The 57,671-nt window shown below is 56.4% G+C and carries 46 protein-coding genes and 10 pseudogenes (2 of these 56 only partly in view); 29 read left to right on the top strand and 27 right to left on the bottom strand.

Going from position 1 to position 57,671, the window contains the following annotated elements:
* From DWB23_RS15055 to DWB23_RS15025, 7 genes and pseudogenes are all read right to left on the bottom strand, one after another.
* Positions 1-2,043: pseudogene (locus DWB23_RS15055) on the bottom strand (VirB4 family type IV secretion system protein) (its annotated part extends 30 nt beyond the left edge of the window); the annotation flags it as partial.
* A gap of 5 nt (positions 2,044-2,048) precedes the next feature.
* Positions 2,049-3,257 (bottom strand): hypothetical protein, encoded by a 1,209-nt coding sequence (locus DWB23_RS15050; protein ID WP_121743600.1) that lies wholly within the window; start codon positions 3,255-3,257, stop codon positions 2,049-2,051.
* Positions 3,258-3,659, bottom strand: a complete 402-nt coding sequence (locus DWB23_RS23530) for a hypothetical protein (protein WP_238717464.1) — start codon at positions 3,657-3,659, stop codon at positions 3,258-3,260. It lies immediately after the preceding gene.
* Positions 3,660-4,118: 459 nt separating this feature from the next.
* Positions 4,119-5,882, bottom strand: coding sequence for a hypothetical protein (locus tag DWB23_RS15040; protein ID WP_121743599.1), 1,764 nt, complete (start codon positions 5,880-5,882; stop codon positions 4,119-4,121).
* Between the two features lie 42 nt (positions 5,883-5,924).
* Positions 5,925-6,314 (bottom strand): pilin, encoded by a 390-nt coding sequence (locus DWB23_RS15035; RefSeq protein ID WP_275086314.1) that lies wholly within the window; start codon positions 6,312-6,314, stop codon positions 5,925-5,927.
* An 88-nt stretch (positions 6,315-6,402) separates the two neighbouring features.
* Positions 6,403-6,648, bottom strand: a complete 246-nt coding sequence (locus tag DWB23_RS15030) for a hypothetical protein (RefSeq protein WP_238717463.1) — start codon at positions 6,646-6,648, stop codon at positions 6,403-6,405.
* Positions 6,649-7,014: 366 nt separating this feature from the next.
* Positions 7,015-7,842 (bottom strand): hypothetical protein, encoded by an 828-nt coding sequence (locus DWB23_RS15025; RefSeq protein WP_121743597.1) that lies wholly within the window; start codon positions 7,840-7,842, stop codon positions 7,015-7,017.
* A gap of 103 nt (positions 7,843-7,945) precedes the next feature.
* Here DWB23_RS15025 and DWB23_RS15020 point away from each other — a divergent pair, with 103 nt between their 5' ends.
* On the top strand, positions 7,946-8,341 hold the full coding sequence (locus DWB23_RS15020; RefSeq protein ID WP_121743596.1) for a CopG family ribbon-helix-helix protein: 396 nt from the start codon (positions 7,946-7,948) through the stop codon (positions 8,339-8,341).
* A gap of 180 nt (positions 8,342-8,521) precedes the next feature.
* Here the strand turns inward: DWB23_RS15020 and DWB23_RS24045 are convergent.
* Positions 8,522-9,009: pseudogene (locus DWB23_RS24045) on the bottom strand (DUF7529 family protein).
* Between the two features lie 294 nt (positions 9,010-9,303).
* Here DWB23_RS24045 and DWB23_RS15010 point away from each other — a divergent pair.
* Together DWB23_RS15010 and DWB23_RS15005 are read left to right on the top strand one after the other, a co-directional pair.
* On the top strand, positions 9,304-9,774 hold the full coding sequence (locus DWB23_RS15010) for an Lrp/AsnC family transcriptional regulator (protein WP_121743595.1): 471 nt from the start codon (positions 9,304-9,306) through the stop codon (positions 9,772-9,774).
* A 296-nt stretch (positions 9,775-10,070) separates the two neighbouring features.
* On the top strand, positions 10,071-12,278 hold the full coding sequence (locus DWB23_RS15005) for an amino acid permease (protein ID WP_121743594.1): 2,208 nt from the start codon (positions 10,071-10,073) through the stop codon (positions 12,276-12,278).
* A 163-nt stretch (positions 12,279-12,441) separates the two neighbouring features.
* Here DWB23_RS15005 and DWB23_RS15000 read toward each other — a convergent pair.
* Both DWB23_RS15000 and DWB23_RS14995 read right to left on the bottom strand, forming a co-directional pair.
* Positions 12,442-12,962 (bottom strand): annotated as a pseudogene (locus tag DWB23_RS15000) (IS6 family transposase); the annotation flags it as partial.
* An 89-nt stretch (positions 12,963-13,051) separates the two neighbouring features.
* Complete coding sequence (locus tag DWB23_RS14995) at positions 13,052-13,792, bottom strand: Lrp/AsnC family transcriptional regulator (protein ID WP_121743593.1); 741 nt, start codon at positions 13,790-13,792, stop codon at positions 13,052-13,054.
* Positions 13,793-14,023: 231 nt separating this feature from the next.
* On the opposite strand from DWB23_RS14995, the gene DWB23_RS14990 reads away from it, so the two are divergent.
* From DWB23_RS14990 to DWB23_RS14975, 4 genes and pseudogenes are all read left to right on the top strand, one after another.
* A complete protein-coding gene (locus tag DWB23_RS14990) occupies positions 14,024-14,383 on the top strand; it encodes a hypothetical protein (RefSeq protein WP_121743696.1) in 360 nt (119 codons plus the stop codon).
* Positions 14,384-14,476: 93 nt separating this feature from the next.
* Positions 14,477-14,791: pseudogene (locus tag DWB23_RS14985) on the top strand (TrkA C-terminal domain-containing protein); the annotation flags it as partial.
* 124 nt (positions 14,792-14,915) lie between these two features.
* Positions 14,916-16,466, top strand: a complete 1,551-nt coding sequence (locus tag DWB23_RS14980) for a TrkH family potassium uptake protein (protein WP_121743592.1) — start codon at positions 14,916-14,918, stop codon at positions 16,464-16,466.
* Positions 16,463-16,666 (top strand): hypothetical protein, encoded by a 204-nt coding sequence (locus DWB23_RS14975; protein WP_121743591.1) that lies wholly within the window; start codon positions 16,463-16,465, stop codon positions 16,664-16,666. The genes DWB23_RS14980 and DWB23_RS14975 overlap by 4 nt, the downstream gene beginning before the upstream one ends.
* A 156-nt stretch (positions 16,667-16,822) precedes the next feature.
* Here the strand turns inward: DWB23_RS14975 and DWB23_RS14970 are convergent, their stop codons facing one another.
* Entirely contained in the window at positions 16,823-18,361 is a 1,539-nt protein-coding gene (locus DWB23_RS14970) for a TrkH family potassium uptake protein (RefSeq protein ID WP_121743590.1), read from the bottom strand.
* 588 nt (positions 18,362-18,949) lie between these two features.
* On the opposite strand from DWB23_RS14970, the gene DWB23_RS14960 reads away from it, so the two are divergent.
* Entirely contained in the window at positions 18,950-19,633 is a 684-nt protein-coding gene (locus tag DWB23_RS14960; RefSeq protein ID WP_121743588.1) for a potassium channel family protein, read from the top strand.
* 620 nt (positions 19,634-20,253) lie between these two features.
* On the opposite strand, the pseudogene DWB23_RS14955 reads toward DWB23_RS14960, so the two are convergent.
* Together DWB23_RS14955 and DWB23_RS24125 are read right to left on the bottom strand one after the other, a co-directional pair.
* A pseudogene (locus tag DWB23_RS14955) lies at positions 20,254-21,074 on the bottom strand (IS5 family transposase).
* Between the two features lie 134 nt (positions 21,075-21,208).
* Positions 21,209-21,436: pseudogene (locus tag DWB23_RS24125) on the bottom strand (DUF7344 domain-containing protein); the annotation flags it as partial.
* A gap of 193 nt (positions 21,437-21,629) precedes the next feature.
* On the opposite strand from DWB23_RS24125, the gene DWB23_RS14945 reads away from it, so the two are divergent.
* From DWB23_RS14945 to DWB23_RS14915, 7 genes and pseudogenes are all read left to right on the top strand, one after another.
* Entirely contained in the window at positions 21,630-24,161 is a 2,532-nt protein-coding gene (locus tag DWB23_RS14945; RefSeq protein ID WP_121743586.1) for a PAS domain-containing protein, read from the top strand.
* Positions 24,162-24,229: 68 nt separating this feature from the next.
* A complete protein-coding gene (locus DWB23_RS14940) occupies positions 24,230-24,949 on the top strand; it encodes a DUF7344 domain-containing protein (protein WP_162989838.1) in 720 nt (239 codons plus the stop codon).
* Positions 24,930-25,172, top strand: a pseudogene (locus DWB23_RS24040) (TrmB family transcriptional regulator); the annotation flags it as partial. The gene DWB23_RS14940 and the pseudogene DWB23_RS24040, both read left to right, overlap by 20 nt.
* A 13-nt stretch (positions 25,173-25,185) precedes the next feature.
* Positions 25,186-25,581: a Cdc6/Cdc18 family protein gene (locus DWB23_RS23525; RefSeq protein WP_238717462.1), complete on the top strand. Its 396-nt coding sequence runs from the start codon at positions 25,186-25,188 to the stop codon at positions 25,579-25,581.
* A gap of 283 nt (positions 25,582-25,864) precedes the next feature.
* Positions 25,865-26,221 carry a hypothetical protein gene (locus DWB23_RS14925; RefSeq protein ID WP_121743584.1) on the top strand — a complete coding sequence of 119 codons (357 nt, stop codon included), beginning with the start codon at positions 25,865-25,867 and terminating at the stop codon, positions 26,219-26,221.
* Between the two features lie 74 nt (positions 26,222-26,295).
* Positions 26,296-26,736 carry a universal stress protein gene (locus DWB23_RS14920; protein ID WP_121743583.1) on the top strand — a complete coding sequence of 147 codons (441 nt, stop codon included), beginning with the start codon at positions 26,296-26,298 and terminating at the stop codon, positions 26,734-26,736.
* Between the two features lie 343 nt (positions 26,737-27,079).
* Complete coding sequence (locus DWB23_RS14915; RefSeq protein WP_121743695.1) at positions 27,080-27,931, top strand: IS5 family transposase; 852 nt, start codon at positions 27,080-27,082, stop codon at positions 27,929-27,931.
* 317 nt (positions 27,932-28,248) lie between these two features.
* Here DWB23_RS14915 and DWB23_RS14910 read toward each other — a convergent pair whose 3' ends face one another.
* Entirely contained in the window at positions 28,249-28,845 is a 597-nt protein-coding gene (locus DWB23_RS14910) for a hypothetical protein (RefSeq protein WP_121743582.1), read from the bottom strand.
* 512 nt (positions 28,846-29,357) lie between these two features.
* Here DWB23_RS14910 and DWB23_RS14905 point away from each other — a divergent pair.
* On the top strand, positions 29,358-30,404 hold the full coding sequence (locus DWB23_RS14905) for a PAS domain-containing sensor histidine kinase (protein ID WP_121743581.1): 1,047 nt from the start codon (positions 29,358-29,360) through the stop codon (positions 30,402-30,404).
* Between the two features lie 600 nt (positions 30,405-31,004).
* Here DWB23_RS14905 and DWB23_RS14900 read toward each other — a convergent pair.
* From DWB23_RS14900 to aglM (DWB23_RS14885), 4 genes are all read right to left on the bottom strand, one after another.
* Complete coding sequence (locus DWB23_RS14900) at positions 31,005-31,682, bottom strand: IS6 family transposase (protein ID WP_121743580.1); 678 nt, start codon at positions 31,680-31,682, stop codon at positions 31,005-31,007.
* Positions 31,683-31,847: 165 nt separating this feature from the next.
* Positions 31,848-32,876: a 2-hydroxyacid dehydrogenase gene (locus DWB23_RS14895; RefSeq protein WP_121743579.1), complete on the bottom strand. Its 1,029-nt coding sequence runs from the start codon at positions 32,874-32,876 to the stop codon at positions 31,848-31,850.
* Positions 32,877-32,883: 7 nt separating this feature from the next.
* A complete protein-coding gene (locus DWB23_RS14890; protein ID WP_238717460.1) occupies positions 32,884-33,933 on the bottom strand; it encodes an FGGY-family carbohydrate kinase in 1,050 nt (349 codons plus the stop codon).
* Positions 33,902-35,188: a UDP-glucose 6-dehydrogenase AglM gene (gene aglM / locus DWB23_RS14885; RefSeq protein ID WP_121743578.1), complete on the bottom strand. Its 1,287-nt coding sequence runs from the start codon at positions 35,186-35,188 to the stop codon at positions 33,902-33,904. The genes DWB23_RS14890 and aglM (DWB23_RS14885) overlap by 32 nt, the downstream gene beginning before the upstream one ends.
* 104 nt (positions 35,189-35,292) lie before the next feature.
* Here aglM (DWB23_RS14885) and aglF point away from each other — a divergent pair, with 104 nt between their 5' ends.
* The 3 genes and pseudogenes from aglF to DWB23_RS14870 all read left to right on the top strand — a co-directional run bounded on the left by aglF (position 35,293) and on the right by DWB23_RS14870 (position 37,739).
* Positions 35,293-36,036, top strand: a complete 744-nt coding sequence (gene aglF / locus DWB23_RS14880) for a UTP--glucose-1-phosphate uridylyltransferase AglF (protein WP_121743577.1) — start codon at positions 35,293-35,295, stop codon at positions 36,034-36,036.
* Between the two features lie 182 nt (positions 36,037-36,218).
* Positions 36,219-36,818, top strand: a pseudogene (locus DWB23_RS14875) (NAD-dependent epimerase/dehydratase family protein); the annotation flags it as partial.
* 84 nt (positions 36,819-36,902) lie between these two features.
* Entirely contained in the window at positions 36,903-37,739 is an 837-nt protein-coding gene (locus tag DWB23_RS14870) for an undecaprenyl-diphosphate phosphatase (protein ID WP_121743576.1), read from the top strand.
* Positions 37,740-37,751: 12 nt separating this feature from the next.
* On the opposite strand, the gene DWB23_RS14865 is transcribed toward DWB23_RS14870, so the two are convergent.
* The gene (locus DWB23_RS14865) at positions 37,752-38,261 is read right to left on the bottom strand and encodes a GIY-YIG nuclease family protein (protein WP_238717459.1); all 510 of its coding nucleotides are present in this window, start codon (positions 38,259-38,261) and stop codon (positions 37,752-37,754) included.
* A 413-nt stretch (positions 38,262-38,674) separates the two neighbouring features.
* Between DWB23_RS14865 and DWB23_RS14860 the strand changes: the two genes are divergently transcribed.
* Both DWB23_RS14860 and aglM (DWB23_RS14855) read left to right on the top strand, forming a co-directional pair.
* Entirely contained in the window at positions 38,675-39,652 is a 978-nt protein-coding gene (locus DWB23_RS14860; protein ID WP_121743575.1) for an IS1595 family transposase, read from the top strand.
* Positions 39,653-39,657: 5 nt separating this feature from the next.
* A pseudogene (aglM, locus tag DWB23_RS14855) lies at positions 39,658-40,851 on the top strand (UDP-glucose 6-dehydrogenase AglM); the annotation flags it as partial.
* A gap of 517 nt (positions 40,852-41,368) precedes the next feature.
* On the opposite strand, the gene DWB23_RS14850 reads toward aglM (DWB23_RS14855), so the two are convergent.
* Both DWB23_RS14850 and DWB23_RS14845 read right to left on the bottom strand, forming a co-directional pair.
* Positions 41,369-42,877, bottom strand: coding sequence for a class I adenylate-forming enzyme family protein (locus DWB23_RS14850; RefSeq protein ID WP_121743694.1), 1,509 nt, complete (start codon positions 42,875-42,877; stop codon positions 41,369-41,371).
* 221 nt (positions 42,878-43,098) lie between these two features.
* A complete protein-coding gene (locus DWB23_RS14845) occupies positions 43,099-43,842 on the bottom strand; it encodes an IclR family transcriptional regulator (RefSeq protein ID WP_162989837.1) in 744 nt (247 codons plus the stop codon).
* A gap of 444 nt (positions 43,843-44,286) precedes the next feature.
* Here DWB23_RS14845 and DWB23_RS14840 point away from each other — a divergent pair, with 444 nt between their 5' ends.
* From DWB23_RS14840 to DWB23_RS24035, 5 genes are all read left to right on the top strand, one after another.
* A complete protein-coding gene (locus DWB23_RS14840; protein WP_238717458.1) occupies positions 44,287-45,345 on the top strand; it encodes a hypothetical protein in 1,059 nt (352 codons plus the stop codon).
* Positions 45,345-47,099, top strand: coding sequence for a GMC oxidoreductase (locus DWB23_RS14835; protein ID WP_121743571.1), 1,755 nt, complete (start codon positions 45,345-45,347; stop codon positions 47,097-47,099). Before DWB23_RS14840 ends, DWB23_RS14835 begins: the two co-directional genes overlap by 1 nt.
* 329 nt (positions 47,100-47,428) lie before the next feature.
* Complete coding sequence (locus DWB23_RS14830; RefSeq protein WP_121743570.1) at positions 47,429-47,902, top strand: ArsR family transcriptional regulator; 474 nt, start codon at positions 47,429-47,431, stop codon at positions 47,900-47,902.
* A 147-nt stretch (positions 47,903-48,049) separates the two neighbouring features.
* Positions 48,050-48,451: a PPOX class F420-dependent oxidoreductase gene (locus DWB23_RS14825; RefSeq protein WP_121743569.1), complete on the top strand. Its 402-nt coding sequence runs from the start codon at positions 48,050-48,052 to the stop codon at positions 48,449-48,451.
* A 99-nt stretch (positions 48,452-48,550) separates the two neighbouring features.
* Positions 48,551-48,937, top strand: a complete 387-nt coding sequence (locus tag DWB23_RS24035; protein WP_121743568.1) for a DUF4260 domain-containing protein — start codon at positions 48,551-48,553, stop codon at positions 48,935-48,937.
* Between the two features lie 303 nt (positions 48,938-49,240).
* Here DWB23_RS24035 and DWB23_RS14815 read toward each other — a convergent pair whose 3' ends face one another.
* Positions 49,241-50,146: a helix-turn-helix transcriptional regulator gene (locus DWB23_RS14815; protein WP_121743567.1), complete on the bottom strand. Its 906-nt coding sequence runs from the start codon at positions 50,144-50,146 to the stop codon at positions 49,241-49,243.
* 168 nt (positions 50,147-50,314) lie between these two features.
* Between DWB23_RS14815 and DWB23_RS14810 the strand changes: the two genes are divergently transcribed.
* Entirely contained in the window at positions 50,315-51,397 is a 1,083-nt protein-coding gene (locus DWB23_RS14810) for a methyltransferase domain-containing protein (protein ID WP_121743693.1), read from the top strand.
* A gap of 10 nt (positions 51,398-51,407) precedes the next feature.
* Positions 51,408-51,616: pseudogene (locus DWB23_RS14805) on the top strand (hypothetical protein); the annotation flags it as partial.
* 112 nt (positions 51,617-51,728) lie between these two features.
* Here the strand turns inward: DWB23_RS14805 and DWB23_RS14800 are convergent.
* The 5 genes from DWB23_RS14800 to DWB23_RS14780 form a co-directional block, all read right to left on the bottom strand.
* Positions 51,729-52,958, bottom strand: a complete 1,230-nt coding sequence (locus DWB23_RS14800; protein ID WP_121743566.1) for a cytochrome P450 — start codon at positions 52,956-52,958, stop codon at positions 51,729-51,731.
* A 141-nt stretch (positions 52,959-53,099) separates the two neighbouring features.
* Complete coding sequence (locus DWB23_RS14795) at positions 53,100-53,720, bottom strand: TetR/AcrR family transcriptional regulator (RefSeq protein ID WP_121743565.1); 621 nt, start codon at positions 53,718-53,720, stop codon at positions 53,100-53,102.
* A 104-nt stretch (positions 53,721-53,824) separates the two neighbouring features.
* Positions 53,825-54,265 carry a universal stress protein gene (locus tag DWB23_RS14790; protein WP_121743692.1) on the bottom strand — a complete coding sequence of 147 codons (441 nt, stop codon included), beginning with the start codon at positions 54,263-54,265 and terminating at the stop codon, positions 53,825-53,827.
* 123 nt (positions 54,266-54,388) lie between these two features.
* Complete coding sequence (locus DWB23_RS14785; RefSeq protein WP_121743564.1) at positions 54,389-55,360, bottom strand: transcription initiation factor IIB; 972 nt, start codon at positions 55,358-55,360, stop codon at positions 54,389-54,391.
* A gap of 897 nt (positions 55,361-56,257) precedes the next feature.
* A complete protein-coding gene (locus tag DWB23_RS14780) occupies positions 56,258-57,022 on the bottom strand; it encodes an IclR family transcriptional regulator (protein WP_121743563.1) in 765 nt (254 codons plus the stop codon).
* Between the two features lie 414 nt (positions 57,023-57,436).
* On the opposite strand from DWB23_RS14780, the gene dgoD reads away from it, so the two are divergent.
* Positions 57,437-57,671, top strand: the 5' portion of a protein-coding gene (gene dgoD, locus DWB23_RS14775; RefSeq protein ID WP_121743562.1) for a galactonate dehydratase. The gene runs 920 nt beyond the window's last position; the window shows 235 of its 1,155 coding nt (coding positions 1-235); the start codon lies at positions 57,437-57,439; the stop codon falls past the right edge of the window.

Below are 57,671 nucleotides of genomic sequence, written 5' to 3'. Positions count from 1 at the left end.
GACAGTGATCGTTTTGGCGTTCAGTGCGTCGGCAATCCCTCGAAAGCCACCAACGGGATCGATAAGAACGAGCATCGTGTCGTTCCGACGCTTCATCATCCGCAGGTGGCGCATGATCCCACCGAACGTCTTTCCAGCGCCAGGCATCCCGACAACGAGTTCGCTATGCCCGGTCTCGAGGTCCCACGGGTTGATTCGGATTGGAGAGCCGTTGTGTCCGTGATAGCCGTACTCGATACCGTCGTCCATCATCTGGTAGTTCGATGAGAACGGAAACATCGCGCCAATGGCCTGATTGGTCAGCGTCGGCATGCGATCGCGACCGAGTTCGTTCCTCCCTAGGGGCGAGACGGTCGCAAGCCCGCGTTCCTGCCATCGACTGGCGACTTTGAGCGTACAGTTAGCTGGTGCGTCCTTGATAATCGACCGTAACCGGGTCGTCTGATTCTCGAGTTCCTGCTGGCTCTCGGCTGCGAGTCGAATGAACACACCACCTCGGTAGAACGAGGCTTTATTCGCTCGAACGAGCGAGCGCATGTACTTCGCCTGGTCGATATCTTCCTGCAGATCTTCTGCTTTGAGACTGTTCGAATCGTGCTGGTTGATCTTCAAGTCCGAAATCCAATCTGCCATCATATCCTGAGCCGATTGGCTATCGAATGGGTCGAGGTGGATACTGAGATCCGTCTGTAGATCGGTCTCGAGTAAGAGCCTCTCGAGGAGTCCATCCGACGGTTCTTCGGGGAACTGCTCGATCCAAAACGTGCGAACGAACGTCTCGTCGTTGATCACGGCGTAGGTTGTTTCCCAATCGATCGTCGACGGCGCGATAACTGACTGGTGCATCGTCGACGCGTCTGGAAGACGATTCTCCGAAGAGACTGATGAGGCGTCGTCTTCTTCATCGAGATCCTCGAGGGAGTACTCCCAGTCCTCAGATTCGTCACTGCTGTTGTCCATCGAACCAATGACATCCTCTGGATCTGGCGTTGCTGGCACACCATCGCTGATGCCGTGAGAGATGACTGGGAACGTCCCAATCGCATTCGTCATATCAGCGTAATCTTGCGACTGGCACGTCCAGTACTCCTTCGTGACTCGAGCGAGGTCATACGCGTCGACGGGGCTGATCGAACACCGATAGAGCGACGACCCACCACGTCGGAGTTGCGCGAGTCGCGATTCTAGCTTCTCTTCTTTGAGCTGGTCTCGTCTGGACTCACTCAACCCCTCAGATTGAAAGCGACCGAAGAGTCGTCCAAGAGCTGGTACATCTGCAAGGTAAGCTAGAACGCTGTCACCGGTTTCGTCGACCTGCTCGATGTCGCTGTCGGTCACCGCGGTGATGAGATAGTACTCGCGGATCGTGGTCGTCTCAGAGTCCAAATCTCCGTTTTCGTTAGTATTAGCTGCGACGTACTCTTCGAGAAGGCGTTTCAGAACTGGCCGTGAGCGAACGTCAGCATCGCCAAGCCGATTTTGATGTTCGCGAACGACGTCGTCTTGATCAACCTCGCGGCTAGTGATGTAGATCTTCACGGAGAAGTCGACAGTCGAATTCACGAACTCCGAGAGTGACTTGACGGCCTTCGCCCAGGCGTCATCATCCTCGAGGGCCATATTCGCCGGCTCGACTTTCATGGCTCCGACAAGTGCACCGTCAGTTCGTTCGATGGCGTGTGGGTACACTCGATTGAGACGGGTCAAATAGCGGACTTCGCTGTTGTCCTCCCCGCCATGCGTGTACTCCTTGTTTTTGATCGCCCACCCGAATCGAGCGACGAGCCACTCGGTGAGCCAGAGGTAATCAGGCTTGACCTTGTGAAGCAAGAAGAGGAGAATCGTGCACATACATCCGAATCCGAGGATCGGGATCGTGAGCGCGGATGGAACGAACGTCGCTACGATGACGGTGACGAACGCGACTGTGAGAAACAGCATGAGTTCGCCAATCGTGTAGCCCTGGAAGAACGCTGTCGTGCCGCCTAGCGATTGGTGAATCTTTCGTGCATTGTACTCGCTATCTGCTGTATTCGAACTCATAACGATTACCACCTCGAGACCTTTTCTTTCGTGTTTCGGAGCCCTTGCTTGGCTTTGGCCGATGTTTTCCGTGTGGCGCGTTTGGCGTCATCTTTGGCTTTGTCGCGTATTCGGCCTGAATCCGATTTCCGCAGTGTATTGTACTGACTGGCGTGCGCCCTCGTCGAGTTCGCTGATTTGCCGAGTTTGTATGCTTTCGAGCTACTGCCCCCGAGTTTCGTCTGACCGCTTTTCGTTACTGGGCCGAATTTCCCGTTGGCATAGCCACGATGAACGTTTCGAGCGCCGCGTACGGCACTCCCAGAGGCAGCTTTTGCTTTACTAGCACCAGCAGCAGCCGATGCTGGGTTCGTTGCAGTAACGCTCTTCTGAGCGATCGTTCGAACGGCGGGGCTACTCCAGTAGACGGTCATGATCATCGCGAGGATTGCCGCGGGAATCAACATCAAGCCGATGAAGAGCGAAAACAGCCCCTTCACAGAGGACTCGAGACCGCCAACTTCCCATCCAAACCGGAACAGGATCGCCGGTGGGATTCCTGCAAGTACTAACCCAGGGTAAATCCCGGCAGCTTGACGTGCCATATTCGCAGCTGGACTAAACGGCCAGACATCGAGCGCCCAGAGGACACCCAAGAGTGGCATCAAGGGGGTCAGTATGCAGACTGCAATCCAGCGAAGAGCAACGACGAATCCTGCAACTACTAAGAAAAAATTTGAGATCACGACCATCGCCAAAATTGTAAACATACCTCCAAGAGAGGACTGAATGAGGCCATCGAGCCCTGCAGACATATCCTCTACTGGGGCGATCGTCATCCCGATTGCATCGATGAACTGCAGCGGGATCGAGACTAACGGGAACCAGACGAACGTTCCCATGAACACGATCCCTAACCGTCTCATGAGGCGCTTTCGACGATACGCACTCATCGACCCTGCACGAAGTCCAATGAACGCGAACGCGATCACAATCAGCATGATCGCTAACGGCATAATATACGCCAGATAGACATCCTGGTACAGACTATCCCATGGTGCATTATCCGGCGTACTGACGACCATATACCCAGAGTCTGATTCCGGGGTTGGAACACCGACAATTGGGCTTAAGAGCGCCTCATAGATGTCATTTGCAAGACCAAGAAGCGCATCAGTCAAGTCTTGGAGAACGTTCTTAATCCCATCTTCGACCTGGTCCTGCAGCCATGGCATTCAGTTTTCACCCCCACCAGAAATCGATTCACCGGGGCTCCCCTCAGCAATAGATAGCTCACACGACTGTCCATCACCATATTTGATTTCCTGAGTATACGATGGGTCAGGCCCAACCTGAGTGATCGCTGTCACAGTCATTGGTTCTATCTCGAGTTCTCCACAGTCGAGTGAATGCACGGCTCCCTCGGTACCGTATACCGAATCCGCAGAGTAGACAGTTGTCTCTCCAGGTGGCAAACGTACTTCGTGATAGTATGATTGGGCGTCCTTCGATTGAAGGTGAGCAACTGGAGCTCCTGCCCACTCGAGTTCACTGAGTAAGGACGGAATCGTTCCCTTGTTTTCGATGACGACAGCAGCATATTCATTCCAGATGGTGGACTCCTTCTCCCAGTCCATCTCGGGATTCTCTGCCGCCCAGAGCACGTCGGTGATTGTGCACTTTGCATCGAGCGTGATCGTCGTCGAGTCAATCGCTTCATCGGCTTCAAGACTCTCGAGGGCGACGAGTTCATACTCACCAGTGGCGATATCGTCTTCGAACCTGCCGAGGATCTCGAACGAGACTTCGGTGCCGTTATCCTCGAGACGAGCCTGATCGAATAACTCGCCATCTGGGTCGACGAGGTTGATGAATTCGGTCGAACTCTCCCCAGTCCGACCTCAAGACTCTCGTCGTTCATCTCGACGTTCGTGAAGACATCGCTGTCTTCGGTGTTGAGTCCAGAGCCGTCCTCCGTACTGTTGTTCGCAGGCTCTGAATCTGAGTCCGACGTACAGCCTGCGAGACCGGCGGTACTGAGTCCGATGGTGGCAAGGACTGATCGGCGAGCGATACGACTCTCGTGAGTTGGATTGTTATCTGTCATCGGTATCTGTAAGTCCAAGGAACGTGCCGTCAGTCAGGTAGTCAAACCCGTAGACGGCCAGAATAACTGGTAGGAACCAGAGCAGCGTCACGAGCGCTAACTCGACGAGTTGAGCAAAATTCGGATATTTCGGTGGGATCTTTGCCCGATTCTCTGCGCTAGCGTACATCGTCTCCGCACGCCACCAATCCTCAGCAACGTACGTTCCATCGACCAGGAGCGATGGTCGCTCCTCGAGTTGGAGGCGGGCCATTCCACTGGCGTTGACGGGAGCTGATTGGTTGCCGACTTCCACGCGTCCGGTCGTCACCGGTTCTCCAGTCGCGTTTTCCGTAACTACTGCTTCGACGACCGCTCCCGAGGAATTGGCCTCGAGAACGGTCAGTTTGAGATTCGTTTCGCGAACAGTCCCTTCGTTCTCGAGCGAGACTGATTGTGACTGGCCGCGAACGATTCCGTGAACGGTCACCGTGTCGAACGAATCTGCTGCGAGGGATTCCGACTGCAGTGCAACGGACGACGTATTCACGTACTGATTGACAGGCGTAACGTCGATGTCGTCACCGAGAGACGGACCCTGATGTTCACTCCCCCAAGCGTCTTCGATCTCGAGTGGTGGTTCGACAGTATCGGCCGCGCTACCCGCCACGTCTGGTTCCGCCTGCATTGGTACCGCGTAGAGTTGCGCCGGACGAACGGTAGAATTCGTTCGAGTCGCGCCTGATTCGGTGCGTGAGACCATCGTGTGCCATCCGTCTGTACCTGAGGAATAGAAGCGCCAATTCCCGCGAACCTGTGTGTTGTCGTCGATATCGATCCCTGACCAGACAGTGCCTGGGTGAACGACAGCGCCAGTCTGCTCGTCATCGGCTTCGAATGCCGTCTGGTTTCCATCGGCGGTGTCGACTCGATTGACAGTGATGTTGACCGAGTCAGTTACTGTGAACTGTTCGGAGGGGTGGTTGATTTCTGTCTCCCACGAACCCTCACAGGAGTCCGTGCTCTGATTATACTCGTCACACGTCCGCTCCTGCTGACGAAGTTGAGCGGAGATCTCTGCTTCAACTGCTAGCGTTGGGTCGCCTGACAGGCTGCTGTACTCGAGGAGCGACCGATGGCTTGCGTTGGAATCGAGTTGCTGGCCATCAGCCTCGAGGCTGATACTCTCGAGATCGGTCTCCTCGAGCGACCATTCGTCCCGTACTGGTCTGCTCTCACTGTCGTCTGGCACTGCGACTCGGTAATCGGATACCGCGAGAACCTCACCCTCCGGCGCGATATACGTCGTCGACTCGTTCCCTGACTGGAGAACCGTCGGCGGGTTGACTGCGAAAATGCTGCTGTGTGCATCTTTGATGAAGCGTCCATTCTCAAGGGCTGCTGCCTCGGGGTGGATCGATGTCTCTTCATCACCAGCGGCGTAGTCGTCGAAGTCACCGCTATTCCAACGTTCGACATCCTCGATCGGGTCGTCGAACAGGTAGTCCGTCGATCGCGAGAGGTCCTGTGAGAACTCCGCAGGCGAGGACGCGTTCTCTGTTAGATCGTCACTCGAGAGGTTCGCCTGATCTGTATCTTCCGACCACAACAGCTGAAACCGAGACTCGTTGATACCATAATCAGGACCGTCCATGGGGAGCGCTGTACTCGAGTTCGCATCTGGTGAGGCGGATGCTGTGGTGTCCATCAGCCCAATGATGAGACTACTCGTAACGAGGAGGACGACAACGATCACCGGGCGGAGTATGGTCATCGACAATGTGGTGTGAGAGGTTGTGTTCGAATATGGCAGAATTCAGAATGGTTTGACACAACTGGAAAAGTCGAATCCCATCTGGCTTCCGACGTTGTCGATGAGTTCGGGCGAGATGAGGGCGAGAACGATGATGCCGAACCCAATACCAGACATAACTAGCCGCTCTTTGGCGTTGTTCTTTTTCTCAGGGTTCCCACCCGCACGCATGTACGAGAGGCCTGCTCGACAAACGTAGAAGCCCGTTGCAGGGAGCCCGAGTCCAGCAATCGCACCGAAAACAATCCCGATACCAGTCTCAACGCCGGTGCCGCAGTAAACGTCTCCGACATCGCTTTGAGCCGTAGCTGGACCTACTGCAACAATTAACAAGAGGAGTCCAGTCGCGAGTGAGACAAGCTGTGGTGGAATAGAGGTGGAAAGCAACTGCACTCGCAGTCTCGCTTTACGAGACGTAGGGGACTTCTCGTTGGTAGCGGGGTGTTCACTGGACGATTCAGTCGCCGTGGGGGATGAACGATTACTCATGGGAAACTGAGTTGACGTTTGGTGTGTTGAGGATGTTTTCGAGGTCCTCGAGGCACGAGGTCTGGTCGATCAGGTCGTCGAGATCACGATCTTCATCGCGGAGTGCTTCTTCGATGAGTGCGACGAGCCTGTCTCGCTCGATGTTACGGTACGTCATCTGCTCGGCGAGTGCCTCGCGGAATAGCCCCGATGCGTTAATACCGGTCGCCCAACTGAGAAACAGGGCGTCGGCGGGCATAACCGAAATAGTCGTAGTGGTAGTTCGCTTCACCATTTTCTTACTCACAGATCATTCGCTGACTGCAGAAACTCGAGAGAAGATACTTCTCGAGCGAGTCGGTCCTGAATTGAGTCCATTGATGTTTTACCACTGGTTCTCACCAGGCGGAAGCTCGCAGAGAACAATTATACTTTCACTGGCGTTTACACCGTCAATATGTATGTAAAACGTACTGCTATTTAATTCTCAGATGACTCTCTTTGTGACCGAGGGATAATCGATAGACGGACGTTTACTGAATTCTGGCTGTGTTGAAATCCTATTATTCAGATGTATTTTAGCGTGAAACACACGAACACTACACGTGCGAACTGAACAGGCAAGTCAGAATACCCCAATGATGAAAGCAAATCCCATGATGATGAGGACAGCTGCGGAAAATGCTGGGAGGTACGGCGTGTACTGCTCGACTTTCTCCTCGGAGTGCTGGTAGCCTGCAATCAACAGCATCGTCAATCCGACGATACCCACGATGACGGTGAGGGCATACGCACTCATCAGTTCGAGGCAGTGGTTTGACCCGGCACACAGCGCAATAATCTCGAACTCCTCTTCGTGGGCGAACCCGAGAACGAATGCGAACCACGCGATCCCGAGGAGGCCACGGTCAGCGGTCTCTTCCGGGTCATCGTGTGAGTGGGAGTGCCCACCGACGAAGGGAACGAAGCCTTTCAAACGGGTGATTAGTCCATCGTTGTGGTCGTGCGAATGGCCCTGCTCGTGAGAATGGGTGGAATGCTCGTTCAGATCGTGTTGGTGGTCGTGGCTGTGATGGTCGGAGTGGCCATCATCGTGACTGCCATGAGAATGCCCGTGGGAGTATTCACGAATCCCAAGCATGATGAGTAGGACACCGGCAACAAGACTGACTGGCCCGCCGATTTGGATACCACCGAGTATCGTCATCGGTTCGTTGACCTGCGTGAGGTTGAAGTAGTCCTTCGCGTAGAAGAACACACCCACCATCGCGATACTGCTGATAAGGTGGCCGACGCCGATGATGAGACTCGCCGCGAACCCGTACACCCACTTGTTCGTCTGGTCGAGAGCGTACGAAGCGGCAACGGGCCATCCGTGACCTGGTTCGATGCCATGAACGGCACCGAGAGCGACCGCTCCAAGCAAGAGACCGAGTGCTTCGCCGTGTAACATCCTGGTTGAGAATCTGCTACCGACGTGAATAACGGTTGTTAATACCGAAATGGGTGAATCGTCATACGAGAACTTCTTGTAGAATCCCGACGAGCCAGTAACTATGCGAACGAGTTTCAATATTCCAGACGAAGTAGTCGAAGAGTTCGACCGAGTCTGGCAAGAACAGGACCTCGAAAACAGGTCGCGAGCGGTCCGAGAAGCGATGCTGGAATACATCGAGTCTCACTCCCGCCTTGAAGAGACAAGCGGGGAGATCGTCGCGCTCGTCGCGTTCGATTATCGCCACCACGAGGTGATACAGGAACTCCACGCAGTCCAACACGGGTACCAAGACGTTATTCTCAATACGAGTCATACGCACCAAGGGGAGTGGTGCCTCGAATCACTGTTTTGTCGGGGACCAGTCGAGCAGGTACGTAACCTCACCTACCGACTCCGCGACTTTGACGGCGTAAATCGGGTCAAGGTGATGGTCATCCGGGACGACGAGCAATGACGATCTGCCAGAAACCTCCGAGATGGACACTCGCTATGTTCTTCACCTGTACTTGCCGCGAGTTTCACGTCCAACTCTTGGTAAAGAAACCGTGATATCAACTACTGATACTGATCGCACAGCAATCGTGCGGTCGGGTGTGCAGTGACTTTCAATGGCTACTATAGCTCCGACCACCGATCACTTCGCGCTCCACTGACGAGCGTCCGTTTCCTCGAGGAACAGGGACGGGGCGTCGTGGGAGAAAATGATCCATCCGTCGTCGGGTCAGCCGTCACGTGAACCAGCAGTTGCTCCTCAACGAGCGGCGTCTCGAAGACCGATCGGCAGTCTTCAATGTCGTAGGAGAGCGGGACGAAGACAGCTGTCTCACTCACCTCATCGCGTTCGGCCGTGAAGGCGACTCGCCGGTCACTATCCTCCTCGGCGAGCGGTCGATAGTAGACGTCGGCCCCGGAAATCATGACGTCCCCGTCATCGATGAGTTCGGCGACAAGTTCGTACTCCTCGACGGTAACGTCGACGTCGAGTCCGGTTCGCTCGGCCTCCTCGACCGGCTCGAGGACGACAGCGTCCCAGCCGTCCTCGGCGATGGCTCGCGCGTCCTTGAGCAGGTTGTCCCACAGGGAATCTTCCGGATTCGACCGGTCAGTGGTCGCCGATCGGATCGGCGACTCCGGACCGTCCGCCGTCCTCCGTTCGCGTTCGTCTCGTCATACTCGAGTTCGACGACCTCGAGAGGAAAAGCGTTACCTCACTCGATGGGACCCTGCGCCGGGCCGGGATCGCCTCTCTTCTCCCGGCGATACGAAGCCGATCGGCGGCGGACTCGAGCGAGGCCGGTTCGAGCCGTCGGAATCAGTTTTCGATTCGCCTCCGCCCAACGACACTGCTCATATCGGCGCGGTATTGCGCCGAATTCACAGGAAAAATTACTTTTGATCGGCCGATTACTCGGGGGTATGAGCGAGGAGCCACTCGACGATCTCGACAGAACGATCATCTACTGTCTGCAGGAGGACGCGCGCAAGACGTCGGCGAGCGGGATTGCGGAAAAAGCGGGGGTCTCGGCCAGCACGGTCCGCAACCGAATCCGGAATCTGGAGGAGGGTGGCATCCTCACCGGCTACCGGCCGGAAGTGAACTACGAGGCCGCCAGCTATCAGTTGCAGACGCTCATCGTCTGCACCGCGCCGATCCCCGATCGAGAGGCGCTCGCGCAGGAGGCCCTGGAAGTGCCCGGCGTCGTCGCCGTCAGAGAGGTCATGACCGGCACCGAGAACGTCCACGTCGAAGCGATCGGAGCGGACAGCGATGACCTCAGTCGGATCGGCCGAGACCTTGACGAGCTTGGCCTCGAAGTCGTCGACGAGGACCTCATACGAAACGAGTACGAGCGCGCCTTCCACGGGTTCGACGTAGATGAGCTATAGTATCGGTCGCTGTTGCTGGTCGTCATTTGAGCGGGTCCGTCCGGTCGATGAGTAACGGATTCGCGTCGTCCTGCTCTCTCACGTCCCCTGGACGGGTCCGCAACACAACGTGGTACTGATTGTTGGATCCCGAATTTATCGGCGGTTTTATGCGGATCCGGAGGTCACCCATCCATACAGAACCACTTATGTGCCAGAGACAATCTCCATCTTCCCATCTCCTGCTGGTTGGCAGCACACGGGCCTCGAGTCCCGTACCGACGCGGTCGCCGAACGACTGACGAACTCACTACCCAATGCCAAAAGAACTCGAACGAGACCTCGGCTTATTTGCGGTCATCGCGATCAGTATCGGCGCGATGATCGGCAGTGGAATCTTCATTCTCCCCGGCCTCGCCCTGAAGACGGCGGGCCCAGCAGTCATTCTGGCCTACTTACTCGCCGGCGTACTCGTCTTACCGGCCGCTCTGAGCAAGGCCGAAATGGCGACGGCGATGCCGGAGGCCGGCGGCACGTATATCTACATCGAGCGGGGCATGGGACCACTGCTCGGCACTATCGCCGGCGTCGGCACCTGGTTTTCCCTGTCGTTCAAGGGCGCGCTGGCACTGGTCGGCGGCGTCCCCTACGTGCTGTACCTGTTCGATTTGCCGGTGAAGCCGGTCGCGCTCGCGCTCGCGGCCGTGCTCGTCCTCGTCAATCTATTCGGCGCGAAACAGACCGGACGCCTGCAGATCGCCATCGTCGCGGTGATGCTCGCGGCGATGGTGTGGTTCGTCGTCGGGGGACTCCCGTCGACGGACAGCACCTACTACAACGGCTTCTTCGACAAAGGATCCGGCGGTCTCCTCGCCGCGACCGGTCTCGTCTTCGTCTCCTACGCTGGCGTAACTAAGATCGCGAGCGTCGCCGAGGAGGTGGAGAACCCGGATCGGAACATCCCGCTCGGGATTCTCGGTTCGCTCTGTTTCACTACGCTCCTGTACGTTCTCATCGTCGTCGTTATGGTCGGCGTAACGCCGCCCGATCTGTTGAGCGACTCCGCGGTGCCGATGATTCACGCGGCCGAGGCGACGCTTGCCTGGCCTGGCGTGATCGCCGTCATTATTGCGGCCGTCCTCGCGCTGATTAGTACGGCCAATGCTGGGATCCTGTCGTCGTCTCGGTATCCGTTCGCGATGGCTCGAGATCAGCTCGCGCCGCCGTCCCTGACGGAGATCCACGACGAGTGGGGGACGCCCGTGCGAGCGATCACGCTCACCGGTGCCGTCATGTTGGTGCTCATCGCGTTCGTCCCGATACTCCAGATCGCGAAACTGGCGAGCGCGTTCCAGATAATCGTGTTCGCACTGGTCAACGGCGCAGTTATCGCGTTCCGCGAGGGGAACGTCGGGGAGTACGATCCGAGTTTTGAGTCACCGCTCTATCCGTGGACCCAACTCGTCGGTATCGCCGGCGGATTCCTGCTCATCGGCTACATGGGAACGATCCCGCTCGTCGGCGCTGTCGTCATCACGACGGCGTCGGTGCTGTGGTACGTCTACTACGCGCGAGACCGCGTCCAGCGCGAGGGCGCTGCGACGGACGTGGTCAGGCGAAGCGTCGGTCGCAAGGCCGTCGAACAGACCAAGTCGATCGTCGAGGCGGTCGACGGCTACGAGGTACTCGTCGCGATCACCGAGGCAACGAGCGAGCGCCGGGAGCGCACATTGTTGCGGATCGCTACCGATATCGCCCGCGAGAACGACGGGAGCGTCACCGTCGTTCAGTTCGACGAAGTGGCCGACCAGGTGCCGCTCCAACAGGCATCGGAAACGCAGTCTCCCGCGGATGTCGAGTTCGAAGAGCGGACGCGGCCGTTGACCGAGGAGTTCGACGTGCCGATAAACTACGGCGAGATCGTTAGCCACGACACGAAGCGAGCGATCGCGAACTTCGCTGACCACGAGGACGCGGACTTCCTCCTCCTTGAGCGAAGCGACGATCCGCTATACGCGCCGATATTCGGAACGACGGTCGAGTGGATCACCCGCAAGGCACCGTGTGACGTCTTGCTCGTCGAGGAGCGCGACCTGGATCGGATCGATTCCGTCACGGTCGTCACCGACCGCGGCCCCTTCGATCCGCAGAAAATCACCGTCGCGAACGCGCTGGCGAATGAGGCCGGGGGCAGTATTACCTTGCTGTACCCGCTCGATGACGGGGCGACCGAGACGCAACGCGAGACGATAGACGAGTACCTCGCGGAACTCGAGTCGCTGTGTTCAGTCCCCGTCAACCGCTCGATCGTCGAGACCGACGACCCCGAAGAGGAGTTCGTTTCGGTGACCAACACCGGCGATATACTCGTTATCGGGACGGATGGCGGGCGAATTCAGGGGACACTGTTCGGTCGGCCGGCGGACAGGATCATCGACAGTGTCGACTGCACAGCGATTCAGGTCCAATCGAAGCGAGGAAAAGCCGGCCCGCTCCGTCGGTTCGTCGAGCGCACGGTGTTCTGAGGGAGATCCGATCTGCCTCCGGTGAGGGGCTGATTCGTGGTGTCGGCAAACCGTTTATCGAGACGTTGCTTCGGCCATATGTCCGTGAATTCGCCGACAAGTAGATATGCGTACTGAACATAGTCACTCATCGTTCTATGACTATAAAACCGGGCAGCACTGTCTAGTTCTGCACCTCCTCGGTCGGCGTCTTTCCGTCCAGAGCTTGGTGCGGTCTCTGGCGGTTGTAGTAGTGCATAAATTGTTCAAACCATTCGCGTGCGCTCGACCGACTGCCCACCCACGAGTTATGGAAGCGGTCAACTCGCATTTTGAAGGTGTGAAACCACTTTTCGATGAGGTTTCGATCGGTATAGTCAACCCGACGTTCAATCCTAATCGGGCAAGGGAAGTCCGGTAATCAAACTGATCGACGAGAAACACTGCCTCGGAGAGATCGTGTTTCTCACGGAGTCCATGCAGAAACGCAGCTGCCGGATCGGTGCCATGCCGACCAAACAACGCGACATCGAGAATCAGCTTCGTCTCGGTTTCTATTGCAGCATATATCCAAGACCATTCGTCGTTGATTTTGACAGCGGTCTCGTCAACCGCGACCCTTGACGGCTTCGCCGTCGACGGGTCGCACCCGCTGTCAGCCAGCCGATGTACCCAATTCCAGACCGCTCCATGTGAGCGTTCAATGTTTGAACAAGAAACTCAACGACCTACTCACTTCTCAAACTGACTCAACTAGACAGCGCCGGAAGGGTTATATGATTGTAAGATAGTCATCACACAGTAAATATTTCTAGAGTCTCATCAGTAATTCCTGAGCGCGAGTGAATTGTAACAAAATCATCTACCTTGATTGTCGTCTCTCCTGTTGGGGTGATGGCCTGATCATTCCGATCGATCCTTACCACAAGAACATTTGATGGAATAAGTCCCTCTTCGTTTGCCTGCTGGAGCGTCTTGCCAGCAATTGGTGCTCCATCTTTAACGATGACTTCGATAACATCTGCATTCCCGGAAAGCCCTGCAACACCGGTAACCGGTGAAATAGGCTCTTTCTCTCGTGGGCCGAACTGTGCATACGGACGGAAGTATTCCCGATGAATGAGGCCTTCGTCATCGATTTCGATACCGAGAGCTGTGATATCTTGTGCGATGCGCATGAGATCGTCAGTATCAGACCCGACAACCTTGATTTGGAGGTCACCTTTGCCCGTCATGATTTCTCTGACGTTGATGACGCCCGGGACATCGAGGACGCGCTGAGCTAGCTCCTGTCTGTTGGTTGCCGACGTTGTACAGATAAACAGGTTCGTGAGGCGACCATCAGCTCGTTCGTAATTGATGTGCGCGTGGTATCCTCTGATGATGCCATCTTCTTCGAGGTGCCGAATTCTATTACGGATCGTCGGCGCAGAGACATCCACTTTGTCAGCGATATCTGGTGCCGATGTATGGCGACCCTCTTGCGTCAGATAATACAAGACCTGTTCATCTATGTTATCGATCCCCTTGGGCATACTTATATCTCATACTAGGTTCTCTATCAGCTCTTAAGTTAACTTTGGTTCACGATTAAAATCACCAGTAGTCGCTATCGACATGCTAATCTGATTACCGGAAAACCGGTGATTTTCCAGTCGACACGGCCGCTCAAGGCCTCTAAACGATTAGGAATTATTTTCCAATTAATCAAACGAATCGAAATCCACAGCGGAAATTATTTCATCTTCCGGATCAGGCACTTATGTATGAGCGACCCAGATGACGAACAACCTCCAACAGAGCGGATTCCGGAGGCCCTCATCGAGCAACTCAACGCGCTTGGGCCGCCGGGACTTCGCACGGTTCACGAGTACGTCGAACGGCTGCTTGAATCGACTCAGCCACCGATCGAAGCGCAGATCCGCGAGGAAGCAACTGGTGAAATCCTCGATATCGAGGATTGGGGGATCTACACTCTAGTCCGAAAGCGTCCACTTGGTGGAGGCGAGTCCAGTGAAGATACACCTCCCGTTTCCCTCTATCACGTGACCCGGGAGCGACACCTGGACGGAGAGGAAGCTTTACACTGGGCGTTTCTGGGCGACGTGCATGAACGAGGGCAATAGACAATGCAATCGCTCACAGGCCACGTGGTGGTGCCAGTTGCCGACGAAGAGGACGCACGCACGACAGCAACGGTTCTCGAATGCTATTGTTAATACCTCTACCGAGCAGTTGCTCGGCCAGCGATCATTGATTACATGCGTATTGGCGAGGAGGCCGAAGTATTCGAAATCAGTGTCACCGAAAACGCGCCGATTACCAGCAAAACTCTCATCGAAACAGCCGACGAGAATCTGCTCTCCGATAACGTACTGGTCATCGCGATTGAACGAGAAGGAGAAAACCCGCCGATCACGCCCAGAGGGAGCACGCGTATCGAAGCCGACGATCTGCTCACCGTCTATTCGGCCTTCGGAGCAACACCCGAACTCACCGACGTATTTGGCCATCCCGAAGAAAGAGTAAAATGATATATACGACAGAAGCGAGAGGGTCATCTCCTGCGACCGAAACGGACATCAAGCCTGTCGTGACTCAAATATGCAATCAAAAGCCCGATCAGACATGAACCCAATCAGAGGAAGTAAGTAACATATGAACGAAGCGATGGAAACGATCGGCCGGGACCTCGGGCGAATGCTCGAAGCGCTGTCCGGACTGCTATTCGTGTCGCTGCTCGTCCCGCTAGTCTGGGGCGAGTACTGGACGATGCCGGCTTTGATCGTCTCTGGATTACTCCCGTTGACCATCGGTTACATGCTGACCTCGCAATTCCGCGAGGCGACCCAGCCCGGAAAGTTACACGGAATGATCATCGCTGCGACGGGCTGGTTTCTCGTCGCGATCTTCGGATCAATGCCGTTCCTCCTCATTGCGTGGACAGTCGAACTCGGCCTCCCGTTCGTCGAAACGCCAGCGCAGACGGAGACGCTCGCAGCGTTCACGCAGCCTATCAACGCGTTATTCGAGAGCATGAGTGGCTTCACCGGTACCGGGCTGACGATGACCGACGACGAGGCGGTGTTACCTCGCACCCTCCAATGGTGGCGGTCGTTCATCGAATGGGTCGGGGGCGTCGGCGTGATCGTCCTCACGACGGCGATTCTTGCGCGTCCTGGCAGCGGTTCGCTGACTCTCTACGAGAGCGAGGCCCGCTCCGAGCGGATCCATCCCAGCATCGTCTCGACGGTCCAGACCATCTGGTGGATCTTCATCCTCTTCACGTTCATCTCGATTCTCCTGCTATGGGTAGTAGGTATGCCGCTCTGGGGGGCGATCAACCACGGTATGACCGGCCTGTCGACTGGCGGGTTCTCGATCACCGATAACTCGATCGCTACCTATGATAGCGCTGCTATCGACTTCGCGCTTCTGCCGATCATGTTGCTTGGCAGCATCGCGTTTCCCATTCACTACCTCATCCTGCAGGGTGAACTGCGAAACTTCTATACGGACCTCCAGACGCGATGGGTCTTCATCTACATGACCCTCGGAACGCTTGTACTCACCGCGTTAGTGTACACCAGCGATACATACGACTCGCTGTTCACTGCATTTCGGTACGGCTCGTTCCAGTTCGTCTCGGCGGCGACCTGCGCTGGCTTCCAGACGGCCGTCGACGCAACCAACGTCGCGCTGGGCCGGTGGCCGGCACAAGCCCAGCTCACCGTCACCTTCGGAATGATCGTCGGTGGTGCGGCCGGCTCGACCGTCGGCGGCATCAAGCTCATCCGAGCGCTCACGCTACTCAAGGGAAGCCGATTTCGTATTGCCGACGTCTTCTATCCACGGACGGCCGTCCGGCGATTAAAAATTAACGGACGACGGCTTAATGACCAAGAAATGCGTCAGGAGTTCGAGGAAGCAGCAATCATCGGCTTCCTCTGGTTCGTCTTCCTCGGACTCGGCATGTTCGCACTCTTGATGGTTCTTCCGCAAGGTGAATACACCCTCGAGAATGTGATCTTCGAGGTCGCCAGCGCGCAGGGCAACGTCGGGCTATCCTCAGGAATTACAGGCCCTGAATCGCTTCCGACGCTGGGCAAGATTACGTTCCTCTTCAATATGTGGATCGGCCGCCTCGAGATCATCCCTGTCCTCGTGACGCTTCGGGCGATCATCAACCGCGGAGGGCTGTACCAATGAATATCGCAGACATTCCGATCGTCGGCGACCTCCTCGAGGCGGGTGCCGAAGATTGGGTCTTCGACTCGCTCTTACTAATTGGTCCGCTGCTCATCGCCCTCATCGCGGTTATTGGCCGATCACCGATCACGACCGGAATCACAGCCGCGTATCTGCTCTTTTTCGTTGCATACGTCCTGTACCGCGGCGTTCGCAGCTAGTCGTGACGACTTAAGCTATAGTAGCCCCTGAAAGTCAATGCTCACCCGATCGCACAGCAGTTGTGCGATCGATGTGGAAGTCGTTTCAGTTGTTACTATACACCACGATTGACGGAAAAGTAAGGGGAATCACGAAGAAGAGAAGAGGGTCTCCGTTCAACGAGTCCAGAACCCGCCAGTAAACAGGACGAGAACTGGGATAATCTCGAGGCGGCCGATCCACATGAGAAAGATCATCAGCAATTTCGAACTGGAGGGGAACTCAAGGTAGCTCCCAAAAGGACCGAGCGATCCGAAGCCAGGACCAATGTTGCCGATCGTTGCGAGGCTCGCACTGAACGCCTCGAGTGGAGTAAGCGAGTAACCAATTCGGCTCGCGTCGAGCATGATGACTAACGAGGCAATGGCGAAGATGACCAGATACAAGAATGAGAACGCAAGGACGCCACGAATTGCGTCTTCATCGACAACACTGTTGCCGAGCCGAATCGGGCGAACAGCCTCGGGATGGTAAGCTGTGAACAGTTCTCGATGAAGGAATTTGAAGACGATCAGCCACCGGATGACCTTGATGCCGCCACCGGTCGAGCCGGCGCAGCCGCCGACAAGCATGGCAAACAAAACGATGACTTTGCTCGTCGAATCCCAGTCTGCGAAGTCGCTTGTCGCGTAGCCAGTCGATGTCAGCATTGAGGTGATCTGGAAGGCACTCTGCCGTAACGAGTTTTCGAACACCCCTTCTGTCATGCCACCGAGCTCCGCCAGCGCCGGCGCGGCACCGGCGTAGAGAACCGCGGCGAGAAGAGCAGTCAGTGCGGCAATCGCGGTGATATAGGCGCGAAACTCGGAGTTGCGGATGAAGCGGTGTCCCTCGCCGCTGAAAACGTGCCAGAACAGTCCGAAATTGGTCCCGGCGATAATCATGAACGGGATGACGGTCCACTGCACGATCGCAGAGAACTCGGCGACGCTATCGGCCTCCGGCGAGAATCCGCCCGTCGGTAGCGTCGTGAATCCGTGGGCGATGGCGTTATAGAGCCCCATGTTCGGGGCCAGTCCTGCGATGTGGAGCCCATAGAGAATAGCGATGTAGACAAGAGTGAAGGCAAAGTAGACGAGCCAAAGGATGCGGGCCGTTTTGGCGATTCGCGGCGTAAGTTTCTGTAACTGCGGCCCCGGGGCTTCTGATTCGACCAGCTGTGCTCCGTTGACTGCGAGTTCGGGGAGAATCGCGACCATCAGGACGATGATCCCCATGCCGCCGAGCCACTGGGTGAGTTGGCGCCACATCATCACCGCGTGGGAGTGGCGCTCAAGCGAAATCTCGCCGAGAACCGTAGCCCCGGTCGTCGTAAAGCCAGACATCGACTCGAACAAGGCGTTGACTGGATGCGCGAGCGTCGACTCGGTCCCCCACTCCGCGAGCACGTACGGCACTGCGCCGACGATTGCGACGGCGAACCACGAGATCGCGACGAATAGCATCGCCTCGCGGATCTGCAGATCCGGCTCAGGGCTGAGACGCTCGAGACCGTACCCGACGGCGACCGTAAGCGCGATCGTCGCGACGAATGGGTACAGGGGGTCGCCGTAGATGAGCGCGATAACGATCGGGACTACGAGCGGGATGGCAAGATATTTGAGAAGGACTCCGACGAGCGCGAAACTGGCCCGCCAGTCAGTTCGCAGCCGCATAAAACACCCCGCTCGTGCAGTTGTGCCTATACACGGTATATAACGCCATTTCGGTTAACCCGTATCAATCCATCGTAACATACTTTGGTGGCTATTTTCACGGTCTCAGGCAAGAATTTGTACCACAGAACGAAGGTATTTCAGAAGATGACATTCCGTTCGGAATGCTGTGACAAGAATCTATATGCGAGCCGTGTGTATATAGCATATGAATATTCGATTACCAAGTGTTCGTCATCCTCACTCATTCTATGACGTGTTCGGCGTCGTCATGACGGCAGTGACGATCATGGCTCTTGTCCTCGCCATTCGATACGGGGCAGTGATCCGGATTGAGATGGTCGTCTTCATGGTGATCGTTTTCTTGTGGGTTTTCTGGGCGATCGAACGGATTCTCGCGGAATCCAAAACGCGCTTGAAGCAACAAAGCCGTCGGAAACGGCTATAGGACTAAGTCCAGCATACTCCTTTTGTCGTTCGCCTCTTCTCATTGATGGAGCTGTTGAGCGGCATAGCCTAGTATCCCTCTTGAAATTAAAACCACGAAAGCGATATGTTTTCAACACTCACGCAAGAACAACGACGTAAATGTATATTGTCATCGTTGGTGCGGGCGATATTGGGATGCCTCTTATTGATATCGCAACCCAGTCTGGAAATGAGGTCGTCGTCATTGAGAACGATCCCAAACGGGCGGACCGAGTTGCTGGTGAGTACGACTGTTTGGTGCTTAATGACGATGCGACAGATCACAACGCGCTTATGGATGCCGGAATTGAGCGGGCGGATGCCCTGATCAGTACGACCGACCGAGATCCGATTAACATCATGGTATGCCTGCTGGCGCAGGAACACAATGTTCCGAATATCGTCTCGGTCGTTCACGATCCTGAGCATATGAACGTGTTCTCCCAGATCGGCATTAATACGATGGAAAACCCACAAGAACTCATTGCTGAGCACCTCTACCGCGCAGTTGCCCGCCCGGCGATCGTCGATTACATGCGGATCGGGGAACAAGCAGAGGTATTCGAGATCAAGGTCACCAGGAATGCGCCGATCGACGGGAAGACACTCATCGAGGCAGCGGACGAGGATCTTCTCCCCGATGATGTCCTTATTGTCGCAATTGGCCACGAGAGAGAAGACCCGCCGACCACACCCCGGGGGAGTACACGGATCGAAGCTGGCGATCTGGTCACCGTCTATTCGGCATCCGGTCTCGATCCTGGACTTACAGGCGTGTTCGGCCATACCGAAGATCGAAGGTGATAACTATACGACTCATCGACATCTTCGAACACGGTAGTGTCGAAGTCTCGAGGGTATAATCGACGAAAGAGCATATTTACCGGTGAAATACTATGTCAAAATAGTTTACTTATATGTTACTGGAGCTGCCTTGATAGCTAACGAGAATAGCGGCGGTTGCTGCGGTAATCGGTTCTCCTGTACCTGCCGCACAGGGTGGAAGACCTATCATGTTCTCAGGATTTCAACAGAGCCGAATAGACGGCTCTGTTGAAATCCTTCTATGACGACATTCAGCAAACCACTCTCCTCGGTCTTCTTGAATGAATTGGCTAAAGTGTCAAGTATGCAAGTAAGTGAGGGTCTCCAAGGGAGTTTAACAAGGTAATATAACTATAAGTCCACGAAAATGGTATCTATGAACGCCACAAATAGAACGTCTGTAGGAATTGTATTTCTACTACTGGGTGCTGTTTCAATAGCATTAGGAATATTTGAAGGAGATGGACTCAGATACTATCGGTTGGGAATGTTCTCAGTTCTATGTGGTCTCTATTGTGCATCCTTCTCAAACGGTGGATGAATCACATAAGATATACAATCCCATTTATTATATAACATCTAATAATTTGTATTGGTGATTAAAGTGTTTGATCAAGATTATGGACGATACACGCAAGGGCGAGTTCACGAAACTGCTTCCACCAGCGTCGTGAACGAACGAACGCACCGTATTTCCGCTTGAGTCGAGAGTTCACCGTTTCGCTCTGGCTCCGTTGGCCATAGAGGTCGGTATCCAACCGAGCGTTCCACGCTTTCTGCAGTGAGGAGAACTCACGGTGTTTGGTGAGTGGGCGAATCTCGCTCTCGCGTGCTATTGCTCAAACCTGCTGGTCGTCGTATCCTTTATCTCCAAGCAGAACTTCGACTTCAGCTGCGTTGCGGTTGATGAGCGATGGCGCGATCTGCGTATCGTGTTTTCGGGTCGTTGTAATGTGGAGGTCAAGAATCGCGTTCCTCTGGTATCGACCAAGAGCGTGACTTTCAGCTGCTGAATCCTTAACTTCACTCGTTTCGTGTAGTGCTTCGAGGCGTGACTGCGGTCGAAGCCTGACGCGTCGATACCTGCGACACCGTTAGTTGGAAGTAGTGACACAGAGAGGTTGAGAAGCACCCGCCAGACTGCCATATTGAGTCGGTCGAACGCTTTGCACAGCGTTGATGGGACAGGAAGTTCAGTGAGGTTGATCGCGTTTCGAATACGAGGCATTTCGATGAGTTCGTCGAGGAATGTTCGATAGGTCGTGTTCTTCCGAACTTTGAGACAGAGCAGAACAACGTGCTGATGAAGCGTGTAACGTTGTTTCGAGTACTTTGAGGAATATCGTGAGACTGCTCGCTGGGCAAGGTGAAATGCTTCCTCGACAAATCGGAGCAACCGAGACTTTGGGAGAGTCTGCACCTACTCAAACTACCGACTGAACCTGTGACTCACTAAGGATTTCAACAGAGCCAACATCTCTGGTATTCTCTTGAATAACTCTCAGTACCACTGTAGTATATCGGTTGGTGGACAAGGTTCACTCACACAAAACCCTACGGTGGTGCGTCAGGTTTTCCGGGCCGCAGTGGTGTGCGGCAGTTCATCTTTATGCAGACGAACTGAAGTCTGACGGTGTGACTTCGGGCGTCGTACTCGATGACGCCAGCGTCGGCCGGTTTTGGGAGCGTTACGTGATGAAGTCTAATCGCGGTCTGCTCTCGGAGATCAGATGGTGGTCCAGATTCGACCAGATAATCCACAAGCGTCTCGGCCGACGCGGCGAGATCGTCCGTCCCCTGAAAATACCGGAGGACCTGGCGTCGCTGTTCGTCGGCAAGTACTGCTCACCCCGCATAGATGTTGCGACGTTCGTGGCGAAAGCCTCCTGCTGTGGAAGGTTGAACTGAGCGAAGTTGACAGTGCCGCAGTACCATCGACGGAACCGCTTTACGTGTAGCTCGACTTAGAGTGCGTATGTCATCATCGGGCTCTTCAGCGGATGTCTATGCTGAAACGCTCGCCGTCTTCGATCAGCGCGACGATCCCTGTGAACCATTCACGACGCCAGAGGTGGCAGACGCGCTCAACACCGCCAGACGAACCGTCTATAAACGCTTGGAGAAGCTGGTGAACCGTGGTGATCTAAAGACGAAGAAGGTAGGTGCCAACGCCCGGGTCTGGTGGAAACCAACAAGTCCGCCCGAGAAATCACGCACCAAAGAAGGCAAGCACCAGCGTGCCGAGTTCGAATCCAGCGTCGAAAATGTACTGGAACGAATTACTGATGGATTCTATGCCCTCGACGAAGACTTTCGATTCACGTACCTAAACACCCGAACTGAAGATCTACTGGACTTGGAGGACTCCGCTGTTCTTGGTCAGAACATCCACGATACACTCCTCTTGACTGATGCGTTCGAGACCGCGCTTTACGAGGCGTCCGAGACCCGGGAGCCTGTCAAGGTAGAAGACTACTACGACCCATTCGATGTGTGGTTCGAAAAGGTGATATATCCGTCAGAAACGGGTCTGTCGGTCTACTTCCGAGATATTACGGCCCGAAAGCGCTTGGAACACGACCTTCAAACGGAACGAGACCACTTCCGCGTAGTAATCGAAAATTCACCGGTCGTTGCATTCCGATTGGACACGGACCTGCGGTACACGTGGCTTTACAACCCGCACGAGGACTTCGAAGATGGAGATCTCATGGGTAAACGTGAAGACGAGCTATTACCGCCGGAGACGGCAGAAATGCTCATGGCCCCGAAGCGAGCCGCTCTCGAAACGGGTGAGCGGGTCAGAGAGGAACTGACCTACGAGTTACCGAGTGGTGAGGTCACGTACGATCTCACGGTTGTACCTGTCCGCGACGAAACGGGTGAGATCGACGGTTTATCGTGTGTCGCCGTGGACATCACCGACCGAAAGCAGCGTGAGCAAGATCTCAAACGCTATGAACGGATCGTCGAGACCGTCCGTGACGGCGTCTACGCCCTGGATCCCGACGACCGGTTCGTCCTCGTCAATCAGGGGTTCTGTGACCTCGTGGGCTACGACCGCGAGACGCTGCTCGGCGCTCACTCCACGCTGATCGAGAGCCTGGCAGTGAACGACACCGCGAATGCCCTCCAGGCGGAGGTCCGGGCAGGTGAGCGCGATGTCGGTGTGGTCGAAGCTGAGTTCGAAACCGCCACCGGTGAGACGGTTCCGGTGGAGAGCCGAATCGTCCCGTTCGAGTACGCCGACGGCCGCGTTGGCCGGTGCGGGATCGTCCGCGACGTCACCGAGCAGAAGCGACGAGAAGAGGAACTCAAGGCGCTGAATCGCCTCAACTCTGTGTTTCAGGGTGTCACGCACTCTATTATTGGGTCTTCCTCACGGGAGGAAATCGAGAAAACGATTACAGAGCACCTCACGAACTCCGACTCCTACGAATACGCCTGGATCGGGCACCTCGACCGGCACGGCGAGAAAATCGTCCCACAGATTGCCGGTACGAACGAGGCCGATCTCTCCGAAATACCTCTCACCTCCGCGACCGACGATCCGACGAGCCACGGACCGATCGCTACAGCGTTACGGACCGGAGAAGTTCAAGTCACGTTCGACAGCACCGCCGATCCCTTGTTCGACCAGTGGAAGCGGTCACAGGACATCCGCCACCAGGTAGGGATTTCAATTCCAATCGCCTACAAAGAGCGCGTCTATGGCGTTCTGATCCTCTACACGACACGGGAGAACGTATTCCATGAAAACGAACGCCGCATCAGTGAACGACTCGGCGAGTTCGTTGGACACGCGATCAACGCAATCGAACGGAAACAGGCCCTATTGGACGACCGCGTCCACGAAATCACGTTCCAATCTCACAGATTTGAAGAGATCCTCATCGAAGCTGCCGGTGATGAGTCGTTCACCGTATCTATCGAGAAGGTCGTTGCGCTTCCCGACGACCAGAGCATCGCATACTACTCTCTCGATGGGCTTGATCCGGCGGTTTTCATTGACGTCATCGAACAGTACAATCCCGATGCTGAGTACCACGTGTTCGACGAGGAAGGATCTCGGGCTCGCGTCGAAGTCCAGCAAAGTAACTTGACGCCTGCAACCGAACTCGCCAGGTACGACAGCTGGATTGCAGACGGAACTCTCCAGAACGGCGAGTTTCGACTCAGAGTCCAAGTGCCAAAGTACTCTCACGTTCGTGAGGTGAAAGAGGTAGTGAAGGAAGCGTATCCGGACGCCGAGGTCGTCGCACAAACCGAAGTTGAGCGCGAGAGCACACGTCTGAGTGACGTCTTTTCTGACCTGGACGACCATTTGACCGAGCGACAGCGGACTGCACTGGAGGTGGCGTACTACTCGGGGTATTTCGACTGGCCGCGCGCAATTACGGGTGAAGAATTGGCCGAGCGTTTGGACGTAACGCAAGGTACTGTCTCACACCATATTCGGCATGGAGAGCACAAGTTACTAGCAGCATTCTTTGGTTCCACATCGTAATCCGCTCCCGATTCAAACCCTTTTGTAGAGCCTCTTAACCCGGCGGGTCACTCATATATGGGTGAATGATGAGCTCAGCAGACCCCCCCTCTTGGTACCACCGCTTCGAAGACGCTGAGGTGGATGAAGCAAGCGAACTGTACCGCGGACTCGCCGACGAGCGGCGACGGGTGGTCCTCTCCGTCCTTGACCAGCGTAATACGCCGAAATCGGAGTCACAACTCGCCCGACTTGTTGCCGCGCAGGAAACAGGGGAATCACCGAACGCAGTCTCTACCGCCGATCGTGAACGAGTTCAGCTATCACTCCACCATGTCCATCTGCCGCACCTCGAAGCAATTGGCCTGATCGAACAGACTGAGGATCTCCATATAGCCTGCACTCAGCATCCATTCTGGACCACCGTTGACTTTCGCACGCTCCTGACGGTGGACGACGACGCTCCCGTTACTTTGACAGCAACCTTCGAAGCACTCGCTAATCGTTACCGTCGGGCGATCATGGTTCTCTTGAAGGAGCAGCAAGCGCTCGACGTGGAAGAGATCGCAGAAGAACTTGGTAGGACGCCGCTCTCGGGCCAGGAGCTCCCGAAATTGACGGCGGAACTCGTGCACTGCCACCTCCCGAAGCTGGAGGAAGCCCGTGTTGTGGATGTCGATTCAAGCGAGAGTCGTATCCGCTACACAGGGAACGTCGTTCTTGAGAAATGGTTCTTGGAACCCCGGACGCAGCAGGAGGAGTTAGAAGACATGCTAATGAGTAGATCCTATGGCAATTATGAACGATAGAGCTGAGGAACAGCTCCAGGCGGAGCTATCTAATCGACTACGTGATTTGGGGCTGACTGACTATGAGGCGCAGACGCTCATTGCGCTCGTCCGACTCGGAACGGGTACCGCCAAGGACATCGCGGACGCCGGCGGCCCCCCACGATCACGCGTCTACGACGCAATAGAGTCTCTCCAAAAGTGGGGGCTCGTCGATGTACAGTACGCGACCCCGCAGCGCTTTACCATCATCTCTCGTGACTCGATCGTTCAAAAGCTCGATCTCGCCCGTCAGCACTTATCAACTCGAATGGATCGCCGACGAGACGGGTGGGGTGGCCCGGTGGGCGATCAAGTCAGTACTGGCCGCTGCGGAACTGGCCGACGAGCGTGGACACGAGTCTATCCACGAGTCCGACATCGCCTATTCATTCGAGCGGGCGAAAGCGAAGATTCGAAAGGCGAATCTACAGGCATCGCCGGTGACACAGCAGCGATTGTACGAACTCGTACGCGCAGTCGGGCCGACCGGTGGCGTCAAAATGAAACGTGCCTACCTCGAGCACCAAGAAGCGATCGCCGGTCGAGACAACGATCCAGTCACGTGGCGGCAAGCCGGGAACTACTTGAGCAAGATGAGGACTACGACCTGATCAGAATGCCCGGAGAAACGAACGCGACAGTGTACGAAGCCGTCGATTCTGAGTTAGAAGCGCCTGTAGAGTTCGATCTGAGAGAGCCTGTAGAACTGGATTAGTGAGCTCTATTGGAATGTTATTATGTTCCCTATTTCGTCGTAAAACGCATATGCACTATCTGTGCGAAGCGATCACCAGATCTCATGTCTGCTTCAGATAACATCTGATTCGTGCTAAATACAGGGCGCGAATGCAACACTGGACAGTGCTTAACTACAGTCGGTACGAAATCTCACCTATGAATGACGACCCGATCGCACCGACTCCGCCAGAAGGGTTACCCGAACAACTCGTTTCGGACTTGAATGAGCTTTCCCCTGAAGAACTCCGTAAGACCATCATTCACGCGCAGGAACTGCTCAACTTCCAAGATGAGGTTCCTTCCGCAATTGAGCCGCAGTCCGGTGATGACATCATTCAGGTCACCGAACATGACAGCTATACCGAAGTGATAAAACAGGTGTACTGCAACGAGACCTGTGACGACTGCCCGCACGGTCCATACCTCTACCACGTTACTCAGGAACCCCATCCCGATGGCACGACAAAGGCATACTGGAGATTCATTGGGAACGTTCCACTTGACGACGAGTGAAGCAGGAACAGCGATCGAACGACGGATGATTACTCCACCGAATCATTATAGTGTAGGATTCCCTCAAATCTCGTATGAGCAACGCGAGCGACTCCACTCAGAGTGATCTTCTCGCTCATGTTCTCGTCCCGGTCGCACACGAGGACGATGCCCTGAAGACGGCAATAGCGCTCGAACCGTACGACCCCGACCACGTGACGGCGCTCCACGTCGTCGAAAAGGGAGCGGGGGTACCGGACAAAACGCCTGTTGAGCAATCCGAGGAGTTGGCCGCAGAGTCGTACGCTGCCGTTCGCCGGGTGTTTCCCGACGCCGGCGATCACACCGCTTACGCTCGCAATGTCGTCGGATCGATCTTTGAGGCTGCCGACGATGTTAACGCGAGCGCAATCGCCTACCGTTCTCGCGGAGGCAATCGGCTCGTTCAGTTTCTATCAGGTGACCGATCGCTCAAACTCGTTACTCAGGCAGATCGGCCGGTCATTGCCCTGCCGCAGACGGATACGAACGAGTAGCAGCCAATCGATCGAAGACGCCAGATCTCTCCTGAATCACTTGTGAGAAACAATCACAAGTTGTAATGAGCAATCTCTTGTGATTCACAAATGGGGCACTCGTCAACGTCTCTGTCGAGTTTTGCTCCACAATTTCGGCACTCGTATAGCTCTGTGTTGCTGCACGAGTTTCGCAGTGTTTCGAGTACCCCCATCCTTAGTAGAGATTGCACCTCCACGACTATTAATACTGTTTATGATAGCAGACCCTGTTAAACTCTCAGTCGACACAGAGTGATATATGAGTTTACGGCCTTGTTGAAACCCTTGCTGACAAACATGACTGGTGAGTAGCTGGAGGAAGATGGATGCTCTCCCGAAGTCACGACTCCTTCGATTCGTTGAACGGGCTATGATGCTGGCTCGCCGTGCTGTGGCACGATTCTCGACACGCTATTCACGGAAGCGGTTCACGCTCCGCCAACACGTCGTCCTGCTCTGTCTCAAAGTGAAGAAGACGACCACGTACCGTGACCTCGTTGACGAACTCATTGAGATGCCTCGCATTCGTGACGCCCTCGATCTCGATTCGATTCCCGCACCCTCGACACTCTGCAAGGCGTTCGACCGCTTGCAGATGGCCGTATGGCGGGTTCTGCTGAACGTTTCACTTGCGGACTTGCCGCTGAACGGTATCACCGGTATCGATGCGTCCGGGTTTGAACGAGCCCACACCTCAGCCCACTACACGAAGCGAACAAACCTCACCATCCAGCAGTTGAAAACGACGCTATTGGTCGATACGGCGACCAACGCCGTGCTCGATATTCACGTAACGACGACACGAAAACATGATACACAGATTGCACCACAGGTTGTGAAACGGAACGCAGCATCCATCTCGGTATTGACCGGCGACAAGGGATATGACGACCAGAAGCTCCGGCAGCTTGCCCGGAATCACGATATTCGACCGCTCATCAAGCACCGGGAGTTTACTCCACTTCACAAGGCGTGGAATGCACGTCTGGACAGCGGTCTCTACTATCGACGGAACATGAACGAGACGGTCAACGCGACGATCAAACAGAAATTCGGGGCGTTCGTGCGGTCACGCCTCTGGTGGAAGCAGTTCCGCGAACTCGTTATCAAGTGCGTTGTGCATAATCTGGAGCTGGGTCTCGCCATTTCACACGAGGCGGACGAATGTTCGTGATTCTGAGAGGAAGGGACTGCTGAATATAGAGGCTGTATCCAACTCGGCAGCACCTACGCACTACACACTTCCTTCAATTGATTGGGAGACCGGTCGAGACTGCTGTCCCGGCAGCATCTAGTAGCATCGAATGATTTCAAGTGTCTACTTTGGAATGTCAACCTATCTGATCCCGAATCAGGAATACCAAATCTCCTATAACGGCTCCGAGACCAACAACATCTCGTCATCAATAATGTAGCCGTATTCGTACTCGTCCTCTTTTAGGAACTATTGTTGTGACGTTCGGCGGACTAGTGAGTGCAACGGTGACCGACCTAATTATATCTGCCATCCTCGCCGCGGCTACGTTCGGTATCGTCGCCCACGGCCTCGACGTGTTGTTGGAGTTCGGTGACCTGCGCTTCGGGCTGCGCGAACTGTGTTTCGAACTCGGCCTGAAGCTCCTCGAGGTTGTCTTCAACGCCTTCGAAGACAGCGAGGGTCTGGTCTTCGACACCCGCGTGGGCGTCCAGAACCGCCTCGAACTGCTCGTCGAGGGCCACGATAACCCTCTCGAAGAGTTCGTCGACGGACTCGCTGCCTTCCTGCGCGTTCGCCTCGACGGCCTCGATGGCTTCGGCCTGGTTGGCTTCGATGGCGTCGAGTTGTTCGTCGACGGTGGCGCGGAAGTCACCGAGTAGGTCCTGCTGACCGGGCGTCGTGGACTCGACGGCGTCGAAGTACACGTCGACGACCGTACGGACGGCGTCGTAGCTGCGCTCGTTTGCCTGCTTTGCGGGGCCGAAGTCGACGAATGCCTCGCCGAATTCCTGCTGGGTGTCGACACCGCGTTTGACGGCTTCGTGTGTCTGTTCGATCGCGTTTCGCTGGAGGTCGAATACGGCACTGACGGGAGAGTTGGTTTCGCTCATTGTAGTTGAACGGAGGGGCCGCACACGGATATATCTGCCTCTGAATGCCATTCAATACCATCAGATGTCTTTTCATGACGAAGGTTCTGATACACGGTAGCTCACGTCCCAACAGGTACCGCTGTTGCGGGAGCGCCGATGCTGTGAAATGCGACTGCATGACACGGGTTGGTCGGCTACGAACTCCGATGGACGGGAGATTCTTGGGCCGGGCTGATGGATACGCGCCCTGTATTCAGCACGACCACCGAAATATATCATCTACTGAGGGTTTCAACAGGGCCTCAAAACAGTGTTTCTGGCAGTTCTATTCGGTCAGAGTCCCCCTGGATATCACGGTAAGTATAGGCCAGGCAAGTAACGTAGCGGTAAGGGGGACACTCGTTGCTAGCACAAGCAGCGTGCTAAATAGCGAGGGTGAGTCCAACACGCGAGATTCGATGCTTCAAACCCCCCTACAGTCGTGTTTATAACGGAACGTGTTTATCCCTCTGGGAGGCGTTCATTCTCCTATGAATTCATCGATGGCCCTATGTCGAGCAGCTACGGATAATCTTCCGCTTTCAGTTGCAGTGCTAAACGCAGAAGGCGACATTTTGTCAACGAATGCGGAGTGGCAAGAGTTTGGTCGTGAAAATGACATCGAAATGGCTCCCGAATGTATCGGAGCGAATTATTTAGATACCTGTGATCGGTCTGGCGACGATGAGTACGCAAGACGTGCTGGTGCTGGCATCCGCGAGGTACTGGCCGGAGAACAAGAGCAGTTCACGCTCGAATATCCCTGTCATTCGCCCGATCCCCCTCGATGGTTTCTGCTGAATGCTGCACCCGTAACAGACGACAGCGAGATGTACGCGGTGGTGACGCACTTGAATATCACCGACCGAAAACTCACCGAATTAGCGGTGTCGAAGCAAAATGACGATCTCGTGGCGATTTCGCGCCTAATTTCTCACGATCTTCGCAATCCGCTCACGATCGCGCTCGGCTGGTTGGACATGTGGGAATCTCCTGAAGCAGACCAGGTAGAAAATGCTCTCAAACGGATGGAAGAAATCATCTCCGACGGCTTGATGCTTGTCCAGATGGAGCCGTCAGATGATAATAAAGAAACAGTTGATCTCGGGGAGATTGCTTCTACCAGTTGGGAGTATGTCGATTCCCTCGACGCAACGTTGACGGTCGATGATAAATTGACGGTCGTGGCACACGCATCTCTCCTTCAAAATATCTTCGAGAACCTCTTTCGTAACGCCGTCAACCACGGCGGTAGCGATGTTACGATTTGCGTTGGGAAAACGCAACGTGGGTTCTACATCGAAGACGACGGCTCCGGTATTCCGGAAGAGAAGCGAGATACCGTGTTCGAAGTCGGTTACACAAACTCCACGGGTGGTAATGGCTTCGGGCTAGCTATCGTGAAGCGGCTGGTACTTCTCCACGGGTGGAACATACAAGTGACGGAAGCCGACACAGGTGGTGCGAGATTCGAAATCGACACCAGTGTTGGAGCAGTCGAACACGCGTATCCGGAACTGAAACATTCGCATGTGTAGTGAACGAAAGAGGAACGTCCACTTGTCTCCCTCCTAAGCGGACTCGACAATATCGGTTATCGAGGTCCCATTACCCAGTACCAGTGGGTTTACCCAGTGTAAGACCCTGTATCGGCAAGTCTAATTTTTCGCTAGCGCGGCGCGCGCTCTGTGCGCCGCGCAATTGCCCTGCCCCCTTAGGGGCATACTCGTGAACATAAATCGGGAATTGTGGAATTTTCCGGTAACGGGAACTCCGATTGTCTATTAAGAAGGCGCCGGGGACCGTCCTGATCGGCGCAGTTGAAGTCCCGATCTCAACAACAGCTGCCACGATATGAATACAGTCGATTATCGCTCGTATCATATTCGGAAAATCGATTCTCTCAACAGGCGGGGACAGGGGGGTTAGAGTAAAATGATTTTTCAGTTCTTTCTGGTGATGGCCTCTAACAATCCCTTTCCAGCATTTTCTCGTTTATTATTGTTTTGTCCTCTGATTCACTCATGGATATATCATTAGGAGATACTACGTACCAAAATCTTGGATGCAGTAGGTGAAAGACATCTACTCAGATAGCTAAATTCAACGAACTAGAAATAAACATCACACGGCATTGTCTAATTTAGCACCTCGTCAGCTGGCGTTCGTCCATCGAGCGATTGATGCGGTCTCTGATGGTTATAGTAATGTACGAACTGTTCAATCCATTTGCGTGCGCTCGCCCGACTGCCCACCCACGAGTTATGGAAACGGTCAACTCGCATTTTGAGCGTGTGAAACCACTTTTCGATGAGGTTTCGGTCGGTGTAGTTCACTCGACCGTTCAATCCTAATCGAGCAAGGGCAGTCCGGTAGCCAAACTGCTCGACGAGAAACACCGCTTCGGAGAGATCGTGTTCCTCGTGAAGTCCATGCAGGAATGCAGCTGCCGGATCGGTGCCGTGGCGTCCGAACAACTGAATGTCGAGAATTAACTTTGTGCCGAGGTCTATTGCAGCGTACAACCAAGACCACTCTCCGTTAATTTTGACAGCGGTCTCATCAACCGCGACCCGCGTCGGCTTCGCCGACGGCGGGTCAGAAACGCTGTCAGCCAGCCGATGTACCCAATTCCAAACTGCACCATGAGAGCGTTCAACGCCTAATTCGGTGAGAATCGTTGTTGTCTCCCGAAGCGAACATCCAGTTGCGTGGAGCCGGACGGCGAACGCCCTGACGGGCGTCGCCGTCCGCTCGTTCTCCCAAGCTTCTTCTAAATCCGCGTCGTAGCTCTCGCTGAGCAGGTCTGCGAGCATTAGTCCAAATCAACTCAACGGCCTGTTCACTTCTCAAACTGGCTCAACTAGACAGTGCCACCTACAGACACTAATCATTTTGGGAGAAGCTCTTGACATCACATACTCTGCTTCCACCGAACTGATGAACATCACTAGCCGCGAACGTAAGTAGGGAGGATACCGTCAGGCAACGACTTGTTCGGGCGCCTCGCCGTCGAGGTAGTCTTCGAGTTGGGTGGCGATGATGCGGGGGCCACCGAGGACGGCGTCGCGAGTCGACCCGGCGACGTGTGGGGTGAGGATGACGCCGTTGAGGTCAAGGAGTGGGTGGCCTTCGGGAATCGGTTCCTCTTCGAATACATCAAGCGCGGCGCCGGCGATCTCGTCGTTTTGGACAGCCTTAACGAGGGCGTCCGTGTCGACGAGGCCGCCACGGGCAGTGTTGACGAGGTAACCATCGCTGTTCATTTGTTCGAACTCCTCAGTACTAATCATATCCTCCGTCTCCTCAGAGAGACGGACGTGGAGAGTGACCGCGTCCGACTCACCGAGGAGCGTCTCGAGGGACGCTGGTTCCGCGCCGGTCTCGCGGATTTCGTCGTCGTCAACGTAGGGGTCGTAAACGAAGAGGTCGGGGTTGAAGCTGTTCAGGCGCCGCGCGACGCCGCGGCCGATGTGGCCGAACCCGACGATACCGACCGTCATTGTGCGGACGTCCGGGGGAAGTTGGTCAGGGTCGAAAACCTGGTTCCACTCGCCGCTCGAGAGGTCGGCGTAATTGAACGGAATCTCGCGGAGGCGCGCGAGCAGCATCGAGACGGCGTAGTCCGCGACGGCGTCCCGGTTCCGGCCGGGCGCGTGCAGGACGGTGACATCGTTGTCGGTGGCCGCCTCGATGTCGATGTTCTCGGTGCCACCGCGGGCCGCGGCGACGAGTTCGAGGTCCGCACCCTCAATGAGTTCGCGCGACACGGGCGCCTTGTGAACAACGATTGCGTCAATACCATCGAGGTTCGTGGCAATATCATCCGTGTTGTAGCTCCCGGGACCGAGCGACTCCATGTCCATCGTGACGTTACGGAACTCGGTCGGCGAGGCGTCGCCCATCCAGTCCATACGCTCGAACGTCACGTCCTCGTCTTCAAGGTGGCCGAGAGCCTCGTACATGTATTCGCTTGGCTGCTGGGGGTCTCCACAGAGTAGTACCTGCATTAAATTGTTATTTTTCACCCAACTGCTTTAATGTTTCCCATGGACCGTCCATCGCCTCTGAAACTTCCTTGAAGGCATCGACGAGCGCAGCGTAGCGCGCTTCGGTTGCCGCATCCGGGTCGTACTGGGCGGCCGTGCCAATAGTCTGTTCGACGGCCGTCTCGGCGTCCGGGTAGACGTCTGCAGCGACGCCGCCGCAGAGCGCCGCGCCGAGCGCACCGGTTTCGCGTTCGGTCGGCACCGTCACGGTGCGCGTCGAGATGTCGGCGAACATCTGCGCCCACGCCTCACTCTGCGCGCCGCCGCCAGTGAGCCGCACAGTGTCAAGGTCGAGGGTGATCGACTCGAGGGCGCGCGCCTGCGTGATGGCGACGCCCTCGTATATGGCTCGGAGCATGTGAGCGGGCGTGTGTTCGAGGCGGAGACCGTAGAACCCGCCAGTGCTGTTCGGGTTGTCCGTCGAGCCCTTGAGGAAGGGGTGGAAGAGCAGACCGTCTGACCCGGGCGGGACGTCCGTCACGGCCTCCTCGTAAACGACGTACGGGGAGACGCCGCGCTCGTCGGCTTCGCGGCGCCAGGTGCCGCCGAAGTTCTCGACAAACCAGTCGACACACGCCGCCCCGGAGCGGATACCCTTGTAGCGCAGCCACTTGTCGAGGTAGCGCCGCGGGAGGCCGTCCACGCCGTTCTCGGGCGCCTCCAAAACGGCGACGCTCTGCCCCCACGTTCCGAGAATTAGCAGGCCATCGCCGGGATCGACGACGCCTGCGCCGAGGGTGCAGGCGGCAACGTCGTGGAGGCCTGTGGCGACCGGCGTACCCTCTGGGAGGCCGGTGTGATCGGCTGCAGACGCTGTCACCGTTCCGCAGACGTCCGTGCTCGGGACGACGGGCGGGAGCGCGTCGAACGCCTCCTCGATGCCGAGTGCGGCGAACACCTGCTCGTCGTATTCGGTGTTCGGGCCGTAGAAGACGCTGCCCTCCGAGGTGTCCGTGTGGCGTTCGCCGGTCAGTCGATAGGTGAGGTCACCAGGTGAGGCCTTCGTAGACGATTCCATCGCGACGCTCGATACACCGGCGTCCATCGATCACGACCGGCGTCGCCATCGCGTCGAACTCCTCGTCGAGGTCGCTGAACTCCGCCCAGTCGGTGACGACGAGCGCACTATCCGCATCGCGGAGCGCGTCCGCGGCCGTCCGTGTGTAGTCGACATTCGGGAACCGCTCGGCCATTTCCTCGGCGGCGACCGGATCATATGCGATGACATCTGCACCTCGGGCCTGGAGGGCGTCGATCACGGGAATCGCCCGCGAGTTCCGAATGTCGTCGGTGTCCGATTTGAACGCGAGCCCGAGGACGGCGATGCGTGCATCCCCGAGGGAGACGTGGTCGGTCAGAAGATCGAGAAGTCGCTCGGGCTGGCGGTCGTTGATCTCGACGGCCGCCTCGAGCAGCGCCGGATCGTAGCCTTCCTCGCGCGCGGCCGCAATGATCGCGTCAACGTCCTTCGGGAAACAAGAGCCGCCCCAGCCGACGCCACTGCGGAGGAACTGCTCGGAGATCCGGTCGTCGAGGCCGATTGCCTCCATCACCTCGTAGGCGTCGAGATCGAACTCTTTGCAGATGTTCCCGAGGTCGTTCACCAGACTGATCTTCGAGGCGAGAAAGGCGTTGTTCGCGTACTTCGTCATCGATGCGGTCTGTGGGTCAGTTTCGACGACGTGGGCATCGTGATCATCGAAGAGCGGTTCGAACACCGCATGAAGCATCTCCGTTGCCCAGTCCGAGTGCGTCCCGTAGACGATCTTATCCGGATGCAAAAAGTCCGAAACGGCACTGCCCTCGCGGAGGAACTCGGGGTTCATCCCGATCTCGATATGCTCGTTCTCGTTCGCCCCTCGGTGGACTGCTGGTTCGAGCACGTACGTAATACTCGGCGGGGGTACCGTACTCTTGATCACGACTAAATGTGATTCCGTCTTCTCGGCGAGTGACTCGCCGGTCGCTTCAGCAGCGGCCTCGAGTGCCGTAAGATCGATACTTCCGTCCGCGTTCGAGGGCGTCCCGATCGCCAGGAACGTGATGTCGGACTCCGGGACCGCGTCGTACGACGTCGTCGCAGTGAGTCGCTCGCCGGCGTGGGCCTCGAGGAACTCTTCGAGTCCGGGCTCCGAAATCGGTGCTCGCCCATCGTTGAGCGCTGCGACGATCTCCTCGTCGATGTCGATCGCCGTTACGTCGTGGCCGAGTTCCGCAAAGCAGGCCGCGATCGTCGTACCCACATAGCCGCTACCGATGACCGTGATGTGCATTGATTGGGGTGCTCGAGCCGACAGACATGAATGTTCTGGTACTATAGTCAGACAATATCAAAAATCAGAAGATCTTTGTAGCCCTAATTAAATACCAATTAGCAATGCAAGCAGTCGTACTCGCCGCAGGCGAAGGGACACGGCTTCGACCGCTGACTGAGGATAAACCAAAAGGGATGGTCGAAATCGACGGGGAACCGATCCTCACACACTGTTTCGACCAGCTCGTCGACCTCGGTGCGGAGGAACTCGTCGTGGTCGTCGGCTATCTCAAAGAACGGATCATCGATCACTTCGGCGATGAATACCGAGAGGTACCGATCACGTACGCCCACCAGCGCGAGCAGGCCGGACTGGCTCACGCGCTGTTGACCGTCGAAGAGCACATCGAGGACGACTTTATGCTCATTCTGGGCGACAACGTCTTCGAGGCAAACCTCGAGGACGTCGTGCGTCGTCAGCAAGAGGAGCGTGCGGATGCCGCATTCCTGGTCGAAGAAGTCGAGTGGGAAGAAGCCTCTCGCTACGGGGTCTGTGATACCAACCAGTATGGCGAAATCACGGACGTCGTCGAAAAGCCCGACGACCCACCATCCAACCTCGTTATGACCGGCTTCTATACGTTCTCGCCGGCGATCTTCCACGCTTGTCATCTGGTTCAGCCCTCGAACCGCGGCGAGTACGAGATCAGTGAAGCGATTGATTTACTGATTCAGAGTGGGCGGACGATCGACGCGATCGGGCTGGATGGCTGGCGGATCGACGTTGGCTACCCCGAGGATCGAGACGAGGCCGAACGACGGCTCCAAGATGAGGCCGGCGTCGCTGTCGAAGCCACGTCCGACTGAGAAACGGATATTTGGTCGGCTCTCTTAGTTTCACCATCATTATCTTACATTTCTGTCGCTGGACAGTGGTAAAGCGAGGAGAGGTTGTATAGTCAGTAAAGTGATTGATTTTTGCACCCCTTATAACGTGGGAGTGATTGAATCAGCAGATTTTTGATCTCTCTCTGAAATCTATTATGTATATGGACATTCTTGTAACCGGAGGGGCCGGCTTTATCGGCGGGCACCTCGCCGAGTCTTTTGCCCTCGAGGGCCACGACGTCACGGTGCTGGACAATCTCGATCCGTACTACGACATTGGCATCAAAGAACAGAACATCGAGCTCGGACGACAGGCCGCACAGGAGTCAGCTGACTCCCCAGTGAATTCGTCAGACCCGGGTTCGACGGCTGATACGGAGGGGAACATGCTCGAGTACGACGAAACCGAAATTCCCGGGGCGAACGCCGGGAGCTACGAGTTCGTCGACGGCGATGTGCGCCACGCGGACCTCGTCGATCGGCTGGTGGACGACGTCGACGTGGTTTACCACCAGGCCGCCCAGGCTGGGGTGCGAACGAGCGTCGACAACCCGCGGAAGCCCAACGATATCAATGTCGACGGCACGTTGAACGTCCTGGACGCGGCACGTGACACGGACATCGAGCGCGTCGTCCTCGCGAGTTCGTCGTCTGTCTACGGCAAACCCGAGTACCTGCCGTACGATGAGGAGCATCCGACGACGCCGGTATCGCCGTACGGCGTCTCGAAACTCGCCGGCGAACAGTACGCCCGTCGATTCGCGAGGGCGTCTCGCAGTTTATCGACTGGTACCGGGCGAACCGTGAGTGGTACGAGCCGCTGGTGCTGAACTCGTGAGGGACCAATGATCGACGAGTATTGGGATCTGATCGTCGCGATCCTGGCGGGGGTCGTCCAGGGGGTCGTCGAGTGGCTGCCAGTGTCCTCACAGGGCAACCTCTCGCTTTTTCTGACGCTCGTCGGAACGTCACCGGATCACGCCCTGCAACTGGCGCTGTTCTTACAACTGGGAACGACGCTCTCGTCGGCGCTGTACTACCGAGCGGATATCCTCGAGAGTCTCGAGGCAGCCCCCGAATGGCGACCACAGACAGCCTTCGTCGGGCCGAACGCAGTGACATCGTTCGTCGTCGTGGCGTGTCTCGCGACGGGGCTGATCGGCCTCCCGCTGTATTTCCTGGCAGTTGGGTTCGTCAGCGAGCTGTCGGGCGGCGTGTTCATCGCGGCGATCGGACTCCTACTGGTGCTGACGGGCGTGTTGCAGCTCGCCTCGGAGTCAGTCGACCTCGCAGCCAAATCCGAACCGACACTTTGGGACGCAATCCTCGTCGGGGCTGTTCAGGGACTCTCGATCCTTCCGGGCGTCTCTCGATCTGGCGTCACGACGAGTGCCCTCATCTTCCGGTCGTACGAGGCTCCCTCGGCGTTTCGCCTGTCGTTCTTGCTGTCGATTCCGGCGGGGATCGGTGCTGGTCTGTTGATTTTCGTCACTGAAGGCGGTGTCCCAGGCGTGAGTCTCGAGGCAGCACTCGTAGCACTGGCGACGAGCGCCATCGTAGGGTATGCAACGATCGGGATCCTGATGCGCGTCGTCGAGCGCGTGCCGTTCTGGCTGGTGTGTTTCGGGTTAGGTGGATTAGCGATTGTCGGCGGTGGCGGCGTGACGCTGCTCGGCGCGTGATTTGGCTGTCGCTCAGTAAGGACGCTGCGTTCCCGGCTGCCGTTGTCGATTACGTGGACTGAGGGGTCGAACGACCTCGATGTATGGCTCGAGGAGATACCAGCCAAGACTCGCCGCGATAGCGAGAGCATTGATCCCAACGTCCACGAGCGTTGGATGACGCATTGCAGCGATATGGTCGTATTTCGAAAAACTACCCCACTGACCGTCATCCTCCCACTCCGTGATTGGGAGTGCATTCCGAATCTTTCGGGAGTGCTGCCCGATTCGCGAACTGATATCGGCAGATTCGCCGACGTAGATCGGTGTCACGTCGCAGGCGTCCGTATCATCCAACAGATACACCAGATAGAGGTACTCTCCGTCGTTCTTACCCCACTTGTAACTGCTTAGTGCACTGCTCGTCTCGGGTTCGCCCTCTGCGTGTTCGAAAAACGGGACCGGGTCCGGAGTCTCGTCAGAGCGAAGATCCTGTAGGAGCGTGTCCTTGAGCCAAGATTCCCACAGTGCTGCTTTGATCATCCAATACAGATGTGTCATTGCTAGTTAATAAAACGCACGAGCATTCGGTTGTAGTGAAACATCCACTACCGAACGCTAATCACCGAACGTCTATCGGCATGGGTCAGCGAGTACATCAATCAGTCCAAACGGCTCGTAACCATTTGACGAGGTCACTGGTCCACCCTCAATCGTGCTGTACATCTCATTGTGACGGGTTTCGGAATCGTCGAACGACTAGCTCGTCAGAGCTGTCGAGAATGTGTTGTCAGCGCTCGGAAGAGATCGGACGGAGATTCGACGCAAAATCGCTGAGACTCGAGAAATGAACTTGTCCACCTTCACCGTGCTCGACAAAAATCGCTCTTATGTAGAACTGCGGAAAGACGTTTCTCAGACGTAGAATTACAGCATCCTGCCGCCAATTTGGAGGTATGTCCAGTACCATTCCAACTTTCGGCAGGATGCTACGTCAACTAGTGGACCTAGAGGTCTTAGCCCTTCGGACGGAGCCGCTCGATGTCCGCATCGAGCGGCGACTCAAGCAGTTCTGGGCGGACGCTATTTGTCCACACTGCGATCACCAGAGCATTCGTGTCTGGGACGATCTCGACCGTATTTGGTGCCGAAACTGTGATTTTCGCCCAGTATACACGTATGGAACGCCATTCCACGAGAAGCACCTCTCCTGCGGTGAGGTGCTTCTCGCGTACATTCTCTACGCTGATACGTTGTTGAGCATCTCACAGATCGCGGTATTGGTTGATCGAACCTACATGACCGTCGATTACGCGATTCGAGACGTGGAAGCCGCGATTTCTCGCGGCTTCCCCGCTGTTTGGGCACGAATCCAGCAGACGATGCTTGGTCCGACTGAAGTCGATGAGAGCGGCAAAGTCTGTTCGGGCTACAAAGGACAAGATCCCCCACGAGAGAGCCGCTATCGTGGGGGATCGTTCCGTAGGGGACGCATTCGCTGGAAGGGGCGTCACGGCGATCAGCTAACACTCGTCGCGGCACGCCGCGACGAGCTCACCGTGATCCGGGCAAAGAAAGGAATTCGCTTTGAGAGTGATCTTCTCAGCGTGATCCAGGAGACTGAAGACCTCTCCCAGTGGCTGGGAGAGGTCTGGACCGATGGGTTGCAAGCGTATCGGAGACTCGACTATGATCATCGAGTTGTGATGCACGACGAACGGTATGTTTCGCCTGACGGCGTCCACATTAACCACGTCGAGAGTCTCTGGTCGGTGATTCATCCGTGGCTGCGGAAGTTCCGCGGCCTGTCCAAGCAGGGCTTGGAACAGGCCGCTCACACTTTCGGATTGCTCCAGTCATTAAATCGCGTGAGGGCACCGATATTGACACTCGTCGATAGCGTTGCGATCGACTCGTTCCACAGTTCTACATAAGAGCGATTGATGAAGAGGTCATCGAGACGCTCAACAACGGACAGGCACCAATCTCCGAACCCGGGCTCAAGGACCTTCTCGAGACCCACGTCGGAAATCGACTCGAGGCTACTACCTCCTACGACGCCGTTCCAGAGTCAGATGTTACCTTTTTAGCGATCGGGACGCCGTCAAACGATGATGGCAGTATCAACCTCGGAGCACTAGAAGCGGCCGCCGAAGCGACCGGGGCTGCACTCGCCGACAAAGACGAGCGACATCTGGTCGTCATCAAGAGTACGGTAACGCCGCCAAGTATTACGAACGTTCTCGAGCCAGCGATCCGCGAAGGGGCGGACAATAACGATGCTATCGAGGTGGGGATGAACCCCGAATTCCTCCGCGAGGGGAGCGCAGTCGCGGACTTTCAGGATCCCGACAAACTCGTCGTCGGGACGAACTCCGAATGGGCATCACAACGGCTACACGATGTGTTCGAACCGGTTCTCGAGACCGAAACGCCAGTCGTCGACACCGACCCGCAAACGGCCTCGATGATCAAGTACGCGAACAACGCGTTCCTCGCCTCAAAAATCAGTCTTGTCAACGACCTCGGGAACATCTGCAAGGAATTTGGCCTCGACGCGTACGAAGTGATGGACGCGATCGGCCTCGATGACCGCATCTCCGAACAGTTCCTCCGCAGCGGTGTCGGCTGGGGTGGCTCCTGTTTCCCGAAGGACGTCAATGCGATCATTGCGGCCGCACGCGAGGAAGCGTACGATCCAGCCGTGCTCGAGGCCGCTGTCGAGATCAACGATCGCCAGCCTGAACGCATGCTCGAGTTGCTTGAAAGCCATGTCGACCTCGAGGATGCGCGGATCGCGGTTCTTGGGTTGGCGTTCAAACCACGTACGGACGACATTCGGAATTCGCGGGCCATTCCGATGACCGAACGGCTCAAAGAACGAGGAACCGAGATCGTTGCCTACGATCCAGTCGCGATCGAGCCAATGCAAGAGCGATTCCCCGATATCGAATATGCGAACTCGGCAGCGGACGCCCTTGCTGGCGCTGATGGTACCGTTATTGTCACGGACTGGGACGAATTCGCGACGCTCGACGAGGAGTTCGATGCGATGGCGACGCCGGTGGTTGTTGATGGTCGACGAATTGTGGATCCACGGCCTGGAATCACGTACGAAGGCTTGACTTGGTAATTGATCCTGTTAAAAATAGACGAGCGAAAACGCAGCTCACGGATCGATATGGATCGTACGTTTAATACAGGACCGTCAGTATTAGCATTTGTTCAGGTATCCACTTATTCCACCCGGACACCCCCCTATCACGCCCAGAAGATCTCGGTAATGGACCGATGTTGGAGCCCCTATCCAGTAGTGGTGAAGATCGGACAGGGCGACCGGAGATCGAGCGTCAGGTGATCGCTGACGTGGAGGCGATCTCCGGTTAGTGGGGTAGTTTGCAATGTCTCACGTCAGCCAGATACCGTCTCCCCAGAGAGTGTTTCTGCAAGTGCCTCATTCTGGTAGGATCTGTTGAATCCTGATTCAATCAAATCGGTCAATAACGCGTCCACAGTACTTTCGTGCCAGCAGTTATCGTCGGTTGAGGGGCAATATTCGCGCGGTCCATCGTTCGAATCGTATCGCGACCATTCCGAACCGATCGACAGAACGACATCCGATCAGAACCGGTAGCATCGAGAGCCTAAATTCAGGCGGAAGAGAGTGTTCCAAAATGGTTCTCAAGCGCTACACGGTCGATCTTCCCAGTCGACGTACGGGGAATGTCGTCGACGAATTCAATTCGCTCTGGCACCTCGTGTTCTCTGAGGCGGGCGGTACAAATCTCGCGGATCCGTGCCTTGGTGACGTCGCCATCACGTGTGACGATGGCCGTGATGACTGCGCCTTGGCGATCGTCAAGAGCATCGATAATCGCTGCTCCCGTGACGCCGTCGATTTCGTAGAGGACCTCCTCGATTTCGCGTGGGTAGACGTTTGCACAACCGACAGTGAACATATTCCCACGCCGACCAACGACGAAGAGGTGACCGTGCTTATCGAGATATCCAATATCGCCCGAGCGGAGCCACCGAGTTCCATCCCGCTCAACGAAAGACTCGGCGTCACGCTGCTGGCGCTCGAAACCCGGTGTCACCGTGTCCCCCCGCCAGAGTAGTTCGCCGCGTTCCCCCCGGTTAACTGGCTGCTCCGTCTCGAGGTCCTCGATGCGCAGGTCGACGACTTCGTAAGCTGGCGGACCGACACTGCCTGGCTTCCGCACCTCCGTATCGGGCCGATTAAATGCCGCCAGCGGTGTCGTCTCGGTCATCCCGTACCCCTCGAGGACCGTCGCATGGAGTGTTGCCTCGGCAGCGTCGAACAGTTCTGTCGGCATCGGTGCTCCACCGACAACGACCCGCTGCAGTGACGAGAAATCGTAGTTGTCGACAGCCTCGTCAGTGATCAGATCACTCACCATATTTGGTGTGAGGAACGTATAGGTGATTTCTCGAGTCTCGATGTTCTCCGCCATGGAGACGGCATCCCACTCCGGCAGGAACCAATTCTCCGCCTCGGCCAGGAGTAGCGGCGTCGTCGTGACGTTGAGACCGGTGACATGGAAACACTGACTCACCGTCAGACCGATATCGTCTCGGGTTAAGCGATGATACGTACAAATTCCCCGTGCATTGGCAATGATATTGCCGTGAGTATGACAGACACCTTTCGGGCGTCCGGTCGTGCCGCTGCTGTAAACGACCGCTGCCGTCTCGGCGCTCCGTCGCGGATAGACGGTATACGTGTCCGACACTTCCTCAAGCAACGTGCGAAATTTAGCACCGACGCACCCGTCGACGGTAATCATCGTTTCTACGTCCGTCGCGAGAGATTCGAACGCCTCGTCAGTCACGAGGACCGAGACGTCACTAGTGTCGAGCACGTAGTGCACCTGTTCGTCGGTGAATCTCGTGTTGATGGGGACAGGAACGGCGCCGCACTTCATCGCACCGAGGTACGCGGTCAAGAACGGAACCTGATTCCGGAGACAGATGGCGACGCGATCGTCGGACTCTACACCGCGCGCGACGAGAAGGTTCGCTGCTGCACTTGACTCCGTCGACAGTTCGGCATACGTTAACTGCCGTTTCAAGTCTCCTACCGCCCACGAGTCCGGAGCATTCCTCGCAGCGTGATCAACGACGTTCCCGAAGTTCATGGCCGGACGAATCACCTGCCAGAACATCTGACTTTTTGCACGCGAATTACATATCAACAGAGGATAATAGACGAAGCTGTGCCGGATACTCTCATAACACGGCATCCACCGCAAGTTCCTGATTTGGCGTGTGTCCCACATTGTGGCACGAAACTGCAGTGAGAACTGCGATATAGAACCACCTCGAGATGGAGTATATGTAAACGAGCCTCTAAGGAGATCTAGTCGGGGCGCGCAAAGACGATATCTGCCCGAATATCATCCGCAGTCTCCGTGACGAGATCGGGCAACCCTTCGTCGAGTGCCTCCTCCATCTCATTGCCGGCGCCGTAAGCGGCGACTGCCCCGTGAACGGTCTGGTCAGTTACGATAGGAGCAGCGACACCGACCATCCCTCTGATGAGTTCGCCCCGGTCAACGGCGTATCCCCGGTCGCGTATGGTCTCGATCTCAGTTCGGAGGGTGTCCTCGTCGGTCACGGTCAGTTCCGTCTGGGCCGTCAGGCCGCGTCGGTCGATAATCTCCGTAATTCGTTCGGGCGGCAGGTGTGCGAGTATCGCCTTCCCGAGCGCATTCGTGTGAAGGTGTGCCCGCATGGGATACGGCTGTTGGGATGGACGAGTACCGTTATCGGGAACCCACTGTGTGGACTGAATTACTGCCACGTCTCCATTTTCTTCGATGGCAAGTTGACAGTACTTCTCCGACTGCTCTGCGAGCGTTTCAGCGGCGTCGCGGCCGTGCCGGAACACTGCACGGGAGTTTCGTGACTCTTGTCCTAAGTGGAGATACCGGGCCCCGAGCCGGTAGGACCCCTCCTCTCCGACGAGATAACCGAGCTTCGCGAGTGTCAGGAGATGGTTGTGGACGGTGCTCTTCGGGAGTTCCAGCGCATCCGCGAGTTCGGTTGTCCCCGCTCGACCGCGCATGCGTAGTTCGTCAAGGATAAGATACGACCGTTTCACCGAGTTGATCGGAACTGATGGCCCTTCACCCATGGACCCCCATCGACTCCGGACCCCTTGAAGTTGTTCGATAATATGGGACAGAACCAACATACATTCTTAATATACTAATGTTAAATAAACAGAAAGGCAACTCGGGTGTTTAAATATTACTGCTGAGTATTCAATTCCAAAAATACTCCCTTAAAACCGATTATACTGCACATAGTCTGATCTGAAGCCCTTTTCTTATCTCCACTTTTCGTGATGTAGTTCCCTAATAATGTATTTTGTATCAGTTGCTCATATTTATAAAACATCCTGTGGTTCTCTTGCGATGGAGTCACACAGTAGCAAACCGATGGTTACTGATGTGACCCGGACCACATCATGCACGAAAACGATAGAAGCCACGTAAGCCGACGAGGTGTCGTCAAAGGCATCGGCGGGCTCGCAGCCCTATCCATGTCAAACGCGACCTTCGAAACTGCGGCAGCCGCGATGGATGCACCGCTGCAAAGCGATCCACATACAGCGGATACGTACCGATCGATCGTTGACGCGATCGTGCCACGAACACCGGGGCTCGAGGACGAACTCGGACCGGAGCACGTTCCTGGCGGCCTCGATGTCGGGTTAGAGAAGTTCCTAATCTGGGACTTCAACCATTTCCAGGAGATTCGCGCCGAACTGGTGACTGATAAATCGCTACTCGGTCTCTCGGGTGGTTCAGGACCGGAGATGCCGCGGAGCATGTTCGAGGTGACGGTCGACACGACGGGTCTCGGCTCCGATCTAGACGCCCTGTTGAATCTCACCGACCTCAGCCTCCTGGACCTCGATCTGGACGGCGAGGCGCTCGAGGAATACCTCACGTTCGGCCCACTCGAACGATTCGAGATCGGGTTCGCCAATCTCGATGAGACCGCGGAGGGATTGGCGACGTTCGACCTGGCGGTCGAGACGGCTACCGAATCGGTCCACCGCGTTCTCCAGAATTACCCCTACGCACCGACGTTCACGCTCGTCTTCGACGTCGTTGCCGCGGAATTCATCGCACTCGGAAAGAACGAGGACCCCGTCTCACCGAACGAGCAGTTCCCGGGCGGCGGGACGTTTACCCGTCTCTCTCGAGAGGACCGACTACGGTGTCTCTGGACGATCGTCGACGGCAGCGTCATCGACACCCTCGACGATCTCTTGTCGCCGCTCGTGCCGGATGTGGGCATCCTGAAGTACGTGGTCATGGCCGTCAACGGCCTCCACGGCTTCGGCTACTACACCGAGTGGTCCGGCTACGAAGAGACGAAGACGAACACACCCAACGAGCGCGAACTGCAGCAGCACCCGGCCGAGGTCCAGAGCCGCCAACAGAGCGGCTATCCTGGTCCGGCTCCAGGGCACGCGGCCGACTGGCGTCACGCCGTCCCGGGCGGGTTCAAGGATCCGGAGGTGGGGAATCTGAATCTCCCAGACGATCTGACTGGCGATGATGTCATCGACGGAATCGGGGGTGATACCTAATGAACGACCCCGACGTCGTTGTAATCGGTGCCGGCGCAGACGGTCCGGCGACAGCCTCACGACTCGCTCGCGAACACGGCCTCGACGTGCTCATCCTCGAGGGCGGCCCGTGGCACGGCAATGAGCAATGGCCTGAGCCACACGCAGACGCCGGTGGTACGGTGAGCACGGACCCTAACGACCTTGACGGAAAGTTACTGGACGATCAGTTCACCCATCGGGAAGCCGACGCCAACGACCCGACCCACGGCTACCTCCGCGTGGGACCGGCCGACCACTCGCGAGCGCCGTGGTTCCGGAACCTCCATCAGAACGCGTTCATCTGGCAAGTCGGTGCGGTCGGTGGGACATCGCTCCACTACTTCGCGAACCATCCCCGGGCGTATCCCTACGCAATCGACGAGCAGGACCACTGGCCAATCTCGTACGAGGACCTCGTCCCGTACTACCAACTCAACGAGGAAGTGACGAGTACCCAGCAAGCGCCGATGACCGCCAAAGAGGAGGTCTTTATCGAGGGCGCGACGAACGCTGGCTATCCGCGACTCGACACGAAGAACGTCACGGAGACGGGCTGGCGGCCCCAAGCGAACGCCGTCTCGGTACCTGGGAAAGAAACGTCAACTGATCAGCCGCTCGATGCTGACTACGAGGGATCGTTCAGCTATGACGATGGGTTCCGGGGCGACACGCTCGTCGGTGACCACTTCCAGGGGTCGTCGACCCCTGTCGATGCGCCGGTTCGCGAAAAGGCTCGCAAATCCGCGAACGTGAGTTGGGTCCCGCGAGCACTCGATACTAATGACAATCCCGACGTGGGTAACGTCGCGATTCGTCCAAATGCCTTCGTCACGAACATCGAGACGAAAGAAGGGTTCGGAACGATAGAGGCGACAGGTGTCACGTTCCGCGACTCTTGGTCCGGGTCTTCACAAACCGTCTCGGCCGACGTTGTCGTCCTCGCCGCCGGCTGCATCGAGTCACCGCGACTCTGGCTCAATTCGGACCTGCCGGACGATGGGTGGGTCGGAAAGGGGCTTACGACCCACTGGTTCGACTGGATCGTCGGCGTCTACGATGACGATACCGTCGCCGAGATTAACCCTGAGAATGAACATATGGATCCCTACGTGGGACAAAACTCTGCGGTTCGATTCGATAAACCCGGGGTCGGGGGGCTCGAAGATATCGGCATGTCACCGGGGTTAGTCTCCTATGCCGACTATCTCTTCACCGAGGCCGGGTACAGCTTCGACACTCCAGCCGACCCCGGCGAGCCGTGGGACACACGCGGATACGTCGTCGGTGAGGAACTCAAGCGACGAATGTCGGATTACCGGCAGACGAAGGCGCTCCTGGTTCTCACTGATGACCTCCCTCGCCAGGACAACGGCGTTTCACTGGACAATACGTTTAGCGACGAGCACGGCCCGGTTCCGAAGGTCAAGTACGAACCCCACCCTGACGACGATGCGAGGCGCGACGAACTCGCACGTATCGCGGCAAAGATCCATCGGGAGGCCGGCGCCGAGCATGTCCATCGCTGTGAGTGGCCACCGTTGTTGCTCCATATGCAGTCCACGATGCGAATGGGCAAGGTCCTCGACGAAAGCGCCGAGGCGAAGAACGTCTCAAGGCTATTCGTTGCGGACCACTCCGCGATGGCGAACGGGCTGGGTGGGCCGAACCCGACCAACACTGGACAGGCGCTCGCACTGCGGACTGCCGATCGCATCGGCGATCGCTACTTCTAACTCTTCCTTTTTCGAGTCTCATCTCGTTGCTCGACCATATTAGAGAACAGAGCAAGCCAAGTATTCTGCTTGATGATGAGTCCCATTCAAAGAGAAGATCATGTCTGATTGATGACTTGGTATCCTCCCGTGCTCAAGAGCGAGACTTTGCGCCTGTTTCACGTAACGAAGACACGTCAGGGGGTGTCGCGTCTTCGAGACTGATTACGGAACGTTCGACAGTCGTTCCTCGAGTTCCTCCGTCGTAGTCCACGAAAAGCACTGGTTCAGCGATTCGAAGTGGACGAGGGAATCGGTTATATGACTCGCTATTGTAAGTTCAGTTGATAATGACAGACATCTCCGCCCGTTCCGAAGCCGACAACGAGGAAAACCCCTTAGAGCGGCAGCGTGAGTTGATGGAGTTGCTGTCACAGGAAACGCGACACAGCATCATTCAGGCGCTCGTGGGACACCCGAAAATCCTCGCGTCGGCGGATGAAATCAACCATTTCATCCCGAGTAAATCGAAAAAGACCGTGGAAGAGCAACTGGACGTACTCGTCGAAGCGGGAATCCTTGCAATCTACGAGTATCCACCAAACAAGGAAAAGCGCGGCTTGCCGTGGGAATTCTACGGCGTTACCGAGTATGGTGCCGACGTCCTCGGGGACTTCAACTATCTCAAAGGCGTCCCAATGGCACGAGCCGTTCACCAGAAAACGCGGAAAGGAGAGAAAATTGAGCGACACGAAACGGCCCCGCGACCGCCCCTCCCAGAATCGGTCCGTGAGACGGTCCGACTCGACGAAGAGTCGACATAACGGAGATCGTCCGGAACTGGTAGGTCTCTCAGCGGTCAGTTCGCGGTCATACTGACCGCCGAGCGATCCGAGTCGAGTCGGTGCGCAGTGACAATGGGTTGCAAAAGCGTGGGTCGTGACTTAGTGCACTTCCAACGTAGAGACAGTATGGGATCAATTCCGGACGACTTCCACGATCTGTTCGAGAAACAGACGTTCGCCCACTTGTCGACGCTCTTGCCCGACGGGGCGCCACATTCGACGCCAGTGTGGATCGATTACAATGTCGAGACGGATCGCCTGTTGGTCAACACCGAACGCGACCGCCGCAAGGAGAAAAACGCCCGAAACGATCCGCGAGTCGCCATCAGCATGACCGATCCGGACAACCCGTATCGGATGCTCTCGATAACGGGCGAAGTCGACGAACTCACCACGGAAGGAGCGCGCGAGCACATCGACGAACTGGCGAAGCGATACACGGGACAGGACGAATATTCCAATCCGATCCAGACGGAACGGATCATCATCTCGATCAAACCCGAGAGCGTCAGTCACTTCGAAGGGTGACATCCTCTCCGCCGTAAACGGCGGGATTCTCTCCTCGTAGACAGATAGCCAGCAATTGACCTGCTATATTTTTCACGACGCTGATAGCATAGGAACCACATGGAACCACGGATACTCTTACGCCTCGAGGGATTGGCCGCACTGGGAATCGCGTTGGGTGGCTATTTCACACTCGACGGCCCAATTTGGATGCTGGTCGTTCTAGCGCTATCCCCTGACTTGTCCATGATCGGGTATCTTGCGGGCCCGCGATTCGGAAGCTTGAGCTACAATATCGTGCATACGTACACACTACCGCTCGCACTCGGTGCCTTCGGATTCTGGGCGGATAGCCGATTAGCGCTTCTCATCGCACTCATCTGGGCAGGACATATCGGCGTTGATAGAGCATTCGGCTATGGTCTCAAGTTCGAATCCGGGTTCGCGGATACGCACCTCTCTACCCAGCCAGACCCACTCGAGACCGTCACGGAACCGGACCGGTAACACACTTACTTTGTAGCAATGAGTGATTTGTGAGGAAAACGGAAGAATCGGCTCTCGACGGTGTCCCTATCGGAGTGCACCAGCGGTAGCAGTGCCGGAAATCCGAATGTATTCTTGGGCCGTCGCTAGGTCGCTCCACTCCATCAGCGCCTATAACGGAACCGGCGACACACTATTCGTCACGCGAGTTCAGACGAAGCAGGCTTCATCTCGCTCGAAGCTGCGAAGACGTGAAAATACAACCGGAGCCGGTGAAATCCCCGTTATCGGTGTACAATGGGTACGAGAGTCGGTCTGCGGATGCTACTGGCTCTCCGGGCTGTCGAATAGCGTCGAATCCGCCTTGATTGACGCGTAGACTCGCTCGGCCCACTCGCGGGCGAGCGGCGAGTCCGTATCGACGAACGCCTGCATCAGTCCCGTCTCCGTGTCGTATCCACCAATCCCGACGCGTTCATCGAAGATAGCGAGTCCATAGGGCAACTTCTCGCGGGTTCGAAGGGTTAACTGTCCGCGATCGATCGCCTCGTTCGCCCGGACCGGGTACGTATCCACCAGTTTCTCGACGATATGGGATGGGTGAATGACCTCGCTCTCTGTGTCGTCGAACAGCTGCTGGTAGAACTCACCGATGATCAACGGAGCCATATGCGTCGTGTTGAATCCCCGGAACGTCTTCGACTCGCTTACGAGCGAGATGAATTGTTCGATCGGTCGGTAGGGATCTTCCGGTTCCGCGACGGTGACGGTCGCGTCGACCATCGGTTCGATGGCGAACTCCGCGTGATGCGGACAGATCATGTCCAACAGCGGTCCCATCCGATGGACGGCGCTCACGTTCGCCTCGAACCGGAGCACCTCGTCGGTGACCGCCTCGCCATGTCCCGTCAACTGGAACCGGCTATCGACTTTCTCGACGAATCCCTGTTCGTCGAGCCACTTCGTCAAACGGTGGCTCGTCGCCCGCGAGACATCGAGACGCTCTTCGATCTCGCGGCGGTCCAGCGGTTTCTCGCGGAGCGCTTCGAGGACCGGTCCGTGGCGTACGATGTCTCCGAGTTGATCCGCGTCGATGCGAGAACCGGCTGCATCCATGCGCTTGCCGAGGTATTTCTGGTTCCGCGCGTTCTGCAGGACGGCCTCTAGGATCGGCGATCCGGGCGGTTTGAACACGAGATCGGATATTTGGTCGTCTTCGGGGGGATCCATACCAGTCACTATCTTGTGATAGGGTGGCACAGATAGTAACTTTATCCCGTGCCATACTGAGTTCGGTTCACGCCCTGAAACGTTCGCTCACACGCTGAAACGGCGTTCGATTGATCGAACGTTATCTCCATGGATGAGGCCAATATGGCCGCCGCCCACAGTTCGGGTATGGCACCACCGACTATCGCCGACGAACCGATCGACGAAGAACAGTTAGACGAACTCGTCGGAATGGCCGTCAACGAACTCGGAGCGGCCTATTACGCGCCACTGATCGTCATCGGCGACAGGCTCGGCCTTTACGAGGCGCTGGCCGATAGCGGACCACTCCTGCCTGCCGAGTTAGCCGAGCGAACCGACACCGTGGAGCCGTACGTCAACGAGTGGCTCGCCGCGGGAGCGGCTGGCGGATACGTCACCTACGATTCCGAGACGGGGCGCTACTCCCTCACACCCGAGCAGGCGGCACTGCTGGCCGACGAAGACAGCCCCGCGTTCCTCGCCGGTGGATTTCAGGGGTTGATGGGGTATCAGAAACGCCTCGCGGAGATCGAAGCCGACTTCCGAACCGGTGAGGGCGTGGGCTGGCACGAACAAGACGAGGACGTGTGTCTCGGCACGGAACGCTTCTACCGGCCCAGTTATGAGACGAATCTCATCGACACGTGGATCCCTGCGCTCAAGGGAGTGGACGCGAGGCTCACGGCAGGTGCGCGCGTAGCCGATGTGGGCTGTGGTCACGGTGCATCGACGATCATCATGGCCAAAGCCTACCCCGATTCGGAGTTCGTCGGCATCGATTACCACGACCATTCGATTGCGGTGGCCCGCAATCGAGCCGAAGAAGCCGGTGTCGCGGATCGGATCCGCTTCGAGGTGGCGACCGCAAAGGAGTACAACGGAGCCGACTACGACCTCGTGATGATGTTCGACGCGTATCACGACATGGGTGATCCGGTCGGCGTGGCGTCCCACGTCCGGGAGACGCTCGTCGACGACGGGGCGTGGATGTTGGTCGAGCCCTTCGCCGACGATCGAGTCGAGGGCAACCTGAACCCGGTCGGAAGGGCGTTCTACTGCGCCTCAACGATGGCCTGTGTCCCGAACTCGCTCAACCAGGGTAGCGATCCCGTCTTGGGGGCACAGGCTGGCGAAGCGCGTCTCCGGGAGGTGATTACTGAGGGCGGGCTCGCGAGCGTCCGCCGGGCGGCCGAGACGCCGTTCAACCTCGTACTCGAAGCCAGACCGTGACGCCCCCTTCATCCCATCTGTCGGCAGTTCAGTTCGGCTGATGGAGTTCTGTGTTCGGCTCCATCTTTCTGGGCTATCGCTTTCGAATACCGTTCGAGAACTGAGGAGGTCGGCGTCGAACGCAGTCGAAAAGCAATTCGTGATCCTATTCACAAGTGCGATCTACGGCCGACAGTTGACGAGACACCGAATCACGTCGCACTCGATGAGACGGTGATTTAGCTCAACGAGCATCGCTATTGACTGTCCACTGCTGTTGATCCACAACTACAAATCAAACGCAACTAAGTCACTCTCGCCGTGTTTTTATATCGGCGACGGTCCTGTCGTTCTACTCTACAGGATTAGGGGTTCTGCTCGCTTCACAGGGAAGCGATTCGAGACCGTAGAGGGCGTTCAACGGCCGGAGATTCGATAGATCCGTCTCCACCCGCTCGAAGCGCTCGAGTAGTTGCTTCAGGGCGACGTCTGCTTCCATCCGTGCGAGATGTGCACCTAAACAGAAGTGAACTCCCGTCCCGAATGCAATGTGGCGGTTTGGATGCCGTTCAGGCCAGAACTCCTCGGGCTCATCGAAGATTTCCGGATCACGGTTTGCAGCGCCTAACCAGAGCGTTACGACATCTCCAGCCTGGATTTGCTGGCCGTTTAGCTCGACATCCTCGACAGCGATACGCTTCAGCGACTGGATCGGGGACCGGTATCGAAGTGTCTCTTCGATAGCCCGTTTATGATCGATCTCTCCCGTGCGGATCTCATCCGTCATCCCCTGTTCTTCGAAGCACCAGATCGCGTTGGTGAGAAGATTCGTCGTCGTGATATTTCCCGCGAGGAGGAGAAGCATACAGAACCCGACTTTTTCTCCTCGAGACAGTTTCTCCGCGTTCGCTGCGAGTGTAACGAGGTCATCGCCGTCGCCACCGCGGCGTTCTTCCAGCAATGTCGCGAAATACCTCCCCATCTCTTGTTGAGCCTGTTGCCGTTCCCGTTGCACCCGTTTCATCTCCTCCTGTGTGCCGTCTTCGGGGCGCGCAACGAGTGCATCCGACCAGGCTTTGAACTGCTCCCGACGTTTGGCAGGGATTCCCAGTAATTCCGCGATGACGATGACGGGAAACGGAATCGCAAACTCGTCGACGAAGTCGAACCGCTCCTCGCCTTCGAGGTTGTCCAACAAGTCCCCCAGCACCTCCTCCACCTGTGGTTGATAGTCCCGTACCGCCCCCGGTTGGAATCGTTCGTCGACGAACCCTCGGAGTCGATCGTGTTCCGGTGGATCTGTAGTGATCATCGTCTTTCGCATCGGCGTAGCGTCTTCGCCGGTGCTCGAGGACGTCTCATCGTTTCGAGATCGGTTAGCCGTAAACGCGTCGTGATCTTTGAGCACGTGATTGACATCCTCGTACCGAAATACGTCCCACGTTTCTCGTTGCTCGTCGAAGTGAACTGGAGTCTCCCGCCGCATCTCAGCGTACCATTCGAACGGCGAAAGCTGCCCTTCGCGACTTCGTATGGCTTCTGGTGGCTGTCCAACGCCGACGGCTGAATCGGGGGACTGCATGAGTTAACTGACCATTTAATCAGCTGTAGTTCTTTTGGTGGCGTCTCTTGTGAACACCATCGACCGCAAGGGCCGGAGCTCTCGCCCTGCTTCGCCTATAGATCTAAAAACGTTCGAAGACGAAACGAATCCGACCTCCAACTAGCTCTCGTGGGAGATATCGGCGATAATTCCCTCAACGAGCGTTTGAACGCGATCAACGGCACCATCCCGGTTCGTCGTCGTACGTGTATGGATACCTTGCTTGAGCAGAAAGAGGATGTGATCCGCCGTCAGTTCGGGATCTACTGGACGAAACTGCTCGAGTTCAATTCCGGTGCGGATCATCCGGGCGACTGTTTCTCGGAGGCGGTTCTCTACGATCGTTGTTTTTCTTCGAAAATCACTGTCCCACGTCGCGTGCGCCCACAGTTCGACGAAAACCCGTGACGTTGCCTTCTCGATATCCGACGGCGGGGCAAACATGACCTGCTTGACTCGCGCTGGTTTCGGATGCAGTATTTGGCCGACGAACTCTCGAAGCTCCGCTTTTACGTCGGTAATCGGGTTCTCTGCCTGCCGGTCGATGAATATGTCGACAAAGACATCGAGCATCGAGAGTAATAGATCGTCCTTGCTGTCGAAGTAGTGGTATATGATGGATGGATTTTGGCCCAGCTCTTCACCAATATCCTTGACGGAGAGATCCGCGTATCCGTGTTTGACGAGCGCACGAAATGCGGCTTCTCTGATCCGTTGTTCAGTCTCGGGACGGCTACTCATTGTACGATTATGTGAGATGGCTTCATAAGCCATTATCTATCGTAACCACTGCACACCCGATCGCACGATAGCTGTGCGATCCGGTGTGGAGTGACTTGCAGTGGCTACGATTCATCTGCGTCGTGAACGACGACGACGGTCATCGGTGCGCGTCTGACGACCTGTTCAGCAACGCTGCCAAACAGTAACCGACTGGCACCCTGGCGTCCATGACTCCCCATTACAATCTGGTCAAAGTCGTTCGTAACGGCGAATTCAACGATTTCTCGAGCCGGGTCGCCTCGTTTGAACGTCGTGTCGATAGGGTGGTCGTAGGAAGACGAGATTTCTTCGGCCGACTCCAGAAGCTTGTAAGCGTGTTCCTCCGCCCGCTCGTGTCCGGGAAAGTCTTCTTCCGAGTCGACAAATATCGTCCAGTACCCCTCCGGGAGCCGAATGACGTGCAACACCGTGATTTCGGCGTCGGGAAACTCCTCGAGAGCATACCGAAGCGCCGCGTTAGCTTGCGGTGAATCGTCGAACGGGACGACTGTTTTTCTGGCCATACGATTATATAGCACTCTAAACAGCTTAAAATAGCTCCCTCGGAAAACCCTCATCTCAGCCAGCGTCGTCGGATCGTGTGCGGAGATCTATCGTGATCCGATCGCCGCGAGCCTCACACGCCGCTATCGGCCGCTCTGTGCACCGTAGGCGTCCAGTAGCTCTTGGTACCGATTCCGTATCGTGAACTCGCTCACGCCGACCGTTTCGTCTATCGTTTTCTGCGTGATGTGTTCGTTCGTCAGCCGCGCTGCCGCGTAGAGTGCCGACGCTGCAAGACCCGGCGGGCTCTTCCCGATGTGGACGCCATCGATTTTCGCCGCCTCGAGTATGTCCCGTGCGACGTGTTCCGCTTCGTCGCTCACCTCGAGCGCTGAGGCGAACTGGGAGAGGTATTGAACGGGGTCGACAGGTGCGATTTCCAACCCGAGTTCGTTCGAAAGGTAGCGATACGCTCGCTGAAAGGGGCGTTTTTCGATGCGACTGACCGACTCGAACGTGTCGATCGTCCGTAGCGTACCGTGTTGTCGAGCCGCCGCGTAGAGACAGGCGGTCGTCATCGCTTCGACCGAACGACCGGGAAGGAGGTCCTCATCAGCGGCCCGCCGGTACAATACTGCGGCGGTTTCGCGACACTGCTCCGGTAAGCCGAGCGCCGATGCCATGCGCTCGAGTTCGCCGAACGCGTGCTTTAGATTCCGTTCCTTGGCGCTCTTCGACGTGAATCGCTCGTTCCACGTTCGAAGGCGCCGTAATTGCCGTCGCTTCCGGGCCGACACCGTCGTTCCGAACGCGTCCTCGTTTTGCCAGCCGATCGTCGTGCTGAGGCCTTTATCGTGTCGCCGTTCCGTGATCGGCGTCCCGACCCGCCGTTCGTTATCCTGGCCGTCGAACGACCGCCACTCGGGACCGTAGTCGATTTCGTCACCGTCGAGCACGAGTCCGCAGTCCGAACACACGCGCTCACCGTGTTCCTCGTCGTGGCGGATCCGTCCCGAACACTCCGAACAGATCGAGCGCTGTCGAGCCGATACGCTGTCACGCCCACGTTCGCGCGTCTGACGCTCGTCGAGTGTAGTGGCGATCGTTCCGGTCATAGTTTGATATCCATCGGAATCGCTGTCGATCCGAGATGGGTGGTATCAAGGCTTGGCGGAGAATCCCCATATTTGATAGGGAGATTCCCAGAGCCTGGGAACCGACCCGCGAGACATCGTGCTGGACGTTCACGGGAGCACAGTTCTCGTCTCTTCTTCCAATGCCCCACCTTATGTGATTATCTAATACTAAAATTCCAGACTGTAGATGGACAATCTAGTAGTGTATAAAACTTACAATATAATAGACGTATCTCGCATCATCGAGGATGTATGCTCTGGCCGAGAAAGAACCGACCCAGCTGCTGCATTTCTGCACGGACTGGCGGAAGGAGCACAACCTATCGACCATGCTTCTCGCCGATGATCACACCTCACTGACGACTATCTCTCGATTAGGACCGAGCGTCAACTCGAGCGAGTCGAACGAACCCTGATCGAAACGTTGGTTCAGATCTTCACGTAAGCGGTGACCGCGTTCGTAATTTACGGACCAATAGTCGATCGAGTACCGGCATGTGTATTGAAGCATTCACACACTATCGTAGAGAGAACCGACTAAACAATCGAAAATGTTTCATTTAGGTAAGGATGGTCAGTCAGATCGTGTTCCCCGATTGAACGCGCTGCCAGAGGGCGAGATCTGGGCGAGTTCCGTGGCGGAAAAATCGTCTCAGGGATCGAGGAGGTGACCGGTAGAGACCGAGTGGACAGCCAGGGGGAGCGAAACCGACAGCGACCGCCGTCGTTCGTCACGGCCGTCCGACGAGCCCTTCCACTGACTCGGCAAAACTCGAGCGGTGCGGGCAGTTCCCGGCTATCTCGAGAAAGCAGTGAAGACGGTCGACGCACCTCTCGCGCGGTGTTCCGGTTTCCCGGCTTCGCTGAGAGAATAAGTCAATCTGTAAACAGCTCTAATTCGATCTCGTTCGCCGCGCTGATAACGAGTCCCGCGAGATCCTCCTCGAGCTTTTTGCCGCTCATTTGATCGATGCTCCCGGAGACGCTTATCGAGCCGATTGGCCCTTCAGCGGTCGTAATCGGCGCTGCAACACACTGGACAGATGGAAGGTGTTCACCGCGTTCGAACGCGAGACCGCGATCCCGTATCGAGCGTAGTTCGCGTTTGAGTTCCGCTCTCGAGTCGATCGTCTTGTCGGTCATCTTTGGTAAGCCGACGGAATCGATGATTTCGGTCACCGCCTCCCAGTCCATCTGCGACAGGATCGCTTTTCCGCCTGCAGTTACGTGTAAGTGGACCCGCTCACCGACGACGGGAAGGTAGCTGTTCGTACCCGTCGCGCCGTTCGTGGCCCTGTACGCATAGACACCGTAGTTGTGTTCGAATATCACCAGGTTCGTCACTGCGCCGGCCGTGCTACTGAGGCTGTCCACTACCGGTTTAGCTACCTGGATCAGCTCGCGGTGTTCCCGTACCCGGTTTCCGATCCCGAGGAACCGGAGGCTGAGAAAATACCTCGTCCCGTTTTTCCGGACGTAGCCGAGCGATCGGAGGGTATCGAGGTGTTTGTAAACGGAACTGTTCGTTACGCCCGTCCGTTCGGAAATTTCGGTGATGCTGGCCTCCCCCAACTCGTTGAGTGCCTCGATTATCCGAACGGTGGTCGCGACGGAACCGACAGGATAATCCGTATCTGACATACGCGTACGTCGACGGCGATTCACATAGGTTTTCCTATGACGAAATTTCCTGACCGACAAGTGGAGATGAGAAGAGCGATTCGTAGTGCGATACTACCGGTGACGGCCTCCCGCCATTCGGTGATTCGCTCGAGCGAAAAGCAGTTAATCGCCATCCCTCGCACGAGGGGCCGCTCTCGACGTCTCGTTGTGCGAAGAAGCATCGCTCGCGATCAGTTCGGATTCGGGCTGTTCGACGATACTCGCGTTGGGGGTATATTTATAATGGGCCGCGAGAATCGTTACCCACGCATGAGATCACCTTTACAACGGTGTGAGCAGTTGCTGGTACCTTCTGGACGCTCTACTCCCGATAGCGAACTCAATACACGATGCAGTGCCGTCGCGACAATCGTCACGAGCACCTACTGATATATGTCCGAAATTGTCGATTACGATCTGTACGAAGTACCGCCTCGTTGGTTGTTCCTCCGCATCGAAACGAGCGACGGGATAGTCGGTTGGGGTGAACCGGTCGTCGAAGGACGGGCAGCAACGGTTCGAACGGCCGTCGAAGAACTGATGGATAACTATCTGGTTCGGAAGGATCCCGCTCGGATCGAGGACCACTGGCAAACGATGTATCGCGGCGGGTTCTATCGCGGCGGGC

This window comes from Natronorubrum halophilum (assembly GCF_003670115.1).
GTDB lineage: Archaea > Halobacteriota > Halobacteria > Halobacteriales > Natrialbaceae > Natronorubrum > Natronorubrum halophilum.
The sequence above is the reverse complement of the archived record's forward strand: the minus strand, read 5'-3'. Positions and strand labels throughout refer to the sequence as shown.

Excerpts from the sequence above, each read along its gene's own strand:
- DWB23_RS15050 (WP_121743600.1), bottom strand. The coding sequence starts at position 3,257 with ATGCCATGGCTGCAGGACCAGGTCGAAGATGGGATTAAGAACGTTCTC.
- DWB23_RS23530 (WP_238717464.1), bottom strand. The coding sequence starts at position 3,659 with ATGGACTGGGAGAAGGAGTCCACCATCTGGAATGAATATGCTGCTGTC.
- DWB23_RS15040 (WP_121743599.1), bottom strand. The coding sequence starts at position 5,882 with ATGACCATACTCCGCCCGGTGATCGTTGTCGTCCTCCTCGTTACGAGT.
- DWB23_RS15030 (WP_238717463.1), bottom strand. The coding sequence starts at position 6,648 with ATGCCCGCCGACGCCCTGTTTCTCAGTTGGGCGACCGGTATTAACGCA.
- DWB23_RS15025 (WP_121743597.1), bottom strand. The coding sequence starts at position 7,842 with ATGTTACACGGCGAAGCACTCGGTCTCTTGCTTGGAGCGGTCGCTCTC.
- DWB23_RS15020 (WP_121743596.1), top strand. The coding sequence starts at position 7,946 with ATGCGAACGAGTTTCAATATTCCAGACGAAGTAGTCGAAGAGTTCGAC.
- DWB23_RS15010 (WP_121743595.1), top strand. The coding sequence starts at position 9,304 with ATGAGCGAGGAGCCACTCGACGATCTCGACAGAACGATCATCTACTGT.
- DWB23_RS15005 (WP_121743594.1), top strand. The coding sequence starts at position 10,071 with ATGCCAAAAGAACTCGAACGAGACCTCGGCTTATTTGCGGTCATCGCG.
- DWB23_RS14995 (WP_121743593.1), bottom strand. The coding sequence starts at position 13,792 with ATGCCCAAGGGGATCGATAACATAGATGAACAGGTCTTGTATTATCTG.
- DWB23_RS14990 (WP_121743696.1), top strand. The coding sequence starts at position 14,024 with ATGAGCGACCCAGATGACGAACAACCTCCAACAGAGCGGATTCCGGAG.
- DWB23_RS14980 (WP_121743592.1), top strand. The coding sequence starts at position 14,916 with ATGAACGAAGCGATGGAAACGATCGGCCGGGACCTCGGGCGAATGCTC.
- DWB23_RS14975 (WP_121743591.1), top strand. The coding sequence starts at position 16,463 with ATGAATATCGCAGACATTCCGATCGTCGGCGACCTCCTCGAGGCGGGT.
- DWB23_RS14970 (WP_121743590.1), bottom strand. The coding sequence starts at position 18,361 with ATGCGGCTGCGAACTGACTGGCGGGCCAGTTTCGCGCTCGTCGGAGTC.
- DWB23_RS14960 (WP_121743588.1), top strand. The coding sequence starts at position 18,950 with ATGTATATTGTCATCGTTGGTGCGGGCGATATTGGGATGCCTCTTATT.
- DWB23_RS14945 (WP_121743586.1), top strand. The coding sequence starts at position 21,630 with ATGTCATCATCGGGCTCTTCAGCGGATGTCTATGCTGAAACGCTCGCC.
- DWB23_RS14940 (WP_162989838.1), top strand. The coding sequence starts at position 24,230 with ATGAGCTCAGCAGACCCCCCCTCTTGGTACCACCGCTTCGAAGACGCT.
- DWB23_RS14925 (WP_121743584.1), top strand. The coding sequence starts at position 25,865 with ATGAATGACGACCCGATCGCACCGACTCCGCCAGAAGGGTTACCCGAA.
- DWB23_RS14920 (WP_121743583.1), top strand. The coding sequence starts at position 26,296 with ATGAGCAACGCGAGCGACTCCACTCAGAGTGATCTTCTCGCTCATGTT.
- DWB23_RS14915 (WP_121743695.1), top strand. The coding sequence starts at position 27,080 with ATGGATGCTCTCCCGAAGTCACGACTCCTTCGATTCGTTGAACGGGCT.
- DWB23_RS14910 (WP_121743582.1), bottom strand. The coding sequence starts at position 28,845 with ATGAGCGAAACCAACTCTCCCGTCAGTGCCGTATTCGACCTCCAGCGA.
- DWB23_RS14905 (WP_121743581.1), top strand. The coding sequence starts at position 29,358 with ATGAATTCATCGATGGCCCTATGTCGAGCAGCTACGGATAATCTTCCG.
- DWB23_RS14900 (WP_121743580.1), bottom strand. The coding sequence starts at position 31,682 with ATGCTCGCAGACCTGCTCAGCGAGAGCTACGACGCGGATTTAGAAGAA.
- DWB23_RS14895 (WP_121743579.1), bottom strand. The coding sequence starts at position 32,876 with ATGCAGGTACTACTCTGTGGAGACCCCCAGCAGCCAAGCGAATACATG.
- DWB23_RS14890 (WP_238717460.1), bottom strand. The coding sequence starts at position 33,933 with ATGGAATCGTCTACGAAGGCCTCACCTGGTGACCTCACCTATCGACTG.
- aglM (WP_121743578.1), bottom strand. The coding sequence starts at position 35,188 with ATGCACATCACGGTCATCGGTAGCGGCTATGTGGGTACGACGATCGCG.
- aglF (WP_121743577.1), top strand. The coding sequence starts at position 35,293 with ATGCAAGCAGTCGTACTCGCCGCAGGCGAAGGGACACGGCTTCGACCG.
- DWB23_RS14870 (WP_121743576.1), top strand. The coding sequence starts at position 36,903 with ATGATCGACGAGTATTGGGATCTGATCGTCGCGATCCTGGCGGGGGTC.
- DWB23_RS14865 (WP_238717459.1), bottom strand. The coding sequence starts at position 38,261 with ATGATCAAAGCAGCACTGTGGGAATCTTGGCTCAAGGACACGCTCCTA.
- DWB23_RS14860 (WP_121743575.1), top strand. The coding sequence starts at position 38,675 with ATGTCCAGTACCATTCCAACTTTCGGCAGGATGCTACGTCAACTAGTG.
- DWB23_RS14850 (WP_121743694.1), bottom strand. The coding sequence starts at position 42,877 with ATGAACTTCGGGAACGTCGTTGATCACGCTGCGAGGAATGCTCCGGAC.
- DWB23_RS14840 (WP_238717458.1), top strand. The coding sequence starts at position 44,287 with ATGTCAAACGCGACCTTCGAAACTGCGGCAGCCGCGATGGATGCACCG.
- DWB23_RS14835 (WP_121743571.1), top strand. The coding sequence starts at position 45,345 with ATGAACGACCCCGACGTCGTTGTAATCGGTGCCGGCGCAGACGGTCCG.
- DWB23_RS14830 (WP_121743570.1), top strand. The coding sequence starts at position 47,429 with ATGACAGACATCTCCGCCCGTTCCGAAGCCGACAACGAGGAAAACCCC.
- DWB23_RS14825 (WP_121743569.1), top strand. The coding sequence starts at position 48,050 with ATGGGATCAATTCCGGACGACTTCCACGATCTGTTCGAGAAACAGACG.
- DWB23_RS24035 (WP_121743568.1), top strand. The coding sequence starts at position 48,551 with ATGGAACCACGGATACTCTTACGCCTCGAGGGATTGGCCGCACTGGGA.
- DWB23_RS14815 (WP_121743567.1), bottom strand. The coding sequence starts at position 50,146 with ATGGATCCCCCCGAAGACGACCAAATATCCGATCTCGTGTTCAAACCG.
- DWB23_RS14810 (WP_121743693.1), top strand. The coding sequence starts at position 50,315 with ATGGCACCACCGACTATCGCCGACGAACCGATCGACGAAGAACAGTTA.
- DWB23_RS14800 (WP_121743566.1), bottom strand. The coding sequence starts at position 52,958 with ATGCAGTCCCCCGATTCAGCCGTCGGCGTTGGACAGCCACCAGAAGCC.
- DWB23_RS14795 (WP_121743565.1), bottom strand. The coding sequence starts at position 53,720 with ATGAGTAGCCGTCCCGAGACTGAACAACGGATCAGAGAAGCCGCATTT.
- DWB23_RS14790 (WP_121743692.1), bottom strand. The coding sequence starts at position 54,265 with ATGGCCAGAAAAACAGTCGTCCCGTTCGACGATTCACCGCAAGCTAAC.
- DWB23_RS14785 (WP_121743564.1), bottom strand. The coding sequence starts at position 55,360 with ATGACCGGAACGATCGCCACTACACTCGACGAGCGTCAGACGCGCGAA.
- DWB23_RS14780 (WP_121743563.1), bottom strand. The coding sequence starts at position 57,022 with ATGTCAGATACGGATTATCCTGTCGGTTCCGTCGCGACCACCGTTCGG.